This is a genomic window from Hoeflea marina, assembly GCF_003182275.1.
Lineage (GTDB): Bacteria > Pseudomonadota > Alphaproteobacteria > Rhizobiales > Rhizobiaceae > Hoeflea > Hoeflea marina.
Genome location: NZ_QGTR01000001.1, coordinates 55,143 through 111,378, shown reverse-complemented (window position 1 = coordinate 111,378; position 56,236 = coordinate 55,143). Strand labels below are relative to the sequence as shown.

Here is a 56,236-nt window from a genome sequence, read left to right as displayed (position 1 = left end):
ATCGAGCCCGCCGCGCGGCCAACGGCCGTCATGGCGATGCCGCCGAAGAGATAGGGGATCATGCCGCCGAAGATCAGTCCGGCCACCACATAGGGATTGGACAGATCGAAGGAGATCTCGCCCATGTCCTTGAAGTAGGGGTAGAGCGTGGAACCGGCCTCGTTGGCCTTCAGCGCGAAGAACTGCAGGTCGTTGGAGTAGGCTGCAAACAGCACCAGGGCGCCGAGACCGGCCGATCCGATGGCATAGCCCTTGGTGACGGCCTTGGTGGTGTTGCCGACGGCGTCGAGCGCGTCGGTCGACTTGCGCACCTCCGGAGGCAGGCCGGCCATTTCTGCGATGCCACCGGCATTGTCCGTGACGGGGCCGAAGGCATCGAGCGCGACGATCATGCCGGCGATACCGAGCATGGCGGTGACCGCGATGCCGGTGCCGAAGAGACCGGCGAGCTGGTAGGTCGAGATGATGCCGCCGACGATGACGAGCGCCGGCAGGGCCGTCGATTCCAGCGAGACCGCAAGGCCCTGGATGACATTGGTGCCGTGACCGGTGACCGAGGCCTGGCTGATCGAGTTGACCGGCCGCTTGTTGGTACCGGTGTAGTACTCGGTGATGACCACGATGAGCGCGGTGACGACGAGGCCGATGAGGCCGCAGCCGAAGAGCGCCGTGCCGGTGATCGTCTGGCCCTTGATGACGGCGATCTCGCCCCAGCCGATGGTCAGCGAGGTGGCGCCGCCGAGGCCGATGATCGACAGCAGGCCGGTTACGATGAGGCCCTTGTAGAGGGCGCCCATGATCGAGCCGTTCTGGCCGAGCTTGACGAAGAAAGTGCCGACGATCGAGGTGATGATCGAGGCGCCGCAGATGGCGAGCGGATACAGCATCGCGGATTCCAGCAGGGCCGAACCGCCGAAGAAGATGGCGGCCAGAACCATGGTGGCGACGACGGTCACCGCATAGGTCTCGAACAGGTCGGCGGCCATGCCGGCGCAATCGCCGACATTGTCGCCCACATTGTCGGCGATGGTGGCCGGGTTGCGCGGGTCGTCTTCCGGAATGCCGGCCTCGACCTTGCCGACGAGATCGCCGCCAACATCGGCGCCCTTGGTGAAGATGCCGCCACCGAGACGGGCGAAGATGGAAATCAGCGAGGCGCCGAAGCCGAGCGACACCAGCGCGTCGATGACGGCACGGCTGTCAGATGCCAGCCCCAGCGGGCCGGTGAGGATGTAGTAGTAGACGGCGACGCCCAGAAGCGCGAGGCCCGCCACCAGCATGCCGGTGATGGCGCCCGCCTTGAAGGCGATGTCGAGACCGGCAGACAGGCTGCTGGCGGACGCCTGCGCGGTGCGGACATTGGCGCGCACGGAGACATGCATGCCGACATAGCCGGCCAGGCCCGACAGCACCGCTCCGATCAGAAAGCCGATCGCCGCCGTGGCGCCGAGCAGCCACCAGGTCAGCGCCAGCACGACGACGCCGACGATGGCGATCGTGGTGTACTGTCGATTGAGATAGGCCTGCGCGCCCTCGCGAATATAGCCTGCGATCTCCTGCATGCGTGCATTGCCCTGGTCGGCGGCCAGCACCGAGTTGGTCGCCCAGACGGCGTAGACAATGGACAGCACTCCACAGGCGATCACAGCAAAAAGAATGTTCATGCCGATTTCCCTCCAATAGGGCCGGAACTCCCCCCGGCCGTTACCCGCGCAACGGTTGGCTGACAGACGCATGTCCGTCCACCCCGTCGCATCGGGGCGGATGATTGCGGTACCGGGTGCACCGCGTCAAGGGCGGATGCCGCAATGCGGTGCCCAACTCAACCATATGTCAAAGGAAACAGTGCCCAAGCGGCAACGCTGATGCAGGCACGACGGCGGAAACCGGCTTTCCCACGCGAATACGGCGTCTTCCCATGGGTTTGGAAGACTGGCGCGAAAACAATCGGCCCGTTTCGCACAGGCATCACGTTGACTTGCCGCGACTCATGTAACTACATATGTTACTTGAATGAACACGGTTCCGGCGGGCGTCCTGGCGGCTGTCGGGCAGGAGCAACGGATGACCATCGACGACAAGGATGCGCACGCATCACCGAAGCGTTCAGGAGAGGATCTGGCTGCCGCCTTCTCCGATGCCGACGCAGTTTCGCGATATGCCGATGGCCCGGTGCGGCTGGTGCCCGGCTTCCACCATCTGCAGCGGATGTCTGCACAGCTTCTCGCCGAGCATGTTCCGGCAGAGGGGCGCGTTCTGGTGGTGGGAGCAGGAGGCGGGCTCGAACTCAAGGTTTTCGCTGAACTTTATTCCGGTTGGCGTTTCGACGGCGTCGACCCGTCGGCGGAGATGCTCGGGCTGGCCCGGCAGACGCTCGGAACTCTTGCCTCCCGAGCCGATCTGCACCACGGCTATATCGAGAACGCACCTCGTGGACCCTTTGACGGAGCGACGTCGCTCCTGACCCTGCACTTCCTGCCGAGGGAGGATCGCCTGCGGACCCTGGTCGAGATCCGCAAGCGGCTTGCGCCCGGCGCGCCTCTGGTGCTCGCGCATCACAGCTTTCCGCAGGGCGCGGGTGAAAAGGAGCTCTGGCTCAATCGCTTCGCGGCGTTCGGCATTGCATCCGGCTTTCCCGAGACTCTGGCAAGACAGGCGATCCAGGGAATAGGCGAGCGGCTTCCCGTGCTGTCGCCGGAACAGGATGAGGCCCTGCTCCGGGAGGCCGGGTTTGGCGGTGTCAGCCTCTTCTATGCCGCCCTCACCTTTCGGGGATGGGTCGCCTACGCCCCGTGACGAACCATCTGTCGCGCTGCGGCCGAATCGGCGACAGCCGGCGGCGGTCGCAAGAGATCAGACGGCGCTGCGCCGGTCCGACAGCACCTGCGCGCCGAGCACCAGCAGGCAGGTCAGCGCCACCGGCCAGATCAGCATGTTGAGCGCGTCCCAGCCCCAGGCGTTGAGCACCTGGCCCGACATCAGCGAGGCGAAGGAGACGATGGAAAACAGGGTGACGTCATGGAAGCCCTGGACCTTGTTCTTTTCCGACTGGCGGTAGGTGGAGGTCACCATGGCGGTGGCGCCGATGAAGCCGAAATTCCAGCCCAGGCCCAGCAGCACCAGCGCCAGCCAGAAGTTCCATAGCTCGATACCCATATGGGCGACGACGGCGCAGCACAGCAGAATGCCGAGCCCCGTCGCCACGATCGCATCGCGGCCAAAGCGGGCGATCAGCCTGCCGGTGAAGAAGCTCGGCGCAAACATCGCCATCACGTGCCACTGGATGCCGAGCGTGGCCAGATCCGCCGAAAATCCGCAGCCGACCATGGCCAGCGGCGCGCCGGTCATCATGAAGGTCATCAGCGCGTAGGAGCCGACGCCGCAGATCATGGCGGTGACGAAGCGGCGCTGGGTGATGATCTCGATGAGCGGCCGGGCCGGCTCATTGTCGTGACCGACATCGCCGGGTTTGGTGTCGTCGGGAATGCGCAGGAAGAAGAGAATGCCGGCCGCGATCATCGCCAGCGGCAGCATGGCGGCGAACGAGCCGGCAAACATGACCGGGGCGAAGAACTCGCGGGTGTAGATTACCGTCTGCGGACCGATGACGGCGGCGAATATGCCGCCGGCGAGCACCCAGGAAATTGCCTGGGCCTTGAAATTCGTGGGCGAAGCGTCGGCCGCCGCGAAGCGGTATTGCTGGACGAAGGAGCCGCCCATCCCGACCAGCACCATGCCGACGGCGAAGAGCCAGAATTCATGCCGGAACAGCGCAATGGCGGTCAGCAGCCCGCCCATCGCGGTCATGACGGTGCCGCCCATGAAGCCGTAGCGGCGGCCGATCCGCCGCATGATCCAGGCGGCAGGAAGGGCGCCCATGGCGACGCCCAGATTGAAGCCGGTGACCGGTGCGGTGGCCAGCGACTTGTCGGCGCCCAGCAGGTAGAACCCGGCAAGGCCGCCCATGGAAATGGCGATGGGAGCGGCGGAGCCGCCGATGGCCTGCGCGGCGGAGAGAAGAAGCGCATTGCGCCGCGCCAGCCTTTCGGCGCCCTGCCCCGCGTCACGCGCCCTGCCAGCCATGTCCATGCTCAGTCCTCGGTATCGTCCGTATCAGGAACGGGTGTCGGGTCAACCTGAGGCTGGCCGCCATCGGCCGCAGCGCGATGGGCAGGCCGCACCGAGGAGTCGCCGCGATACGTCCGCGCCAGCCGGTCCAGGACGGCGTTGACGATGCGCGGCTCTTCCTCGTCGAAGAAGGCGCGGGCGACATCGACATATTCGTTGACGATGACGGCGATGGGCACGTCGCGCTTGGCGGACAGTTCCCACGCCCCTGCCCGCAGAATGGCGCGCAGCGTGGCATCGAGCCGCGACAGCGGCCAGTCCTCGTTGAGCGCGCCGCGGATCACCGGATCGAAACCGCGCTGGCCTTCGACGACGCCGGAGACAATGGCGCGGAACCAGGCGGCGTCGGCCTGTCGGTACTGCTCGCCGTCGACTTCCTGGCCGAGCCGGTGGGCCTCGTATTCGGCGACGACCTCGAGCACGCCGGCGCCACCGATGTCCATCTGGTAGAGTGCCTGGACGGCCGCGAGCCGGGCGGCGCCGCGCTGGTTGGCCGGCTTGACCTCGGAGGCATCCTTCGGCGCATTTCCTGCGGGTTTCTTGTCACTCACGGTCAGGCACCCATCTTGTCGCGCAGCGCGATCATGGTCAGCGCCGCGCGGGCGGCAAAGCCGCCCTTGTCGAGCTTGTCGGGGCTGACGCGCGCCCAGGCCTGCGCCTCGTTCTCCACCGTCATGATGCCGTTGCCCAGCGCCAGCGATTCACTGACCGCGAGGTTCATCAGGCCGCGGGCGGATTCGGTGGCGACGATCTCGAAATGGAAGGTCTCGCCGCGAATGATGACACCGAGCGCGACATAGCCGTCATAGCTCGGGCCGTCCATTTCGGCGGCATCCATCGCCATGGCGATTGCGGCTGGAATCTCCAACGCGCCGGGCACGGTGACCACGTCCCAGGTGGCGCCGGCGGCTTCCAGCGCCTGCGTGGCGCCCTTGAGGAGCGCGTCCGACATGTCGTCGTAGAAGCGCGCCTCAACGATCAGGAGGTGAGATTTCTGGTCTTCGGCCATGACGGTGTCCTTTTCAAACCGCGCTCTCGGGCGGCCTTGTGCACGGTTCTGAAACGGGCTTTACGCCCTGCTGTGAGGATGTGCAAATCAGGCGGCGGTCAAACCACTTTGCGGCCCCATTGGCAAGCCCAAATGGGCAGGCGTGGTTAAATGGTGCGGAAAGGGCGGCCGCGCCGTCAATCGACCTGTCGGATACCCCATTTCTGGCGGGTGCGGAGATTGAGCTGCAACAGGAAATCCTCGAAGACCCGAAGCTTTTTCGGCTTCAGCCGATGGCGCGGATGCACGATGTTGAGATCCCGGCCCGGCGGACGGAACCCGTCGAGGATCGTCCGGAGACGGCCGGCGCGGATTTCGTCATAGACGAGGTAGCTCGCCAGTTGCAGCACGCCGAGCCCGCGGACGGCGGATGCCACGGCGGAATCTCCCGATTCGAAGGCAGCGGGCCCGTTGATCGCAACCGGGACGGTGTCCTCGCCGATGCGGAAGCGCCAGGGCACCCGGGCTCCGTTGACGGTGGAAAGCGCCGATATGCAGGCGTGTCGTGCCAGGTCCTCGGGGCTGGCGGGCTCGCCGGAGCGGGCCAGATAGGCGGGCGACGCAACGGTGACAAAGGGAATTCGGCCGACATGGCGGGCGACGATGTCGAGCTCCGGCAATTCGCCGACAACCAGGGCGGCGTCGATCTGGTCACCGACAAAATCGGGCAGTGAATTGCGCGACAACAATTCCAGTTCCACCTGCGGATGATCCGCGAAGAAGCCCGGAAGCGACGGCGCGATGACCAGGCGGACGAGACCGGACGGCGCCTGGATCCGCAACCGGCCACGAGCAGCGTGCTCGGCGGAGCCGATCTCCTCCTCGAGCAGCTCCACTTCGCCGAGGATTCCGCGCGCGCGCTCGAGATAGCGCAGGCCGTCCTCGGTGAGCCTCAGGCTCCTGGTGTTGCGCTCCAGCAATTGCACGCCGAGATGGCGTTCGAGTTGAGAGACAATGGCGCTGGCGCTGCCACGCGAGAGTCCAAGATCTTCGCTCGCCATGGCAAGACTGGCGCGCTCGGCAACCCGCTCGAATACTCGCATAGCCTTCAGATGATCCATGGGATTGTCCGGAATTTTTGGATTCTCAATCCAATTTAGCAGTATTTTTCAACGGAGGGAATTCGGATACATGCGCCGCCCATCGGCATCCGGATCGGCCGGAGCCAGGGAGACCCACCATGAATCAGCAAGCTCGCATCGGCGCGCCGAAGGCCGCCAAGGAAGACCTTTATTATGCAATCCACAAGGGAATCCGCTTTGCCAACGCCAGGATGCTCATCGCGCTGGGCGCGCTCGACGCCGAGGACGACGACGCCGTTCTGGAAACGCTGACCCGGCTCCACGGCCATCTCGAGATGAGCCTGGCGCATCTCAACCACGAGAACCACTTTATCCACACGGCGATCGACGAACGCTATCCGGGCGGCTCCGATCACGCCGGCGACGATCATGACCATCACCTCAACGCATTCGCCGAGCTGCGGCGGCTGTCCGAGGACCTCTCGGCGGCCGTGACCGACCGCGCCGGACGGCTGCGCCGGCTCTACCAGCGCTTCGCGCTCTTCGTCTCCGCGGATCTCGCGCACATGCACGAGGAGGAAACGGAGTTGATGCCGCTGATCGAGGCCAATTTCACCCAGGAGGAGATCGCCGATCTGCATCGGCGGCTGGTCGCGTCGATCCCTCCCGCCGACATGGTCCCGGCGCTTCGCGCCATGCTCGGCGGCGCCTCGCCGGCGGAACGGGTCGCCATGGTGACGGGGATGGAAATGGCCATGCCGGCCGAAGCCTTCGCCGGGCTGATGGCCGCCATCACCGGCTCGGCCTGGCGGACGGGCGACTGGACGGGACTGGAGCGCGCCGTATGCTGAGCAAACAGCCTTCGTCCAAAGCCAGCAAACGCCAACCCGTTGAAAGCGGACCGGTGCGGTGCGCTCCACCGCCCTGCCCCGGCGCCTGCCCTGGATGTCCCTGGGCAGGGCAACCGGCAGCCACTCTCGGGAATTGAAAAGGGCGCCTTGCGGGGCGCCCTTTCGGTTTGCGTCAGTGATCGAGTGACCGTCTCAAAATTCTTCCCAGCTTTCGTTGGCAGCCGACGGCGCGGCCTTGGCCGGGGTTGCGCCGCCGCCAAAGGCGTTGGCAAGCTTGCCTGCAAGCGCGCGAGCCGGCGACTGCTTGGGCGCTGCTGTGTCCTTCGAGGACACGATGCGCGGCGCTGCCGAAGGCGTCACAGCACGAACCGGGGCGGCAGGCGCGCGATTGTGGCTCACCGGATGCGGGCGGTCACCGGCATGGCCACCGCCGACGTTGAACTGACGGACAAGGTTGAACAGCGAATCGGCTTCCGCGGCAAGTGCGTGGCTGGCCGCCGTCGACTGCTCGACCATGGCGGCGTTGCGCTGGGTCCCCTCGTCCATGGTGTTGACGGCGATGTTGATTTCCTTGAGTCCCAGCGCCTGTTCGCGCGAGGATTCAACGATCGCAACTATGTTGGTGTTGATCTGCTGCACCTGGCTGACGATGGCGGCGAGCGCCTCGCCGGTTTCGCCGACAAGCACCACGCCGCTGCGAACCTGTTCGCCCGACGCGCTGATCAGCGAATTGATCTCCTTGGCAGCCTTGGCCGATCGTCCCGCAAGCTCCCGGACTTCCTGGGCGACGACGGCAAAGCCTCTGCCGGCTTCACCCGCGCGCGCAGCCTCGACACCGGCGTTGAGCGCCAGCAGATTGGTCTGGAAGGCGATGTCATCAATCACAGAGATGATGCTGGCGATCTCCTTGGACGATGCTTCGATCTTGCCCATGGCGGCGATGGCATTGCCGACCACGACACCCGACTTCTCGGCGCCATCGCGGGTGGCGGCAACAAGCCGGCCGGACTCTTCGGCGCGGCGGCTCGAATCGGCGACGGTGGTGGTGATTTCATCGAGGGCTGCGGCGGTCTGCTCGATGGAGGCTGCCTGATGCTCGGTGCGCTTGGCCATGTCGTCAGCGGCAGCGCGGATCTCGTTGGAGCCGCTGGCGATGGCGCGGGCGTTCTCGCCCACCGAGTTGATGGTGTCGCGCAGGCGTTCGACCACAGCGTTGAAATCGGTGCGAAGCTTGTCGAGATGCGGAATGAAGACGGTGTCGATGCGATGGGTCAGGTTGCCGTTGGCCAGTTCATCAAGGCCGGCGGCCAGCGTATCGACCGCTTCTGTCACCTTCTGCGCATCGATTTCGCGCAGACGCACGCGCTCCAGGCGCTCCGACTCGGCGCGGGACTGGTTTTCGATGAGTTCTTTCTCAAGCCGCATCTTCTCCATGGTGTTGACGCGGAAGATGTTCAGCGCCGCAGCCATTTCACCGATTTCATCATGACGATCCACGCCGGGGATGTCCTGGCTCATGTCGCCCCGGGTCATGGCCGTCATGCAGGCGGTCACCTGGGTAACCGGTCTGACCAGGCGGCGGGAAATGAACACCGATATGCCAATGCCAAAGGCAAGCAGAAGCAGGCCGATGCCCACCATCAGTTCGACGAAGAAGGTGACATTGGAGCGCATGGCCCGGGCTTGCGCGTCCGCGGCGGTGGTCCGAGCGGTAACGATCGATTGCACGATCGCGTCGAGACTTTCGATTTCGGCCTGCAATGCATCCGACGCCGCGTCAAATGTCGCCATCAGCTTGTTGCCCTCGGCGGGGCCGCCGGCGACATAGGCGTTGGCCATGGTCACGCCGGATTCCTTGAAGGAATCATATTTGCCCAGCAGCCCGGTGATCTGTGTCGCCAACGCCTCGCTCTGAAACCGCTCCGCGAGGGCGACAACCTGCTCGGCCTTGATCCTGAGTGCCGCCGCGGACTCCTCGGCCAGCGCAAAGCCGTCATCAAGTCCGTCGAGGCCGCGCGTGGCGGAAACATCGGTGAGTGATTCCTGCGTCGAGACGATGTCGAGCTCAATCTTCTTGTTGAGACCAATCAGCTCCTGGACAAGGATCGAATCGGCGGTCTGCTCGCCAATTGTGGAAATCGCCGTTTCGAGCTGTCTGTCCGCGAATGTGGCGGAGAATATCAAGGCGGCGGTCGCCGCGCCGATCAGGCAGATCACGGCCAGCGGCACTATCTTTCCAAGGCGAAAGGCGTTGAGGCTCATGTTCCATCCCGTGCACGACATGGACAGGTCCTTCCGGACAGCTTTCAAAAGCCACCGGGCGAACCGTCCGCGCGCGGCAGACCCGCGCGCACTCACCGGCGACGATGTCTCTAAAACAATTAATGATTGGCGAACGGCCCACGGAAAATCCTGCCTATTTCAGTCGCTTGGCCCTCCGTTCGCGACCAACCCGCCGGTTCATGAAGGCCGAGGCCGCAGGGTTCGCCACAAGAATGGAAAATATTCCCGGCATCTGCTCTTCGCGCCGATGGCCGAACCATCCAGACGACAGTATCCGCTCAGTCCGGTCCGTCCCGGCACATCGGCGATTGGGCCGCGATCGATCAACAGGAGGTAATGCTCACGGCTGTCGGTGGCTGCGCTCTGCGCACGGCGCGGCCTCGGCAACAGCTCCGGCGGCAGCGCAGAAGCCGATGGCGAACCTGCCTGCCGTACTTCGTGACGGTGGCCAGCCGATCGAGGGCGGGCAAAGGTCTGGTTGTCGATTTCTCAAATATATCTGCGCTCTGTGCTTTTCGCTTGTTGCCGAATTCTGACCTTGCAAGTATACCGTTGCGCCATTCCCTCCCGACAGCTTACCGAGTGAGGGAGATCGATCAACAGGAGGTCAAATGCGCGGCGTTCCTTTCATGTTTGTTGCAACTTCAGTACTCTTCGTCACCGTCGGCATGATCTGGGGGATCGTGATGTCAGCCTCCGGCGATCACACGCTGGCCCCCGCCCACGCCCATCTCAACCTGCTCGGTTGGGTGACGATGGCGCTCTTCGGCATCTACTACCATCTGGTGCCGGTCGCCGCCGGGCGGATGCTGGCGAAAATCCACTATGCGGTGGCGACGCTCGGCGTGATCATCATCGTGCCGGGAATCGTCATGGCCATGCAGCAGAACGGCGAGGCCCTGGCAAAGGCAGGATCCTTGCTGACCGTCGCGTCGATGCTGATCTTCCTGTTCACGGTCATCCGCGACCGCAAGCCCTGATTGGCGCGGGACCGAAAGCAGACAGCCGGCTGCGGGAAGCAGCCGGCTGCAGGACACAGACAGGATGGAGCCGAATTTCCGGCCCGGATCAGAAGTCTTCCCAGTTGTCCGCCGCCGCCGCGCTCGAACCGCCGCCGGCGAATGCGCGACTTACCTTGACGACCATGGAGCGGGCGGGCGAAGCCACCGGCCGATGGCTCTGCGCCACCGCGGCGACAGGACGACCCTGGCTGCCGGAAACACGGAAGCGCGACACCATGCCGGCCAGATTGGCCGATTCCTCGCCCAGCTTGTGGGTGGCAGCCGACATTTCCTCGACCATTGCAGCGTTGTGCTGGGTGACCTGGTCCATCTGGTTGATGGCGACGCTGACCTCCTGCAGGCCGAGCGACTGCTCGCGCGCCGCCGTGGCGATCTCGTTGATGTGCTCGTTGATCCTGAGCACGCGCTCCTCGATGTCCGACAGCGAGGTGCCGGTTTCCTGAACGTGCCTGACGCCGACCTTGACCTCCTCGCCGGACTTGTGGATCAGTCCCTTGATGTCCTTGGCCGCACTTGCCGCCCGCTGCGCCAGTTCGCGCACTTCCTGGGCGACCACGGCAAAGCCCCTGCCCGCCTCTCCGGCGCGCGCCGCCTCGACGCCGGCGTTGAGCGCCAGCAGGTTGGTCTGGAAGGCAATCTCGTCGATGACATTGATGATCTTGGAGATCTCGTTGGACGCGCTCTCGATGCGACCCATCGCCTGCACCGCGTTGCGGACCACCTCGCCCGACTGCTTGGTGCTCTGGGTGGCGCCGGCCACCATGGTGGTGGCCTCCTGGGCGCGGTCGGTCGAGTTCTTCACCGCGGCGGTGATCTGGTCGAGCGCCGCCGATGTCTCCTCGAGCGAAGCCGCCTGCTGTTCGGTGCGCCTCGACAGGTCGTCGGAGGCGCCGCGCAGTTCGTTGGTCGAGGCGTTGACGGAATCCGAGGAGCCGCGGACGTCGATCATCGTCGCCTGCAGGGTGGCGAGCGCCGAATTCACGTTGCCCTGCAACTCGCCGAGCGCGCCGCGGAATTCGCCGTTCATCGTGTCGGTGAGATTGCCCTGCGCCAGCTGCGCGATGACGCGCTGGGTCTCGGTGACGGCGGTGTCGATGCCGGCGACCAGCTCGTTGACGCTGGCCGCAAACAGGTTGAGGTCGGCGTTGTCATAGTCCTTGGTGATGCGGCTGGAGAAATCGCCCGCCGCCGCGGCATTGACGACCACGCCGATGCTGTCCTGCAGGTCGCTGCTCTTCTCGCGCAGCGCGAGTTCCTGGGCATTGAGCTTGCGGGTGTCGATGGCGTTCTGCCGGAAGACGGAGACGGCGGCAGCCATTTCGCCGATCTCGTCCTGGCGGCCCTCGTAGGGAACGACGACGTTGAGATTGCCGCTGACCAGTTCGCTCATCGTGCGGGTGACGTTCTGGATCGGGCCGCTCAACTGGCGGGTGGCGAAGAAGTAGGCGACCGCGATGCCGATCGAGAGACCGATGCCGGCGGTGGCGAGCACCAGAATCAGCATGGCCTGCTTGAACTGCGCTATGCTGGCCTTGATCGCGTCGAGATTGTCGCGGTCGGTCTGGACGACGCCGTCAATCTCGGCCTGGAAGGCCTTGCGGTTGGCACGGTTGTCCTCGTTGTTGCCCTGGGCGTTGGCTGCCTCGGGAGAAACTTCGGTGCCAAGCCGCGCAGTTTCGGCGCGGAACTTTCGGAACTCTCCGGCGCCGGCCACGACCTTCTCGAAAGCTGCCGCCTGGGAGGCGGGAACGAGCGGACGCCAACTGGCGAGCGTGCCGTCGATGGCGTCGAGGCTTTCGAGGACGCTGCTTGCAAATTTCGCAGCCTTCTCGGTCGAGGGCGATGCGTAGATGCCACGGGCATCCATCACGACGGCGGTGACCTGACGGTTGAGGTGCTCGCCGAGAAAGGCGCGCTCGGAGGCATTCTCATACTTGCGCAACTGTTCGCCGTAGCCGAACACCACGCCCAGGGCGATACCGGCGATCAGGACGGATACAGTCCCCATCACGCCAACGACCAGGAATATCTTTCCGCGAATTTTCATCTTGTCTTCCTTTGAAACCTGGGTCGGAGCCCGGCACTGCAGCAGACCTCGGGATCCCGCCGCTGCTCCTTGCTATTGCAGGGCTCACAGTCCGCGACGTCTCTGAGATGCCTCTTTTCTGGGCCACTATCATAAATAATTGATGAAAACCCCGCAGCTAAATCTCCTGCGAAGGCACCGATAACCCTTAACATCTGAGGGATAAAATGGCCCGCCTCGCTCTTTTTCTCGACGGCGGACGCAGCCCTGACGCCCGCGAGGGCCGATCGGCGGCGGTGATAGCGGGTTTCTCGCCTGGCCACCCTTGGGCTGGCGCTTGCTCCGCATTAGGTAGTAGGGCGCTAACTTTCGGCGATGATGCAGGGAATTTTCTCTTGACGGACACCAGCCTCGACCAACGCGCCGGCCTGCCGGACGATCTGAAGCTCCTGATCGACCGATATCCGAGGGAGACCTGGCAGGGGCACGACAATCTTGGCCAGATGGCGCGCTTCTGGCTGCAGCGTCATGCCATGTTCCGCGACATGGGCGGCACGCTGCTGGGTGCGGTCGACGACTGGCGCGAGCAGAAGCTGGACGCGACGCAGTTCGCGCAGTTCTTCGTGCCCAGGCTCAACTGGTTTCTGGGCGAACTGGAAGGCCATCACCAGATTGAGGATGTGCACTACTTTCCGGTGTTCCGGCGCGCCGAGTCCCGGCTCGGCCGCGGCTTCGACATTCTCGACAACGACCACCACATGATCCACGACGCGCTGGCCATGAATGCCGAGGCGGCCAACGGCTTCCTGAAGCGGCTTGCCGAGGGCGGCGACGCGCTCAAGCGCGCCGGCGACGCCTATGCCACGGAGAACGACCGGCTGGTGGCGATGCTGATGCGGCACCTCGATGACGAGGAGGACCTGATCATCCCGGTGATCCTTGACCGCGGCGAGGCCAATCTCGGCGTCTGATCCGCTCCGTGCGGCGCAATCCCGCGATGTCAGGACGTCCGTTCCCGGGTCAGCCCCGGTGCTCGGCCAGTCGTGCGGCGTAGCGCGCCATCTGGTCGACCTCCAGATTGACCCGGTCGCCCGCCTTGCGCTCGCCCCAGGTGGTGACGCCCAGCGAGTGGCGGATCAGCAGCACGTCGAAATCCGTGCCGTCGACCGCGTTGACGGTGAGCGAGGTGCCGTCGAGTGCCACCGAGCCTTTCGGCGGGATGAAACGCGCCAGATCCCTTGGCGCCCGCAGGGTGAAGCGGCGCGCCTCCCCCTCGTCGCGCACGGCGATGATCTCGGCCATGCCGTCGACATGACCCGAGACCAGATGGCCGCCGAGTTCGTCGCCGATCCGGAGCGAGCGTTCGAGATTGACCGGTGTCCCCTCCACCCATGTCCCGATGGTGGTCAGCCGCAGCGCCTCTTCCCAGGCCTCGACCTCGAACCATCTGGAATTGTCTCCGGCCGCCGGAAGCGCGGTGACGGTGAGACAGGGCCCGGAACAGGCGATCGAGGCGCCGATGGCGATGCCGGCCGGATCGTGGGAGGTCTCGATGCGCAGGCCCACGCCCTGGTCGAGCTTGGAGATCCGCGCGACGCGGCCGATGTCGGTGATGATGCCGGTGAACATTCAGCGCTGCCTTTCAAATTCATCCATGCGGTCGGGACCATACTGCATCGTGCGGACCGGCACGAAACCGTCCGGGAGCCGCGCCAGCGCGAACGGTGCGTCCACGCCGCGCTCGCCGACGGTCACCGCGCCAGTGAACAGGATCAGCCGGTCCACCAGATCCTCGTCGAGCAGCGACGTCGCCAGGACCGCGCCACCCTCGACCAGAACGGTCGAGGCGCCGCGGGCGGCGATGTCTTCCATCAACTCCGGCAGCGCCAGGCGGCCGTCGTGGCATTCTGCGGCAAGGAACTCGGCGCCGAGCGATGCCAGCGCGGCGCGCGCCGGGTCGTCCTGTTGCGCCGACGTGGCCAGCCACAACGGCACGCTTCGCGCCGATCGGGCGAGCTTCGAGGCGACAGGCAGGCGCAGCGTCCGGTCGAGCACCAGGCGGATGGGCGACCGGCCCTCGAGGCCCGGCAGCCGGCAGGTCAGTTCCGGATCGTCGGCCAGCGCCGTGCCGGAACCGATCATGATCACGTCGCTGACGGAGCGCAGCGAATGGACCTGGCGCCGGGCGATGTCGGCGGTGATCGGCACCTGACCCGCCCCCTCGGCGCCGATCATGCCGTCCGCCGAAACGGCCATCTTCAGAATCACATGCGGGCGGTTCTTCGTGCGCCGCGCGAGGTAGCCGGCGAGATCGGATGCGGCAGCCTCGGCAAGAACGCCTTCGCAGACCTCGATGCCTGCGGCGCGCAGGATGGCGTATCCCCTGCCGGACACGCGGTCGTCCGGATCGGTGCAGGCGGCGACCACGCGGGCGACCCCCGCCGTCACAAGCGCCTCCGCGCAGGGCGGCGTGCGGCCGTGATGGGCGCAGGGCTCGAGCGTGACAAAGGCGGTGGCGCCGCGGGCGCCCTCGCCCGCCTCGGCCAGCGCCTGGGTCTCGGCATGCGGTCGGCCGCCGATCGCGGTCACGCCGCGGCCGATGATCACCGGGCCGCCGTCGATCTCGCGCACGATCAGGGTCGCCACCGACGGATTGGAGCCGGTGCGGCCCTGGTGCCAGCGGGCCAGCCGGATGGCCGCTGCCATGAAACGCAGATCCGAGGCCGCAGCGGACATCGGCTCAGTCGTCCGAAACGACGGTGTCGCCGGCGATGCGGGCGGTCAGTTCGGCGATGGTGCGTTCGAAATCCTCGGGTCCGGAGAAATCCCGGTAAACCGAGGCATAGCGGACGAAGCCGACGTCATCGAGCGCCTTGAGCGCTTCCAGCACCAGCAGGCCGATCTCGTCGGTAGCGATCTCGGTCTCGCCCGAACTCTCCAGTCGCCGCACGATGCCGGAGACGGCGCGCTCGATGCGGTCGCGGTCGACCGGACGCTTGCGGAGCGCGATCTCGAAGGACTTGTTGAGCTTCTCGCGGTCGAACGGCACGCGGCGCCCCGTCTTCTTGAGCACCTGCAGGTCGCGCAGTTGCACCCGTTCAAAGGTGGTGAAGCGGCCGCCGCAATCCGGGCAGACGCGGCGGCGGCGGATCGCGGCGCCGTCCTCGGCCGGCCGCGAGTCCTTGACCTGGGAATCCTCCGAGCTGCAGAAGGGGCACCTCATTTGGTGTCACCTGCGCGGGAGTTCTTGTCGGCTTCGATTCGCATTGCGATTCCTCTTGTCACCCGGCCTGTATCGGTCACGTCGCGGATGTCTGAATACTCTTCCGGGAGCGTCACCGCAAATGCCTAGCAGCCTCTGGCCACGATAGGAAGGAACGTTGCCGCACCACCGGGCCGCCAGGCCAGCCAGGACTCCTCAGATCGCATTTCCTTTGCTGCCAGCCGGAAAGCAACGACGCGTGGGACGCGTCCGTGGAACCCCGCCGTCGTTGCCATGTGAGTCCCGCACATGGCAAGGGCTCCCGCAGGAGCCCTCTTATGCCGGAAATCCATCGATCCAGTGGGCCTTCCGGAGTGGCATCTATCTGCCACAGCGCAAAACGCTCGACAAGGGCTCCGCTATGTTCAGCAGCTCAAGCCCTTGTGAACACTGTGTATCCCTGCTTCACCCCAGATAAGGATAGAGCGGGAACCGGTCGGTCAGCGCCGTGACCTTTGCCTTGACGGCGGCCTCGACCGAGGCATTGCCCTCTTCCGAGTTGGCCACCTTGAGACCGTCGAGCACTTCGGCGATCAGGTTGCCGATCTCGGTGAATTCGGCCGCGCCGAAGCCGCGCGTCGTGCCGGCGGGCGTGCCCAGACGAATGCCCGAGGTGACGAAGGGCTTTTCCGGGTCGAAGGGAATGCCGTTCTTGTTGCAGGTGATGTTGGCGCGGCCGAGCGCGCCCTCGGCCTTCTTGCCGGTGGCGTTCTTGGGACGCAGGTCGACCAGCATCAGGTGGTTGTCGGTGCCGCCGGAGACGATGTCGAGGCCGGTGCCCTTGAGGCTTGCGGCGAGCGTCTTGGCGTTGTCGACGACGGCCTGGGCATAGGCCTTGAACTCGGGCTTGAGCGCCTCGCCGAAGGCCACCGCCTTGGCGGCGATGACATGCATCAGCGGACCGCCCTGCAGGCCGGGGAAGACGGCCGAGTTGATCTTCTTGGCCATCGCCTCGTCATTGGTCAGGATCATGCCGCCGCGCGGGCCGCGCAGCGACTTGTGCGTCGTCGTAGTGACCACATGGGCGTGCGGGATCGGCGACGGATGCACGCCACCGGCGACGAGGCCGGCGATATGGGCCATGTCGACCATCAGCCAGGCGCCGACGCTGTCGGCGATCTCGCGGAAGCGCTTCCAGTCCCAGATGCGCGAGTACGCAGTGCCACCGGCGAGGATAAGCTTCGGCTTTGTCTCATGCGCCTGCTTCTCGATGGCATCCATGTCGAGGAGGTTGTCGTCCTCGCGGACGCCGTAGGAGACGACGTTGAACCACTTGCCCGACATGTTGACGGGCGAGCCGTGGGTCAGGTGACCGCCGGAATTGAGATCGAGGCCCATGAAGGTGTCGCCCGGCTGCAGCAGCGCCAGGAACACGGCCTGGTTCATCTGGCTGCCGGAATTGGGCTGAACGTTGGCGAAGTTGCAGCCGAACAGCTGCTTGGCGCGCTCGATGGCCAGTTCTTCGGCGATGTCGACGAACTGGCAGCCGCCGTAATAGCGCTTGCCCGGATAGCCCTCGGCATATTTGTTGGTCATGATCGAGCCCTGGGCTTCGAGCACGGCGCGCGAGACGATGTTCTCCGACGCGATCAGTTCGATCTCGTGGCGCTGGCGGCCGAGTTCCTGGCCGATGGCGCCGAAAATGGCCGGGTCGCTGTCGGCGAGCGAGCGGTTGAAGAAGGCATCGGCGAAGCTGGCATCGGCCTTGGAAGCAGTGGACATGGACCAATTCCTTTTGATGAGGGCAGAATGTCCGGAACGGACAGGCGGATCAGGGGCGCGGTGGTGTCGGCGCTGTTTACCCGTCTCGCATGGCAAGGGCAATATCCGCCGTCCCAATTGCGTCACCTCGCGGCAGAATCGAAAAGGCCGCCCGTTGCGGGGCGGCCTTGTCAATGATCGGGCGGAAGGCGGCGCTTATTGCGGCGCGTCTTCGCCGGTTCCGATGTTGGTCTGCGCCATCTCGGTGGCGCTGTCACGCTGGTAGATGTCATCGCGGAACTGGACGACACCGTCTTCCGACGCCCAGGCCGTGAAATAGGTGAAGTAGACCGGCACTTCGACCGCCAGGGCCACCGGCATGTTGGTGCCGGCGGCAATCTGCGCCTCGATCGCCTGACGGCTCCAGCCCGGCGTGTCGCGCAACAGCCAGGTGATGAGATCGCGAACGTTCTGGACGCGCACGCAGCCCGAGGATTCAAACCGCATCAGCTTGTCGAACAGCGAGCGCTGCGGCGTGTCGTGCATGTAGACCGCATAGGGATTGTGGAAATTGATCTTGGTCGACGCCATGGCGTTGTTCTTGCCGGGATCCTGGCGGAACATCAGGTTGGGCGCCTTCTCGGCGTTCCAGTCGATCGATTCCGGCGAAACTTCGTTGCCCTGGCTGTCGATGAGCCGGATCGAGCTCTTCTCCAGATAGGTCGGATCCTTGCGCATCAGCGGCACGATGTCTTTTTCGATGATCGAGCGCGGCGAGGTCCAGTAGGGATTGAGAATCACCTCGTGGATCTTGGAATTGAGAATCGGGGTCTGGCGGTCGATCTTGCCGACAATGGCGGTGTGGCGCTGGACGACGCGGCCGTTTTCCACCGCCTCGATGGAGGCGGCCGGAATGTTGACCATCACGTAGCGGTCGCCGAGGAAGCCCGACATGGCGCGCAGTCGCACCACATTGGTTTCGAGCTGCGCCAGCCGTTCGTCGGCGGACACATTGAGCGGCTGATAGGTGTACTGGCCGATCACACCGTCCGGCGGCAGGCCGTGGCGCGACTGGAACTTCTTCACCGCGCCGTCGACATAGGAATCAAAGGCGTTGGAGATGCCGGCGGAGCGGTCGAGGTCGCCGGAGATGATCAGCCGCTGGCGCAGCAACTGCACTTCCGGCGCGCTGACGCCCATCTGCAGCTTGTTGCCGGCCGGAACCATGGGCCAGCCGCCATTGGCGACGATGCCCTGGTAGCGCTGGATGGCGCTTTCGACGAAGCTGATGGTTTCGGGGCTTGTGACCGGCACGCGGGTCGCGGTCTCGGCGACGGATCGCGAGCTCTTGGCGTCGAACTGGTCGTCCCAGTTGCCGCGCTGAGGCGCCGAGATGATGTCCATCAGGGTCGCCTGTGCCAGCGCCGTCGACGGCACTGCTGCAAGGCCGGCGGCCGTGGCGGCAGCGCCAAGAAAACGGCGGCGGGACAGGATCTGGTTCGGAGTCTTCGTCATCTGGACATTCACCGTGTGCTGGGTCATCGGGGATCGAATGGTCGATACCATGAGTACCATGATTGTGTGGGGACCGAAATCAATCCGGCCGATTCACTTTGTCGCAATGAGCAAGGCGCCCGGCAGCAATTGCCGACGACACGCCATCCCACGCAGTCCCCTGAACTTGGCGGGTCCCACAGCAATATGGCCAATTCAAGGTTCCTCCCCATTGTGGGACAGCAATCCTGACCAATTGGTTAGCGGCACGGCAAACGCAAGCAGCGGCGGGAAGCCCGCCGCTGTCTTTCCGACTGTCGCCGATCGGCGATCAGAGGCGATACATGATCTGGTCGTTCCAGAACCGGTCGAGGCGCTGCATGAGCTTGTTGAGCTGCTCGAACTCGTTGGTGCCGACGCCGCCGACCTTGGCGATGGAGGCGATGTGGCGGTCGTAGAGGGCGGCGACGGTTGCCGCGATCTCGGCGCCGTCGTCGGTCAGGCTGATGCGAACCGAGCGGCGGTCGACGCGGGAGCGCTGGTGGTTGATGAAGCCGAGATCAACCATCTTCTTGAGGTTGTAGGACACATTGGAGCCGAGATAGTAGCCCCGGGTGCGCAGTTCGCCGGCGGTCAGTTCGGAATTGCCGATGTTGAAGAGCAGCAGCGCCTGGACGGCGTTGATGTCGGAACGGCCCTTGCGGTCGAACTCGTCCTTGATGACATCGTGCAGCCGCTGATGCAGCCGTTCGACCAGCTGCAGGGATTCCAGATAGAGATCGCGAAGGGCATCGGACTCGTTGGCGGCCTCGATGGTGCGGGGTGCCGATGCGAATGCGGATTGTGCGTGTGCCATGTGTCTGCCTCACTGTTGTGGTGGCGGTTTATTTCCCCGCCTTGAGACAGAACCTAGCCAATACGCATAAAATTCTACTTAAAATGCAAGCTTAACAGGGTCTTACCGAAGCAGAGAGCTGCATCACAGTGAATCAGTTGTTACCGCCGTCGTGCGGCCGCGGTCACGGATGGCACGCGCCAGCCGCAATGCGGCGTAGGTCAGCGCGACCGTCAGGTGCATCCCGACGAGCATCTGCCGCTCGCCGTACCAGCCGGTCAGCCAGCCGTGCATCAGCACTTCGGCGCCGGCCGCCACCACCCAGATCACCGCCCCCCACGACACCTCCATCCACAGGCCGACGGCGGCCACCGGCATCAGCACAGCCAGCGCGACGCTCGGCACCTGCCAGTGCACCGCCACCAGGTCGAAGCGGCCGGCGCCGCCGTCGGCGTAACCGATTAGCAGGCTCCAGTAATGCAGTCCCGAAATGACGCAGCCGACAGCGACCAGCCGCATGAACAGCCGGAACCCGATGTCGAGCATGCCCATCTTGCGCAGGGGAATGGCGCCGACTTGCAATATGGCCAAGAGAATCTCCGATCACGCCGTTGAGCGCTTCTAGCCCAATTCGTTGGCCAGTTGAAGCATCCGCTGCCGCAGGCCGCCCTGCCCCGCCGACGGCCACCCGCGGCTGTGATCGCCCGCCGCCGCGCCGACCTCCGGGCGGTCACCGAGGCCGCGGCCGCCTGAGGCGCGGCCGGGCAGTCAGGGTGCGATGGAAAAGGGCATCGGCAGCACTGCTGTCTCGCCGGAATTCTCGTCGGTGAAGGTGTAGATCAGCTGGTAGTCCCCGGCCTCGGCGCCGTCGACATTCATGGTCAGGTTGATCATGATTTCCTGATTGCGCACGGCGCTGTCGAACTTGAAGCTGCCGAACTTCTTCTGGCCGCCCAGCACCTGGCCTGCGCTGTCGGTGATCTCGAAATCGACCGTGATGGCCGACTGGAAGCCGCGACCGCCCTCTTTCCAGCCGAGCCCGATGGGCTCGCAATAGAGCAGGATCGGCTGGCCGGGTTTGAAGCTGCCGGCGTGCTCGGTGTACATGCCGTAGCCTTCGGCAGGCTCGGTGACGAAAAACGCGGAGACCAGCGCGAAGGGCAGCGACCCGGTGAAATCGGCATAGGCAATGCGGGCTGCCTCGGCGGCTTGCTGCGTGTCGGTCGCCACGAGATCCTCGGCGACCGCGGCAGCATCCGCAAAGTCTCCGGCAATTGCAGGGGCGACGGAGAGAGAGAACGCGAACGCAAACAGGGCGGTGGCAAGGCGGGTCATGGCGGTGTCCTTGTTGAACAATGTCTCACCTGCCGTGCTGGTGTCGCCGATGTCAATCAACCCTTTGAAAACCGTGTCGACATTCACCGAGACCGCGCGGACGGCGCCCCCTCCGCATCGGCCATCTCAACGAGCTTGGCCACGGTATTCATGTTGCGCGCGGTGCCCGTTTTCGCCGCCGGAATGATGAGCTTCGACTGGCCCTGGCCCTGCGGGTAATGGACGTAGATCTCGCGCCGGCCGAGCCGCATGCGCTCGCCGCCGGCATGCCGGGCATGCTCCAGCGCGTCGGCAGGCGGGGCGGCATCGAGGAAAATGGCGACGCTGCGATTGCCGGGCGCCTCGGGGAACGGGTTGGCAGCGAGCACGTCGCGGATCTCGTCCGCGGAGCGGATGATGACGCCCAGCGGCTTGCCGGCATGACGCGCGAGCCTCGCCTCCAGCGCAGCCTTGATTTCCGCTTCCGGCAGTTGGCTGTCGAAGACCAGATTGCCGCTGGCGATATAGGTGCGGACATTCGCAAGTCCGAGCTCGCCGGCCATCGCCTTGAGTTCGGTCATCGGCAACTTGCCGGTGCCGCCGACATTGACGGCGCGCAGCAGCGCCACATAGCTTTGTATCGGCATGGGTCCTCCGGCGGTTGCTCCGGGCAGAGTGCGCATCCCGGCCCCGCCTGGCAAGACCCGCGCGTCCGGGTGACTTTACGGAGTGCGGGCGGCGGCCATGCGGCGCATCAGATCCGACGTCCCGGCGTCCGCAGGATAGAAGGCCTCGAGCGACAGTTCCGACAGCGTGATCTCGCTCGCCGTGCCGAACACGGTGGTCGTGGAGATGAAGGAGAGCACGCCGAGCGGCGTCCTGAGCTTCAGCGGCACGGCGATGGCCGGTGCGGCGCGCTCGCCGGCCGGTCCGCCGCGCCAGCCGCGCGGCGCCAGTTGTTCCATCTCGCCGATGAGCGCCCCGATTACCGGATCGCGCGTGAGCCGGAACTGGCGGCCGAGCCGCTCCATCAGATGGGCGCGCCACTCATCGAGATTGACAATCAGCGGCGCCAGACCGCGCGGATGCAGGCTGAGACGCATGATGTTGACGGGCGGGACGAGCAGATGGGTGTCAATGCCGGCAAGCAGCGGCGCCACGGCTTCATTGGCCGAAAGCATGGTCCAGTGACGGTCGACGGTGAGCGCCGGAAACGGCTCGTGCGCCTTGAGCACCTGCCCGATGGCGGCTCGCGCGCCCGCCAGCTCTGGCGAATCGAGGTCCCGCTCGACATAGGCGGGCGCGAAGCCCGCGCCCAGGAGCAGCGCATTGCGCTCGCGCAGCGGCACGTCGAGATGCTCGGCCAGATGCAGCACCATGTCGCGCGACGGACGGGCGCGGCCGCTCTCGATGAAGCTCAGGTGCTTCTGCGAGATCTCGGCCTCGCTGGCAAGCGCCAGCTGGCTCATGTGCCTGAGCTCGCGCCAGGAGCGCACGAGATGGCCTACGGAGGCGGATGTTTCCATGAGGGCAGTCTAGCCCCGCGCAGGGAGGCTGATCAATTACCCCGCAGGTTATCAGGGATGCGATTTTTTGCGGTTTCATTACCTCACGCGCCATCGCGTTCGTGCGAGCCCCGGGAGAAACTTGCCGGGTCCAACAAAGGAGTTTGACCATGCAGGACGCAAACCACATCGCAGCCGCCTATATCGCCCTCTGGAACGAGACCGACGCGCAAAATCGCCAGGCGCTCATGGAGCGGGACTGGACCCGCGACGCCAGCTACCGCGACCCGCTGATGGCGGGTTCCGGCCCCGCCGAAATCAGCGGCCTGGTGGCTGCCGTGCACGACCGCTTCCCCGGCTTCGTCTTCGGCCTTTCGGGAGCCGCCGACGGATTCGGTGATCAGGTCCGCTTCTCATGGGGACTCGGGCCGAAGGGCGCCGAGCCGCTCATCCGCGGAACGGACTTCGTCACGGTCCGCGACGGCCTGATCGCAACGGTGACCGGCTTTCTCGACCAGGTGCCGGACGCCGCGTGACCGGCGGCCGCCGCCATGAAAGCGGTGTGGCTGCGGCCGGGGCGGATGGTCCGCCCCGGCCGCACACTCATGCCGTCTGCGTGTGGGAGCCGAAATACAGGAACTCGCGGTCCATGCCGGCGATGTCGGCAGCGGCGAGCGAGAGCCTGGGGCTGTCGAGCAGCTTGAAGCTCTTCTGGCCCTTGACCCATTCGTCCGCCGTCTGCAGCGTCGAAAGCGTGTAGGTGGTGGTCTCGTTGAGGTAATGGGTCGGGATGACGACCTTCGGCTTGAGCCGCTCGACGATGGCGTTGCCCTGGTCGTAGGACAGGATGTGCTGGGAGCCGTCGACCGGCAGCGTGAGCACGTCGACCCGGCCGACGGAGTCCCAGAAGCCCGGACCCGGATCGGGGCGGTTGTCGCCCCAGATCAGGGTGCGCACGCCGCCGGTCTCGATCACATAGGTGACCATGTCCATGTGGCCGACATTGTCCGGCGGGCAGGCCTTGGCGCCGAATTCGGCGATCGCGTCGGTCCATTTGTACCAGCCGGGCGCCAGACAGGCGTGCTTGTCGGCGAAGCCGGTGATCTTGAGGTCGGCGAATTCGAAGCGGCCGACCATGCGGTCGAGCACCATGGTGGAGACCGGCCGGTCGATGGCGTCGTGATCGAAATGGGTGTGGGTCGACATGGTGATGTCGGCGAGCGTCTCGGGAAACTTGGACTTGAACCACAGGCCCCAGGCGCCCGACGGGTCGTCGCGCCAGGGATCGATCAGGACAGTGGCGCCGCCCGGCGAGGTGATCTTGAAGGCGCAATGGCCGTAGTGGTCGATCGTCACCCCGCCGTCGGCAAAACTCGCCGTCGCCTGCAGGTCGAGGACATGGTTGTTGTTGCCAGGCTGGGTCCAGTCCGTGGACTGCGCCGAAGCGCCGCGCGGATCGATGAGAAGCGCCGCGGTGCCGACGCCGGCGGCACCCGCCGCCATGAAGAACGACCGCCGCGACAGGCCGGGCGCCAGATCGTCTGTCCCACCCTTGAGGATGGTCGGCTTGAGATCGGATTTTTTCATTTGCTTGTTCCCCTTTCAGCGCCGCATCCGGTGCGGCTGACCGAATGCTAGGTCAAAAGGAACCGATCGCCGCTGCCAGAAGAATGCGGGGAAAATAGGGGGCAAATCCCCCTATCGAGCAGGCTCGTCCGGCTACTGGGCGAGCGAGGCCAGATGCCGGCGGAGGTTCTGGGCCCGGTCGTTGAGGCCGAGCTTGCGGCGGATGTTGTTGCGGTGGAAATCCACCGTGCTCTCGCCGCGCGACAGGGTGCGGGCGATCTCCTTGGTGGAGCGGCCCAGCAGCACCATCTGCACGATCTCCACCTCGGTCGGCGTCAGCCGGTCCAGCGTCTCGGCCATCGGCGTCGACAGCGCCCGGGTGATGGAACGCAGGCCGGTGTCGATGAGATCGATGTAGGAGGCCTGCGGCTCGCGGTCGGCCTCAAGCAGCCTGAGCTTGCTCACATGCGGCAGCACCAGCGTCTTGATGCGCGCCATGACGGCGGCTTCGGATTCGGCCTTGGCCTGCTCGATGTTGCGGATGAGCACCTTGAGCGCGGTGTTGGCCTCCTGCAACTCATTGGTCCGAGCGGCGACCTCGCGTTCGGTGTTCTCCAGCGCCTGCTTGAGCCGGGCCTCGGCGGACTTGCGGGTGTCGACCTCCATCAGCAGGGCGAGGTCGTCCTCGACGACGCGGGCAAATTCGCGCAGGCCCCTACGGAACATCAGCGCGCGGCGGTTGCGGCGGCGGTCGAGCACGCAGATGGTGCCGAAGATCTCGCCGTCGGGCCATTTCAGCGGCAGGCCGACATAGAAGCTCATCGCGTGCTCCATGTCCTCGTTGTCGGCCCAGCGCGGATCGCAGCCGGCGTCCTCGACGGTCAGCTCGCCATCCTGCTCCAGCACGCCAAAGCAATAGAGCTTCTCGTGCAGCCGGAATGTCCGTCCCGGCTCATAGGGATTGTCCTCGCCGTCGCTGGCGACGAAGACCGAGTGATCGCGCCCCAGCGTGTTCATGATCAGCGTCGCCGGCACATCGGCGAGTTCGGCAATCAGGTTGACGACGCGCTGCCACTTGTCGAGCGTGGCGGGGGTGATGGCGGGCTTGATCGGCGGCATCGGCGTGATCCTTCCGGCAACGGAGATCCTCCCAGGCGGCCAGAATGGCATGCGGGCCGTCCATGCCTAGTGCCAGATGCTGCCAGATTGTGTTGCCATCGCCTGCGCCGCATTGTCCCGACCGGCGGCAGGACCGCGCCGGCGACTTGACCGGTCGGGCGCGGCGGGCTCTAACGGCGCTGGCGGCGCAACCGGATTCCGGCGCCGGATTGACTGCAGGAGACTTCGACATGACCAGCGACATCGACGTGGATGCGATCACCGGCCACCGGCGCATGCGCCGCAACCGCAAGGCCGACTGGACACGGCGGCTGGTGCGCGAGACGCGATTGACCGTCGACGACCTGATCTGGCCGATCTTCCTGGTGCACGGCAGCGGCATCACCGAGCCGATCGAGGCCATGCCGGGCGTCAACCGGATGAGCGTCGACCGCGCCGTGGAGGGCGTCCGGCATGCGGCAGACCTCGGCATCCCGGCGATCGCCACCTTTCCCAATGTCGACATGAGCCTGCGCGACGAGACCGGATCGCACAGCCTCGCCGCCGACAACCTGATCAACGAGGCCACCCGCGCCTTCAAGCGGGCGGTGCCGGAGATCGGGATCATCACCGACGTGGCGCTCGACCCGTTCACCAGCCACGGCCATGACGGCATCCTGCGCGACGGCGAGATCGTCAACGACGAGACCGTGCGCCAGATCGCGCGCGCCGCCGTCATCCAGGCGGACGCCGGCGCCGACATCATCGCGCCGTCCGACATGATGGACGGCCGCATCGGCGCCATCCGCCAGGCGCTCGACGCATCCGGCCACCAGCATGTCGGCATCATGGCCTATGCCACCAAGTTCGCGTCGAGCTTCTACGGCCCCTACCGGGAGGCGATCGGCACGTCGGGCCTGCTCAAGGGCGACAAGCGGACCTATTACATCGACCCCTCCAACGCCACCGAGGCGTTGCGCGACGCCGGCCTCGATGTCGAGGAAGGCGCCGACATGCTGATGGTCAAGCCCGGCCTGCCCTATCTCGACATCTGCCGCGCGCTCAAGGACACCTACGGCCTGCCGACCTTCGCCTACCAGGTCTCGGGCGAATACTCGATGATCAAGGCGGCCGCCGCCAATGGCTGGATCGACGGCGAGAAGGTGATGCTGGAAACGCTCTTGGCCTTCAAGCGCGCCGGCTGCGACGGCATCCTGTCCTACTTCGCCATCGAGGCGGCAGAGCTGATCGCCAGGGGCCGCGGCTGAGAGCGGGAAACGCGCGGCAGTCACCCCACCCTGCGCTGCGCGCCATCCCCGGGACGGGGAGGGAAAACCCGCCTCGTGCACGTGCGAGTCCAGTTCCCGTTTGCGCAACCATTGATACCCCCACCCCTAACCCCTCCCCTCAGGCGGGAGGGGGACGAGGCAGCGCTGCAGCCGACTGACCGGCGATTCGCCTTGTTCAAGCTGGACCGGATGCCGCCACGCACGCGGAGCAAGCCTCCCTCCCCCTTGAGGGGAGGGATTGAGGGGTGGGGTACTTTGGCGGTCGCGATGGCGCTTTGGTTTCCTGATGACCCCGATCCGGGCCGGGCCTCGAACCACGAGGGGCCAGCGACGATCTCTCCCCACCCGGCGCTGCGCGCCACCCTCCCCGGGTCGGGGAGGGAAAACCGTTATCGCCCCTTGGATTTCGGGCGCTTCATGCCCACATGCTGATCGACGCCACGGAGAGCCAGAATGAGCCAGACCGACATCATCTACGACGACCGCACCTACGAAAACCCCGCGCTCTATGACGGCGTGCGCAGCAAACGCGTCTTCGCCTTCATCATCGACTATGCGCTGGTGCTGCTGTTGTGCATTCCGGTGTCGATCGTCATCTTCTTCGTCGGGCTGCTGACGCTGGGGCTCGGCTTCTTCCTCTACGGAATCCTGTTCCTGCTGGTGGCCATTCCCTATATCGGCTTCACGCTGGGCAGCGAAAGCCAGGCCACGCCCGGCATGCGCGCCATGGGCATAAGGCTCGAGCGCCTCGACGGCCGCCGCATCGACTTCGTCTTCGCCGTCGTCCACTCGGTGCTGTTCTGGGCCGCCAACGCCATCCTGACGCCGCTGATCCTGCTTGCCGCGCTGGTGCTCGACCGCAAGCAGACGCTGCACGACCGGCTGCTGGGGACGGTGGTGGTAAGGACGGATACTCTTTAGGCAGCGAAACCGCGACGACGGGTACACTTCGCGTTTCTGGCCGAAACTCTCCAGCCGTCATCGCGGACCTGATCCGCGATCCAGCCACCGCGCGTCCGCGCGGTGAGAGAAGCTTTCAAGGTCCTGCTGAACGAGAAATCAGAAAGGGTCTTTCTGGCATCCCATTCCCCATCCCTGCCCCATATCAGCCGCCCATGCCCGCTTCCCTGCCGCGGGTGGAATATTCCCCCTACTGCAATGCAGCATGGCGCGGTAGACTGCGCATCAACAGGGGACGGCGGCTTTCATGGGCGATTTTCATCTTTATGCGACCTACGCCATCATCGCGGCGACGGTGATTGCCTATGCCTCAGAGCGCTGGTCGATGGAGGGCGTGTCGCTGGCCGCCCTGTCCGCCGTGCTGGTCCTGTTCGGGCTGCTGCCCTATCGCCAGGCCGATGGCGCCCTTCTCTCCGCCGACGCGCTGCTGTCGGGCTTCTCCAACCCGGCACTGGCCACCGTGATCGCGCTGCTGATCGTTGGCCAGGGCCTGTTTGCCACCGACGCCATGGAGCGGCCGGCGCGGCTGATCGGCAGGATGGGCGGCAAGAGCCCCTGGCGGCCGGTGCTGCTGATCCTGATCGCATCGGGCTCGATATCGGCCTTTCTCAACAACACGCCGGTCGTGGTCATCTTCATCCCGATCCTGGTGGTGGTGGCCGCGCAGCGCGGCATCTCGCCTGGCAGGGTGTTCATCCCGCTTTCCTTCATCACCATTCTTGGCGGCATGACGACGCTGATCGGCTCCTCGACCAACCTGATCGCCGCCGGTGTCGCCCGCAAGATGGGCTACGAGATGGGTTTCTTCGATCTCACCGGGATGGGCGTGATGCTCGCGCTGGTGGGCGCGGTCTGGGTGCTCGCCGTGGTGCCGCGGATCCTCTCCGAGCGGGACACCGTCATGGAAGCCGAGCGGCGCACCGGGGCGCAGTTCATCGGCGAGATCACGCTGACCCCGGGACATCCGTTTGTCGGCATCGCCGCCAAATCGGGCATGTTTTCAGGTCTCGGCGAGCTGACGCCGCGCTTGCTGCACCGCCGCGACGTGCCGATCCTGCCGCCGTTCGAGGACCTGGTGCTGTCGGTGGGCGACACGCTGGTGGTCACCGGCACGCGACGGGCGTTCTCGCGGGCGCTGGCCAGCGGCTCGGCCAGCCACGATGCCGACGAGCCCGCGGCGGCCGAGGCGGGAGCGGGCACTTCCCCGACGGCCGCCGAGCTGCCGCCCGGCCCGGACTACCATCTCGTCGAGGCGGTGATCGCGCCGGGCTCGCGCTATGCCGGCCGCACGATCCAGCTTTCGGGGCTGCGGGCCCAGTTCGGGGTCTCGGTCTTCGGGGTGCAGCGCAAGAGCCGGATGGCGCGTTCGGCGCTGTCGGAGATCCGGCTCGAGCCCGGCGACACGCTGCTCATCGGCGGCCCGCTCGCCATCATCGAAGGCCTGCGCGGCAACCACGACCTGCTGCTGCTCGAGCATTCCGCCGAAGCCGTGCCGCAATCGCGCAAGGCCAGGATCGCCGCCGGCATCTTCATCGCCATCGTGCTCGCCTCCGCCTTTTCGATCATGCCCATCGTGGTGGCGGCCATCGCCGGCGCCGCGGCGATGCTGGCCACCGGCTGCCTGTCGATCCACCAGGCCACCCGCGCCTTCGACCGCCAGATCTTCCTGCTCATCGGCTCCTCGGTGGCGCTGGCGACCGCGATGGAATCGACCGGCGGGGCGGCGCTGATCGCCGAGGGCGCGGTCGGCGCGATGGCCGGCGCGCCGCCGGCGATGACACTGTCGGCTCTGTTCCTGGTCATCGCCATCCTCACCAACATCCTCTCCAACAACGCCACCGCGGTGCTCTTCGTCCCCATCGCCATAGGAATGGCGCGCGGCATGGGCGCGCCGGTGGAGCCGTTCGTGGCCGCCGTGATCTTCGCTGCCAACTGTTCCTTCGCCACGCCGATCGGCTATCAGACCAATCTGCTGGTCATGGGCCCCGGGCACTACCGATTTTCGGACTTTCTGAAGGCCGGAACACCGCTCGTCATCATCATCTGGTTGACGTTTTCTCTGCTTGCGCCATGGTATTACGGTATCTAGAGTCGCTTCGCGTCGAAGTTTCACCACGGGCCGCGCCAGCCAATGACAAGCCATTCCGTCAACTCACCGCAGTTCTTCCTGACCGCGCCCTCGCCGTGTCCCTATCTGGACGGGCAGAGCGAGCGCAAGGTGTTCACGCATCTGGTGGGCCAGAACGCAGCGGCGATGAACGACCTGCTGACCCAGGGGGGCTTCCGGCGCTCGCAGAACATAGCCTACAGGCCGGCCTGCGAGGGCTGCCGCGCCTGCGTCTCGGTGCGGATCCTCGCGGGCGAGTTCAGGCCGACCCGCAACATGCGCCGGGTGATGGCGCGCAATTCCGATCTGGTCGCCTCCGACTATGACGCCGAGCCCTCGAGCGAGCAGTTCGCGCTGTTCCGCTCCTATCTCGACAGCCGCCACCGCAGCGGCGGCATGGCCGACATGTCGGTGGTCGACTACGCGATGATGGTGGAGGACACCCATGTCAACACCAGGGTCATCGAGTACCGCAAGCGGGTGGAGGGCGACGGCATCCTGCAGCAGCCGGCCGGGCCGCTGATCGGCGTGGCGCTGACCGACATGATGAGCGACGGCCTGTCAATGGTCTATTCCTTCTTCGACACCAGCCTCGCCGACCGCTCGATGGGCACCTACATGATCCTTGACCACATCCGTCGGGCCCAGGCGCGCGGCCTGCCGCATGTCTATCTCGGATACTGGGTCGATGGCTCGCCGAAAATGGAATACAAGACCCGCTACCAGCCGCAGGAACATCTGATGGCGCAGGGCTGGCAGCGCTACAAACCCTGACCCGAAAGCGCCAGCTTCCTTCATGACCCACCTTTCCATCGACGCCGCCAGCCACCGCAAGGGGCAGCTGATCACCGCCTTCGGCGGGCTGATGCTGACCGCCGACATTCCGCTGATCCGGCTCTCGGAGGGCGACGCCTGGTCGGTGCTGGCGGTGCGCAGCGGGCTGACCTTCGTCACCGCGGTGATCGTCTGGCTGGCGATCCGGCTCATCACCGGACGCTCGATCCCGATCCTGCCGGGGCGCGCGGCCATCGCGGTGGTGACGTTCTACATCCTCGCCTCGATCAGCTTCATGCTGGCCGTGTTCGCGACGACGACGGCCAACCTGGTGTTCATCCTCGCCTTCACGCCGATGTTCGCCGCACTCCTGTCCTGGGTGACGCTGGGCGAGCGGCCGTCGACCGCCACCTTCATCGCCATGGCGGTGATGATCGCCGGCGTGGCGCTGATCGTCGCCGACGGGCTGGCGGCGGGGCATTTCCTGGGCGACCTGACCGCGCTCGCCTCGGCCTTCTGCCTCTCCTGCGCCATCACCGTCAGCCGGCGGTCGCGTGCCGACATGGGGTTCGCCCCGCTGTTCTCGGCGCTGGTGCCGGCCATCATTGGGCTGACGATGGCGGGCGGGCCGTCGCACATCGTCGTCGAGGCGCCCTGGTGGATCGTGCTCAACGGGCTGGTGGTGACCCCACTCGCCTTCTGGTGCCTGGCGACGGGCCCGAAATACATCTCCGGTCCGGAAGTGGCGATGTTCTATCTGCTCGAGACGATCTTCGCGCCGGTCTGGGTGTGGATGATCTTTGCCGAGGAGCCGAGCCGCAACGGGCTGATCGGCGGGCTGGTGATGATCGTCACGCTGATCGTGCACTCGCTCTGGCAGCTCGTCCACAACCGCCGCATGCTGCGCACGCTGGCGCCGCGGCATCCAGTCTGAACGGGCGGCCCTGCCGACGTCCGGTCAGCCGAGCGCGGAAAAGCGCTCGCCGAGACGGCGGATGGTGGCCACGTCGGCATTGGCGAAGGCGACGCGCAGATAGCGCTCCAGCCCGTTGCCGAAGAACGACCCCGGGATGGTGATCACGCCGGCGTCGCGCGCCAGCCGGTGGGCGGCGTCATGGGCGCTCAGATCCGCGAAGGGATGGCGGACGAAGGCGAAGTAGGCGCCGAGCGCCGAAATCTTCCAACCGGGCGCGGCCGCCATCACCATTGTCAGCGCCTCTGCGCGGGCGGCGATTTCAAGCGTGTTGTCGCGTCGCCAGTCGGCGAGCGCCGGAATCGCCTTCACCAGGGCCGCCTGCGGCGACCGCGGCGCGCAGATCTGCAGATTGTCCATCACCTTGGCGATCTGCCCGACCACCGCCTCGCCCGCCGTGATCGCGCCGACGCGATGGCCGGGGATGCAGAAGGATTTCGAGAAGCTGTAGAGACCGATGAGCGTCTCCTGCCAGCCGGGAACGGCAAACAGGCCGTGCGGGGACCCCGCCTCGAGCGGCAGGAAGTCGCGATAGGTCTCGTCGACGATCAACCAGATGCCACGCCGTCGGCAAAGCTCGAACAGCTCGCGCAGGAGGCCGGACGGATAGGTGGCGCCGGTCGGGTTGTTGGGCGTGACCACCGCCAGAGCACGCACGCGCTCGCCGATCATCGCCTCGACCGCCTCGGGCGCAGGCAGGAAGCCGTCCTCGGCCCGGCAGTCGACATAACCGACCCTGACGCCGGACATCGCCAGCGTGGTCTCGTGGTTGAAATAGCACGGATTGGTGAGCAGCACCGTGTCTCCGGGACCGGCCACCGCCATCATCGCGGCCATGAAGGCCTGGTTGCAGCCCGCAGTGATGTGGATGTTCGCCGCCCCGAGCGCCGCGCCGTAGGCCGCGCCCGTCCAATCGGCATAGGCGGCGCGGAGCTCGGCCTCGCCCTCGATGTCGCCGTAGCCCGCCATCGACGCCGACCCTGCCGCCTCGCCCAGCCAGGCGAGCATGTCGGGATGGGGCGGATAGCCGGGGACCGCCTGGGACAGGTCGATGACCGGACCGAACGAGCCGTCATATTCCCGCTTCCAGGCCTGCACCTCAGGGATCGGCGGGGCGGCAAGGGTCTCGACAAGCGGATTGAAACGGGCGGTCGGCATGGGGCGCTTTCTCGGCTCAGGGTCATCGGGCAGTCGGACGGCGGCGACGCAGCGACGGTCAGTCGGGGTCCTCCCCAGCCGCCTCCGGTTCGCTCGATCGCGCGCCCTGCGCCTGCTGCGCCCTCCGGATGGTCCGGCGGGCGGCAATCAGCGGCTCGGCCCGGGCGTCGTCCTCCTCGAGGGCCGAAAACAGCCAGTCGATGAAGGCGTCGACCACCGGAGTGGAGCGCAGATCGTTGCTGCAGGCGACATAGAAGGCGTCGACGGCGGGAACGGCAAGCTTGAACGGCACGATCACCTGTCCCTTGGTCAACAGGCTCGCCGCTGTCAAGGTGTCTCCAAGCGCAATGCCGTGGCCGAGCAGCGCCGCCTCGATGGAGAGGCGCGCGTCGGAGAAGTGGTGCTGCGGGCCTGAGGCCACGCCGCGGACATCGGCGGCGGTCAGCCAGATGTGCCATTCGTGGCCGTCGTCGCCATGCAGGATGGTGTGCTCGGCCAGGTCGCGCGCGGTGCGGATGGGGCGGTTGTTGATCAGCGACGGACTGGCGATGGGGAACAGGTCGAGATGCGACCAGAGTTTCAGCCAGCAGTCGGTCCAGCTGCCGTCGCCGTAGAGGATGGCGATGTCGACATCGGGCGAATGGATCAGCTCCGGGTCGTTGGCGGCGCTGAGCGTCAGCCGGATTTCCGGATAGCGCGCGGTGAAACTTGCAAGCCGCGGCATCAGCCACAGCGACAGCAGCGCGGAGACGCAGGAGATCGACAGCGATCCCGACTTCGCCGGCCGCCGCATGCGCGCGGTGGCGGCGGCGATCTCCTCGAACGCCGATGTCACCGAGGGTAACAGGTCGGCGCCATGTTCGGTCAATGTCAGCCGCTGCCCGGAGCGGTGAAAAAGCTTGACCTGCAGCGAGGCCTCTAGCGCCTTGATCTGGTGGCTGATGGCGCCGTGGGTGACGAACAACTCCTTTGCAGCCTTGGTCAGCGAGCGATTGCGCGCGGTCGCCTCGAAGGCGCGCAGCGGATTGAGCGGGGGCAGGCGCTGGGTCATCGGCGGCTCTCCTGATGTGAGAATAACTCACACAATTGCCGCTAACAATATCAATTGCTTTCCATTCGCCGCTTTGCAACATTTTCGTCACAGGCGCGGCAAGTGAGGCGCGCGACGGCAGCATGCGAGGACAACCATGGCCTGGGACAAGACGAAGCTCGATGACCTCAAGGGCAAGTATGGCGAAAGCCACGGCGGCGAACTGTTCAACCCGCAGTTCCGGCGCGTCGCCGACAAGATCTTCACCGAGAGCGGCACGCGGCTGGCGCCCTATTCCGGCATTCCGACCTTCCTCACCGCACCCTATCGCGAGATCGACAACGAGACCCCGGATTTCGGTGACCTGCAGGTGGCCATCGTCGGCATGCCGATGGATCTGGGCGTGACCAACCGCAACGGTTCCCGCTTCGGCCCCCGGGCGCTGAGAACCATCGAGCGCATCGGCCCCTACAATCACGTGCTCGACTGCGCCCCGGTGCACGAGCTGCGCGTCGCCGACATCGGCGATGTCAGCTTTCGCAGCCGCTACCGGCTCGAGATGAGCCACGAGGACATCGAGCGCCGCGTCAGCCAGATCGTCGAGGCCGGCGTGCTGCCGCTGTCGGTGGGCGGCGACCATTCGATCACGCATCCGATCCTGAAAGCTGTGGGCAAGAAGCGTCCCGTGGGCATGATCCACATCGACGCCCATTGCGACACCGGCGGCGCCTTCGACATGACCAAGTTCCACCATGGCGGCCCGTTCCGCAATGCGGTGCTCGACGGCGTGCTCGATCCGACGCGCACGATCCAGATCGGCATAAGGGGTCCGGCCGAATATCTGTGGGAGTTCAGCTACGAATCGGGCATGACCGTGATCCATGCCGAGGAGGTCACCGGCATGGGGATCCCGGCGATCATCGAGCGCGCCAAAGAGATCATCGGCGACGGCCCGACCTACCTGTCCTTCGACATCGACAGCCTCGACCCGTCGTTTGCGCCGGGAACCGGCACGCCGGAAATCGGCGGGCTGACGACGCGCGAGGTGCTGGAACTGATCCGCGGGCTCAAGGGCATGAACATCGTCGGCGGCGACGTGGTCGAAGTGGCGCCGCAATACGATGCCACCACCAACACGGCGCATGCCGGCGCGCAGGTGCTCTTCGAGATCCTGAGCCTGATGGTCTTCAGCCCGGCGATCACCGGCGCGCAGGCCTGAAAAGCCAACGAATTGGCCATTGAACGGAATGCAATGAGCAACGGCAGACGCCGGATAAATGAATCATTCCCGAGGGATACACAATGAACCTGCAGAACAGCCTGAAATCCTCCATTGCCGCGCTCGCCCTCATCGGCGCCGGCTTCGCCTTCACGGCTCCCGCCAGCGCCGACGCCGTCGCCGACATCCAGAAAGCCGGCGTGCTCAATGTCGGCGTCTTCGCCGACTTCCCGCCATTCTCGTCGGCCAGCTCCGACATGAGCCTGAAGGGCTACGACATGGACGTGGCGCAGGCGATCGCCGACACGCTCAAGGTCAAGCTGGTGCCGGTCGCCGTCACCGGCCAGAACCGCATTCCCTATCTCAACGACCATCGCGTCGACCTCTTGATGAGCGTCGGCTACTCCGACGAGCGGGCCCAGGTCATCGACTATGCCGCCGCCTACGCGCCCTACTACATCGCCGTCATCGGACCTGCCGCCACCGAGGTGAAGGATGCCGCCGGTCTCGCCGGCAAGTCGATCGCCGTCAACAAGGGCACGCTGGAAGACACCTCGCTCACCGAGGCCGCCCCCGAAGGCACCGACATCAAGCGCTTCGACAACTACAATTCGGTCATCCAGGCCTTCATCTCCGGCCAGACCGACCTGATGGTGGTGGGCAACGATGTCGGCGCCCAGGTGCTGGCCAAGCAGGAAGCGATGAAGCCGGAGCAGAAGTTCCAGCTCCTGAGCTCGCCCTCGCACATCGCGCTCAACAAGGGCGAGGACGCGCTGAAGGCCGCCATCAACGACACTGTCGCCAGGATGGTCGAGGACGGCAGCCTCAACGCCTCCTCGCAGGAATGGCTGAAGGTCGAGCTGAACCCGGACAACCTCAAGGACTGATCATTGTCCTATAGCCTGGATTTCGGCTGGCTTTACGACGCGCTCTGGGCAATCGCCCGGGGCGCGTCGATGACCGTTCTGCTGATCGCGGTCACCACCGTGTTCGGCACCCTGATCAGCATCGTGCTGGCCGCCGGGCGGCGCAGCAAGATCCCGCTGCTGCGCCAGGCGATCACCGCCTATGTCGAGCTGATCCGCAACACACCGTTCCTGGTGCAGCTGTTCTTCATCTATTTCGGACTCCCAAGCCTCGGGATCAGGCTTGATCCGATCGCCGCGGCAATTCTCGCCATGACGCTCAACATGGCGGCCTACACGACCGAGATCGTCGGCGCCGGCCTCGACGCCGTGCCCACAGGCCAGAAGGAAGCGGCGCTGGCGCTCGGCCTGCGGCCAAGGCAGGTGTTCGTCAAGATCGTGCTGCCGCAGGCGCTTCAGATCATCTTTCCGGCGCTGACCAGCCAGGTCGTCATCATGATGCTCGAATCCGCCGTCGTCTCGCAGATCTCGGTGAGCGAACTCACCTATGAGGGCGACATGCTGCAGGCCCGCACCTTCCGCGCCTTCGAGACCTACTTCATCATCACGCTGGTCTATCTCGCCCTGTCGATCGGGCTCAGGCGATTGCTGGTCGGCGTCGGCCGCGCCACCTTGCCGGCGGGCGTGTCATGATCGAGTTCACCTTCTGGGACATCGTCCGCAACCTGCTGTTTGCCACCCGCTGGACGGTGGCGCTGTCGCTGGCGGCCTTCGTCGGCGGCACGATCGTCGGCGTCGTCATCCTGATCCTGCGCATCTCCACGCATGACTGGGCACGGCGCTTCGGCAAGGGCTACATCGCGCTGTTCCAGGGCACGCCGCTCCTGATGCAGCTGTTCCTGATCTTCTTCGGCATGCCGATGCTCGGCTTCCGCATCGAGCCGTGGACGGCCGCCGTGTTGTGCCTGACCTTCTATGCCAGCGCCTATCTGGCCGAAATCTGGCGCAGCGGCGTCGAGGCGCTGCCCGCCGGCCAGTGGGACGCCGGCCGGAGCCTCGGGCTGCACCGGGTGCAGGAATTGAGGCTCATCATCCTGCCGCAGGCGTTCTCGATCACGCGGGCGCCGATCGTCGGCTTTCTCGTGCAGCTCATCAAGGCGACCGCGCTCACCTCGATCATCGGCTTCGACGAGCTGCTCAGAACCTCCAACGCCATCAACAACGCCACCTTCGAGCCCTTCAAGGTCTACGGGCTGGTGGCGGTGATCTTTTTCGTGCTCTGCTTTCCGCTGACGCAATATGCGCGCATGCTGGAGGCCAGACAAACCGCTCATTGAGGCAAAGACCTCAGGGCACCCATGGGAACCCGGTCAGGAACCGGAAACAAAGGAGAAGACCATGCGAAAGACATTCAACCCTTCCATCAGCCGTCGGACGGTGCTCGGCGGAACGGCGGCGGCCATCGGCGTGCTGGCGATGCCGTCCATCCTGAGGGCCCAGGACCGCTCGCTGAAGGTCGGCGTCTATGGCGGCTACTTCAAGGATTCGTTCGACAAGAACATCTTCCCCGACTTCACCGCCGCCAGCGGCATCGCGGTGGAATCGATTGCCGAACCCACCGGCGAAGCCTGGCTGGTGCAGCTCGAACAGGCGGCCAAGGCCGGCGTGGCGCCCGCCGATGTCTCGATGATGTCGCAGGTCGCCATGCTCAAGGGCCAGTCCACCGACCTGTGGGCGCCGATCGACACGGCGAAGATCAAGAACTACGACAATCTGCTCGAGCGGTTCGTCAACAAATATCCGGACGGCCGGGTCGCCGGCATCGGCGCCGTTGCCTGGTACATCACGCTGGTGACCAACACCGACACCTATCCCGAGGCGCCTGACAGCTGGGCTGCGCTCTGGGACCCGGCCAATGCCGACAAGCTCGGACTGCTGGCGCTGGTGTCGAACTCGTTCCTGCTGGAAGTGACCGCCAAGACCTACATGGGCGGCACAAATGCGCTCGACACCGAAGAGGGCCTCAACAAGGCCTTCGAGAAGCTCGCCGAGGTCAAGCCCAATGTCCGGCTGTGGTACCGCGACGAGGCACAGTTCGAGCAGGCGCTGAAGTCGGGGGAAATCCCGATGGGCCAGTACTATCACGACGTCACCGGACTTGCCGCCGCCGACGGCCATCCGGTCCGCTCGACCTTCCCCAAGGAAGGCGGCATCCAGGATTCGGGCTGCTGGGCGCTGTCGCGCGCCTCCGAAAAGGTCGAGGAGGCGCATGTGTTCATCGACTACATGAGCCAGCCGGAAATCCAGTCGACGCTGTCGCGCAAGGTCGGCACCGCGCCGACGCTGAAGCGCGAGCTGCTCGACCTGACGCCGGAAGAGTTCGCCAGCGTGTCGTCGGACATCGAGCCGATCATCCCGCGCTACGACCTCTACCAGACCAAGTCGGACTGGCTGAACCAGAAATGGACCGAGCTGATCGTCGGCTGAGATCCGGTTGCGTCCCCGCGCGGGACGTGATTGCGTGAAACGGGAGGGGCCAGCCCGCCGCCCCTCCCCGCCCCCGGTCCGCGGGGGAACGACAATGGGGACATGATGTCTGGATTGACGCTCGATACCGTCCGCAAGGATTTCGGCCACTTCACAGCGGTCAACGACGTGCGGCTCAGCGTGCCGCACGGCACCTTCGTGTGCATGCTCGGCCCGTCGGGCTGCGGAAAGACCACGCTCCTGAGGATGATCGCCGGACTCGACCTGCCGACGTCGGGCGCGATCCTGCTCGACGGCGAGGACATCACCAAGGTCCCGACCCACAAGCGCAATCTCGGCATGGTGTTCCAGTCGCTGGCGCTGTTTCCGCATCTGACGGTGGGCGAGAACATCGCCTATCCGCTCAGGATCCGCGGCGCGCCGCGCGAGGAGCAGAAAAAACGCGTCGACGAGCTGCTCGCGATGATCCATCTCTCCGGTTATGCCGACCGCCCGGTGGCCAAGCTCTCGGGCGGCCAGCGGCAGCGGGTGGCGATCGCACGGGCCCTCACCCGTTCGCCAAAACTGTTCCTGCTCGACGAGCCGCTGTCGGCGCTCGACGCCAAGCTGCGCGAGGCCATGCAGGTGGAGCTGAGGCAGCTGCAGCAGCAGCTCGGCATCACCACCATCGTGGTCACCCACGACCAGCGCGAGGCCATGACCATGGCCGACACCGTGGTGGTGATGAACAAGGGCGAGATCCGCCAGGCGGCAAGCCCGATGGAGATCTACCGGAGGCCGGCCGACACCTTCGTCGCGGACTTCATCGGCTCGACCAATCTCATCGACATGGACACCGACGGCGCCGGCCGCGCCGTGGCGCTGGGCCAGGCAATTCCAGGGCTCAAGGCGCCGGGCGGCGGCAAGGCGGTCATCTCGGTCCGACCCGAGGACGTGCAACTGACCGCACCGGGCAGCGAGGGCGCCATCGCCGGCACCGTGACCTTCGTGCGCGATCTCGGCGGCACCATCGAGACCTTCGTCGATTGCGCCGGCAAACAGATCATCGCCGTCTCCACGCCCCGCGCGCGGCCGGACGTCGCCGTCGGCCAGCCCGTCGGCGTGGTGCTCGATCCCTCCGTCTGCGTGGTGCTGGCCCGATGAGACGCGAGAAGCCCGCGACCCTCGCCGACTACGCGCCGCTGGCATTCCCGGCGATCATGCTGAGCGTCTTCTTCGTCATCCCGTTCGGCACGATGATCGCGGTGAGCTTCTTCCAGCGGCAGCAGGGCGGTTTCTACACGCCGGCTTTCGTCTTCGACAATTACGAGCGGTTCCTGTCGCTGTTCTTCGCCCATGTGCTCGGCTTCTCGCTGATGCTCGCCGTCATGGTCGCCGTCTGCTGCGTCGCAATCGGCGTGCCGTTCACCTACATGCTGACCCGGATGTCGCGACGGGCGCAGATCGCCTGGATGGTGGCGCTGCTGTCGGTGCTGTCGCTGTCGGAGGTGATCATCGGCTTTGCCTGGTCGACGCTCCTGTCGCGCACCGCCGGGATCACCAATCTGCTGGTCGCCATCGGGCTGATGGAGAAGGCCGTGGCGCTGTCGCCGGGCTTTCCGGCGGTGCTGACCGCCATGGTCTACCAGGCCCTGCCCTACACGATCCTGGTGCTCTACCCCGCTTTGGTGCGGCTCGACCCGACGCTGACGGAGGCCGCGCGCACCTTGGGCGCCTCGCCGCTGAAAGCCTTCTTCACCGTGGTGTTGCCGGCGCTCAGGACCACCATCCTCGCCACACTGATCATGGTGTTCATCTTCGCGCTCGGCTCCTACCTGCTGCCGCAGATCCTCGGCCGGCCGCAGCACTGGACACTGTCGGTGCTGATCACCGACCAGGCGATCTACCAGTCCAACATGCCGTTCGCGGCCGCCATGGCGGTGTTCCTGGTGCTGGTGACGCTCGGCATGGTGACGCTGACATTGTTTGCCGGGCGCAAGCGGGAGGCCGCAATATGAACGCGTTCCTGCGACGGTTCTATTTCGTGCTCGTCGGGCTGTTCCTGTCGGCCCCGCTGATCGTCGTCGCGGGCGTGTCGGTCAACGAAAAGCAGACGCTGGCCTTCCCGCCGCAGGGTTTTTCGCTGTCCTGGTATGCCGACATCTTCACGGACGCCGGCTGGCGCGACGCGCTCCTGGCCTCGCTGGTGCTGGCGATCCTGTCGGCGGCGCTCGCCGTCTCCATCGCCCTGCCGCTCGCCTGGTTCCTGTGGCGGCGGATCGCGCCCTGGGCCAACATCTTCCAGCTGCTCGGCATCGCGCCGTTCACGCTGCCGCCGGTGATCACGGCGCTCGGGCTCCTGACCTTCTGGGCCACCACCGGATTCTACGGCCAGCCCTGGACGGCGGTGATCAGCCACGCGATCTTCTTCGTCACCCTGCCCCTGGTCACGCTGTCGCTCGGCTTTTCCGCCATCGACCGCTCGCTGGTGGAGGCCGCGGCCACCATGGGGGCGGACGACCGCACCATCTTCCGCACCGTGGTGCTGCCGCTGATCACGCCCTATCTGGTGTCGGGCTACGCGTTTGCCTTCGTCCTGTCGCTCAACGAATATATCGTCGCCTACATGACCGTGGGCTTCACCATGGAAACGCTGCCGATCAAGATCTTCAACGCGCTTCGATACGGCTACACGCCGACGATGGCCTCTGTTACGGTGCTGTTCGTGATGCTCGCCGCGGTCATCTACTCACTGATCGCGCGCTACGGCGACCTGCTCAAGCTGCTGGGCGCCAATTCCGAGGAGAAGGCATGATCCGCATTGCCGCATTGCAGATGCAGACGGCCGGCGCCGACACCGAGGCCAATCTCGAGCGCATCGAGCAGGCCGCGCGCGAGGCGGCGCAATCCCGCGCGACGCTGCTGATCACGCCCGAACTGGGCGTCACCAGCTATGGCGGCGGCAAGGACATTCTCGATCTCGCCGAGGCCGTCGACGGACCGCTGGTGGCGCGGCTGACCGATATCGCCCGCCGGACCGGCGTCGCCATCGTCGCGGGCTTTGCCGAGAAGGCCGACGGCGCCGTCTACAATGCCGCCGTCTACACCGACGGCAAGGGCACGCCCTCGGTCTACCGCAAATCGCATCTCTACGGCGACTACGAGCGCGACCTGTTTTCCCCGGAACGACCCTCCACCTGCCTGTTCGTGCATGCCGGCATGACGCTCGGAATGCTGATCTGCTACGACGTCGAATTCCCCGAAAACGTGCGCCGGCTGGCGCTCGCCGGCGCCGAGATGATCCTGGTGCCGACGGCAACGCCGATGGGCGCCTCAGGCAGCTTCATCGCCGAGAAGATGATCCCGGTGCGGGCCTTCGAGAACCAGGTCTTCATCGCCTATATCAACAATTGCGGCCATGACGACCGCTTCGTCTATGCCGGCCAGTCGATCATCGCCGCCCCCGACGGCGGCGCGCTGGCGCAGGCGGGGCTCACAGAGATGCAGCTCGTCGCCGAAATCAACCCGCCCGCCTATGCGCGGTCCCGGCGCGAGAACAGCTATCTGGAAGATCTAGGGACAGACTGAGCCGCGGCCGAGCACCCGTCGCCGGGCTCAGAAGCGCCACCAGCGACGCCGGCGCAGATGGCTGCGCCGGTTGGCGCCGAGACTCCCGATCAAGGCGGCCAGCAGGGTCGGGTCGAGCCCGGACCGACGCTCCTCCACCGCGCGCAGGATTTCATCGGTCCAGCTGAGGTTCCAGGGCTTGAGGAGCAGCTCGATCATGAGATCGGTGTCGCTCTGCAGCGCCCGGCGCTGCGGCGTCCAGTCCCGCGATCCGATGCGGTCGGACTCCGCGGGAATCCAGCCCGACGCATTGGCGCCGTGAAGCCGGTGGCTGAGCAGGATCTCGTCGCAATAGCGGCGCTGCCGGAAGGCGGATGCGAACAGCGCGATCCAGACATCGTGGCTCACGCCGCTGTCGTCTTCCGGCCATCCCCATCGCCGAATGAAGTCGGCCTTGACCGCCATGGCGCAGCCATTCAGGCAAACCGCGCGCGAAAAGCCGGTGCCGCGAAGATGGTCAAAGAAAGACGGGAACGAGGGTCCGGACTCATCGCTGGAAAAGACCGACATGTCGTGGGTAATCACCCCCTCCGGACTCGCGGCGGCGATTTCAGCCATTCTCGCGATCTTGCCCGGAAGCCAGATGTCGTCCTGATCGCAGAAGAACAGCAGCTCTCCGCGGCAACGCCCGGCGGTGGCAATGAAGTTTCTGGAATAGCCCAGCGTTACGGGGTTGCTGGTGATCTCGACCGGGAAAGGCGCCCGACGGGCGAAGTCATGCAGCACGGCGAGGGTTGAATCGCTCGAGGCGTCGTCGCCGACCACCAGTTCGTCCGGCAATCGCGTCTGGGCGGCGAGGCTGTCGAGCTGCTTGGCGAGATGCCTCTCGCCGTTGAAGGTCGCCAGCGCCACCGACACCAAAGGCCGTGGTGAAGCCGGCGCCATTACAAGCGCCTCCACCGTTTCGATCGTCTCCACCACTTCCGAAGCCTGCCCATCAGTGTCTTGCGCGGCGCGGGCGGCGCTTCCCAGTTGGCAACGTTGGGCTTGACCGGATGATAGAGCAGATCGGCAACCTCGAAATCCCGCGGCCGCTCGATGAAGTAGCGCTTGCGGATCGGACGCCAGACGAAGGTGCCCGACGGCAGCGAACCGTCCCTCGGCATGCTGCGGTAGTTCCTCCCGCGCCGGTGCTCGGGGCAGAGCGGTCCGCTTCCACCGATGTCTTCGACCGAGAGTCCCGCGGCGAGTGCCGCGGTCGGAAGCGTGAACTCGTAATGCCCCGACCAGGCGGGATCCTCCATGCTGCGCCTGTATTCGTGCGCGAACCGCCGCGACACGCGCATCAACGGGTGGAATCCGCGATACAGCTGCTCGGGAGGCACCTCGGCGGGCACCAGTGCCGTCGACCACCAGAACCAGTCCTCGCAGTCGCTGCGCGGATCGAGCGTCGTGGTCAGGAGATCAGCGCCTGAGGTCTGGAACTGCCGGAAGAACGTCGCCCAGTCACCCGAGAAGTCCACGTCGTATTCGATGAGCCAGACGAAATCGCTGTCGGTGGCCAGCAGAAAGGGCCAGATCAGCGAATCCAGGAGGCCGCCATGGATGGTCCCGGCCTCGCGCATGCGCTCATGACGGACAGACAGCACGGACGCGGCGGGTTCGCCGACAAGGGTCTCGCAGCGCATGTCGCCATCACCATGGTCGCGGACCAGATGCCAGCGCACCACGCCTTCGGTCTCGCGAACAAGCCGGTCGAAATGCCGTGCAATTCTGTCGGACCAGACATGGGTCAAAAACAGGCCGGTCTGCTCCACGCGACAATCTCCGAGCACGGGTATATGAGATTTCACACCTATGCGCGATGCGGCCGGCGCGCAACCCGGTTCAGCGCCCGACGCACATCGCCAATTCGGATTGACCCGATGTGCGTCAGTTCCTTGCAGGCATGCATGTCGTGATCCGGAAACCGTTGCCCGATTTCGGGAGACATGCATTGGGCGGCCGATGCCGCCCGTTCCAGCCGATCAGATCGGCACGGATCAGGAGAACTTGCCCGAGCGCGGAAAGCCCTTGGGCACGACGCGGCCGGCCTGGGCGCGATCGGCGATCCACTCGACGAGTTCGGCCTGGCTGCGGGCATGGCTGCGGCCGGCGCTGTCTTCCCATTTCAGCCCGTCGGCCATGGCAAAGCAGCGCACGTCGGCAACGCCGCCATCCTTGTAGCGCTGCATGCGCACACCCTTGCCGCGGCTCATTTCCGGCAGCTGGGCGAGCGGGAAGATCAGCATCTTGCGGTTCTGGCCGATGATGGCGACATGGTCGCCGCTGACCGGCACGCAGAGCCGCATCTCGTCGGGAAGGCCGACATTCATGATCTGCTTGCCCTTGCGGGTGTTGGCGACCAGTTCGGGTTCGGCCGCAATGAAGCCGTTGCCGGCGGTGGAGACCAGCAGCAGCTTGCGCGCCGGGTCGTGCACGAAGGCAGTGAGCACCGCCTGGTCGTTGTCCATGTCGACGATGATGCGCAGCGGCTCGCCATGGCCGCGCCCGCCGGGCAGCTTGTCGGCGCCGAGCGTGTAGGCCTTGCCGCCGGTGGTCACGATGACGATCTTGTCTGTGGTGGAGGCGTTGAAGGCGATCTTGAGCGAATCGCCGTCCTTGAAGGTCAGGCCGGAGAAGTCGCTCATATGGCCCTTGAGGGCCCGGATCCAGCCCTTCTCGGAGATCACGACCGCGACCGGCTCCTTCTCGATCATCGCATTGTGGATGGCTTCGAGATCGGCCACGGGGGCGGAGGCAAACACCGAGCGGCGCTTGCCGAGCGGGGTTTCCTTGGAGAAGGTCTTGCGGACATTGCCGATTTCCCAGGCCACGGTGGCCCACTGCTTGGCTTCCGACGCCAGCAGCGCCTCGATCTCCGCCTTTTCGGCAGACAGGCCCTCGAATTCCTTGCGGATCTCCATTTCCTCGAGCTTGCGCAAGGATCTCAGCCGCATGTTGAGGATGGCTTCGGCCTGGACATCGGTGAGCTCGAAGGTCCGCATCAGCTCCTGCTTGGGCTCGTCCTCCTCGCGGATGATGCGGATCACCTCGTCGAGATTGAGATAGGCGATCAGGAAGCCCGAGAGCAGCTCCAGACGGCGCTCGATGGCGGCGAGCCGGTGGGCCGAGCGCCGCTGCAGCACCTCGCGGCGATGCGCCAGCCATTCGGTCAGCACCTGCTTCAAGGACATGACCATGGGCACCTTGCCCATCGACAGCACGTTGAGATTGAGCGGAATGCGGTTTTCGAGCTCGGTGAGCTTGAACAGCGATTCCATCAGCAGCGCCGGATCGACGGCGCGGCTCTTCGGCATCAGCACCAGGCGGACGTCCTCGGCGGATTCGTCGCGGACATCGTCGAGAAGCGGCAGCCGGCGGGCGATCAGCAGTTCGGCGATCTTCTCGATCAGCCGCGACTTCTGCACCTGATAGGGCATCTCGGTGACGATGATCTGGTAGCCGCCGCGACCGGTGTCTTCCTGGTGCCACTGAGCGCGGACGCGGAAGCCGCCGCGGCCGGTCCGGTAGGCCTCGATGATGGAGGCCTTGTCGTCGATGATGACGCCGCCGGTGGGGAAATCCGGACCTTCCACATGCTCGACTAGTTCCTCGATGGTGGCGTCGGGCTTGCGGATCAAGAGCAGCGCCGCGTCGCAAAGCTCGGCGGCATTGTGCGGCGGGATCGAGGTCGCCATGCCGACGGCGATGCCGGTGGACCCGTTGGCGAGCAGGTTCGGGAACGCGCCGGGCAGCACCGTCGGCTCCTGGCCTTCCTCGTCATAGGTTGTGCGGAAATCGATAGCGCCTTCGTCGATGCCGACGAGCAGCAGCTCGGCCACCGCCGTCATCTTGGATTCGGTGTAGCGCATGGCGGCGGCGTTATCGCCGTCGATATTGCCGAAATTGCCCTGGCCGTTGACCAGCGGGTAGCGCACGGCGAAATCCTGCGCCAACCGCACCAGCGCGTCATAGATCGACTGGTCGCCATGGGGATGGAAGTTGCCCATCACCTCGCCGACGATCTTGGCGCATTTCTTGAACGAACCGTTGGCGCGCAGGCCCATTTCGCTCATGGCGTAGACGATGCGCCGGTGCACCGGCTTGAGCCCGTCGCGCACATCGGGCAGCGCCCTGTGCATGATCGTGGTCAATGCATAGGCCAGATAGCGCTCTTCAAGCGCCTTCTTCAGATCGATCGACTGGATGTCGTCACCGCCGCCAGGCGGCAAAAGGCTTTGTCCCATGGCGCTGGGTTAACGGAGCCGGTGATTCGGGGCAAGGGCAATGCGCGAATGCCCACAGCGCAAGGCCTATTGACAGGCATTCGCCACGGAAGATTCTTGCAACACCGGCGCCTTTCACGGGCGCGGGACATTCCGACCATGGCAAGGGGGAAATGCGATGCTCGACTTGACCGGACTTTACGCCGTGCCGCTGGCGCTGCTGATGATCGGCCTATGGGCCCATGTCAGCATGAAGCGGTCCGAAACCGGCACATCGATCCTTGACGGCGGCCATATGGAGCTGGCCGAGCGGATCCGCCGCCACGGCAATCTGATCGAGACCGCGCCGATGGCGCTGCTGCTGATGGCGTTTTCGGAAGCAGGCGGCACGGCGCCTGTCTGGAGTCACGCCGCCGGCCTTTGTCTGCTCGCGGGCCGCATCCTGCACCCGTTCGGGCTGCATCACGACCGGCCGGCGAGCCCGTTGAGGATCATTGCCGGGCTGCTGACCTGGATCTCGATGCTGATCAGCATGACCAACATTGTCGTCAACCATTGGCTGGGCTGATTTGTTGCTTGAGCATGTCGATCCGGGCCAGACCCGATCGTCTCCCTACTGCAACCCGCGGGAGCGAAGCATGACCATGACCCCGCCACCAGAAGAAGGAGCAGCAAGATGAAGTATCTCGCCCTGATCTACACCGATCCCTCCATTGCCCCGCCGCCCGACCCCTCCAGAAAAATGCTTGCCGCCTATCAGGCAGCCAACGCCGTCTTCCAGCGCGACGGCGTCATGCTTGCGGGCGAGGCCTTGCAGCCGACGTCAACGGCGACATCGGTCCGGGTTCGAAATGGCGAGACGGAGACAATCGATGGTCCGTTTGCCGAGACCAAGGAACAACTCGGCGGATTCTACATGTTCGATTGCGCTAATCTCGATGACGCGATCAAATACGCGGCGATGATCCCGGGCGCGGCTCACGGCACCGTCGAGGTCCGGCCCGTGGTCGTCTTCGCCTGAATGTGCCGGGCAAGCCCGCCAGCAGTGACCGGCGCGCGCCAGGCCATCGAGGCGCTGGCGCGCGCCGACACGGGGCGGCTGCTTGGCAGCCTGCTCAACCACATCCGCGACTTCCAGATGGCCGAGGATTGCTTGCAGGAGGCGCTGGAATCGGCGCTGGTGCACTGGCAGCGCAGCGGCCTGCCCGCCTCGCCCGCCGGCTGGGTGCTGCAGACCGCGCGCCGCAAGGCCATCGACCGGCTGCGCAGGGCGCGCAATTTCGAGCGCAAGGCGGCGGAGTACGCAGTGCTGCTGGACCTCGACCGCGAGAGCGTGGAATGCGACGAGCCCGCCGCCATCCCCGACGAACGGCTGCGACTGATCTTCACCTGCTGCCACCCGGCGCTCGATGCCAAGACCAGCGTGGCGCTGACGCTTCGCACCTTGTGCGGGCTGACGACACGCGAGATCGCCCGCGCCTTTCTCGACAGCGAGGATGCGATGGCGCAACGGCTGGTGCGCGCGCGCCACAAGATCACCAGGGCGGGCATCCCATTCGAGATTCCCGGACCCGACCTGTGGAGTGAGCGGCTCAACGCGGTGCTGACGGTTATCTATCTCGTGTTCAATGAGGGCTACTCGGCAACCGCCGGGCCGACGCACCTTCGCACCGACCTCTGCGAGGAGGCTCTGCGTCTGGGCTCGCTGATGAAGGTGCTCAGGCCGGCCGAGGCCGAGATCGAGGGGCTCCTGGCGCTGATGCTGCTCATCCACGCGCGGGCGTCGGCACGAAGCGACCCCTATGGCGCCATGGTGCCACTGGACAGGCAAGACCGGACGCTCTGGGACCGGGCGATGATCGCCCGCGGCCTGGCCGAGCTGGACCGCGCCCTGTCGCGCCATTCGCCGGGCCCCTTCCAGCTGCAGGCCGCCATTGGCGCCGTCCATGCGGAGGCCCCGGACCATGCCGCCACCGGGTGGCGGGATATTGCGCTGCTCTATGACGGGTTGCACGCCATGACCGGAAATCCCGTCCATCTGCTCAATCGGGCTGTCGCCGTTTCCTTTGCAGAGGGGCCGGAGGCCGCGCTGAGTATCCTGGACCGGCTTGAAGCCGATCTGGGCCAATACCAGCCTTTTCATGCGGCGCGCGCCGACTTGCTGCGGCGGATGCGGCGCTTCGACAGCGCCCGTGCCGCCTACCGTCGTGCCATCAGCCTCAGCGGCAATGGCAGCGAGCGGGATTTTCTCTCGGGACGCCTCGAAGCCATCGCCGAGGACGACTGACGCGGAGGCGGCCGCGGTCACACATGCACCATAAAGCTGTGGACGCTGGGCAGGACAGGCGTTACCAATCTGCGCTTGGGGCAATTCAGATCCGCGTGACGGCCGAGGCCGCATCGCCAGTAGAGGATATTTCCATGACGATTCACCACGCCTGTCGCCGACTGCTGTCCGCCACCATGCTCACCGCGGCCGTGGCGGCATTTGCCTCCCCCGCGCTTGCCCTCGACGCCGACAGCTTCGCCGCCAAGGTCACCGAAGTCCTGGCCGTGTCCAACCAGAAGCTCACCTACGCAGCGGCCGAACTCGAGGGCGACACCGTCACCCTGGTCAATGCCAGGCTCAGCCTGCCGGGCACCGGGGAGTTCGGCGCCGGCGATCTGGTGTTCGACGGCGTGGCGGAAACCGCCGACGGCGGCTACACCGCCGAGACCGTGTCGATCGACGACGTCAACGCGACCGTCGAGGACACGACGGTCAGCATGACCGGACTGGAAATGTCGGGCCTGACGATTCCGGCCAAGCCGACGCTCGATTCGCTCACCTCCATGGCCTTCTATGACGGCTTCTCGATGGGCCCGATGACGGTCACCGTCAAGGGCGAGAAGGTCTTCTCGCTCGCCGGCGCCGAGGGCACCGTCACCAGGGACGGCGACGCGGGCATGGATTTCGAGATGACCGCCAACGGCATTCTCATCGATCTGTCGCAGGTCAAGGAGCCGAAGACCAGGGACGCGCTCGACAAGCTCGGCTACCAGAAGCTCAGCGGCACCCTGGCGCTCGACATGGGCTGGGAGGCCGACAGCGGTCTGCTCGACATGCGCGAATACGCCCTGACCCTCGACGATGTCGGCAAGCTGGATATGAGCTTCAAGATCACCGGATACACGCTGGAATTCGCCAAGGCGCTGCAGGAAGCCCAGGCCGCCGCCGCAGCCAATCCCGACAAGAAGGCGGCCGACCAGGCGGCCGGAATCGCGATGCTCGGCATGATGAGCCGTCTCTCCTTCGTGGATGCATCGATCCGCTTCGATGACGCGTCGCTCACGTCCCGCGCACTGAGTTTCGCAGGCGCGCAGCAGGGCGTCTCCGGCGAGCAGATGGGCCAGGCGCTCAAGGGCATGCTGCCCCTGATGCTGGGCCAGCTCAACATGCCGGCGCTGCAGCAGCAGATCTCGGCCGCCGCCAGCACCTATCTCGACAACCCGCAGAGCCTGACCATCTCCGCCGCGCCGGCCGAGCCGGTTGGCTTCCCGATGATCATGGGTGCGGGCATGGGCGACCCGAAGCAGCTGGTCGACCTGCTCGGCGTCACCGTGAGCGCCAACGACTGACTTCTGGCCTAAACGGCCGAAACGTGAAAGACCCGGATGGAGACATCCGGATCTTTCTGATTCGGATCCCGGGGCCCGCCCAAGCCATGGCCCAGCGCACACTCACCAGTCAGGATTCATGATGATCCGCTTCAAGAAGCAAGACGACGAAAAGCCGGTTGCAGCCAAGCCGGCACCGAAGGCGGCAGCTGCCGAAACCGACAAGCCCAAGGCCAAGCCCGCTGCGGCCAAGACCGCGGCAAAGCGCGGCAAGTCCTCCGGCGACGATTCGGCGACACTGGATTTCGCGACGCCGGACGCCGACAAGGACTGATATCCGCCGGCCGGACTCCGGCGCGGCTTTCGAGCGCCATCAAACGCAAAACCCGGACCTCGCGGCCCGGGTTTTCTGCGTCTGACGCGCGGGCGGCGGAGCGCGCCTGCCCGGATGGTCGGCTCAGGCGCCCTTGGGCGGCACCGGGCGGATGGCGAGATCGCGCAGCTGCGCCGGAGAGGCTTCGCTGGGCGCGCCCATCAGCAGGTCCTGTGCCTGCTGATTCATCGGGAACAGCGCCACTTCGCGCAGGTTCTTGGCGCCGACGATCAGCATGATCACGCGGTCGACACCGGCCGCCATGCCGCCATGCGGCGGTGCGCCGTACTGGAAGGCGCGGTAGAGGCCGCCGAAGCGCTCCTCGACGTCGGCCTGGCTCAGGCCGACCTTCTCGAACGCCTTGATCATCAGCTCGGGCGACTGGTTGCGGATCGAGCCGGACGCGATCTCGAAGCCATTGCAGACGAGATCGTACTGAAAGGCCTTCAGCGTCAGCGGATCCTGGCTCTCAAGCGCTTCCATGCCGCCCTGCGGCATCGAGAACGGGTTGTGGGCGAACTCCACCTTCTTGGCGTCCTCGTCCCATTCGTAGAACGGGAAATCGACGATCCAGCACAGCTCGAACCGGTTCTGGTCGACGAGGTTGAGTTCCTCGCCGGCGCGGATGCGGGCGTCGCCCGCGAACTTGGCGAATTTCGCCGGATCGCCGGCCGCGAAGAAGCAGGCGTCGCCGTCTTCCAGACCCATCTGGATACGGATGGCCTCGGTGCGCTCGGGGCCGATGTTCTTGGCGATCGGGCCCGCGCCTTCGAGATTGTCGCCTTCCTTGCGCCAGAAGATGTAGCCCAGACCCGGCTGGCCCTGGCTCTGCGCCCAGGAATTCATCCGGTCGCAGAAGGCGCGCGAACCACCGGTCTTGGCCGGGATGGCCCAGACCTCGACCTTGGGGTTGTTGGCGATCATGCCGGCAAACACCTTGAAGCCGGAGCCGGCGAAATGATCGGTGACCGACTGCATCTCGATCGGGTTCCTCAGGTCGGGCTTGTCGGAGCCGTATTTGCGGATCGATTCGGCATGCGGAATGCGGCGGAACTCCTGCGTCACCGGCTTGCCTTCGGCGAATGCCTCGAACACGCCGCGCATCACCGGCTCCATCGTGTTCCAGACATCTTCCTGGGTGACGAAGCTCATTTCCATGTCGAGCTGGTAGAATTCGCCCGGCAGACGGTCGGCGCGCGGGTCCTCGTCGCGGAAACAGGGCGCGATCTGGAAGTAGCGGTCAAAGCCCGCCACCATCAGCAGCTGCTTGTACTGCTGCGGCGCCTGCGGCAGGGCGTAGAACTTGCCGGGGTGGATGCGCGAGGGCACGAGAAAATCGCGCGCGCCTTCCGGCGAGGACGCCGTCAGGATGGGCGTGGCGTATTCGGCAAAGCCGATTTCGGTCATGCGGCGGCGCATGTCGGCGATCACCCTGGTGCGGGTGACGATGTTCCGGTGCAGGGTCTCGCGGCGCAGATCGAGGAAGCGGTATTTGAGCCGCACATCCTCGGGGTAATCGAGCTCGCCGAACACCGGCAGCGGCAGTTCCCTGGCCTGGGAGAGAACTTCGATCTCGACGGCAAAGACCTCGATCTCGCCGGTGCCGAGATTGGCGTTGATGGTGTCGGCGGTTCGCTTCTTGACGTTGCCGTCGACGCGGATCACCCACTCGCTGCGCACCATTTCAGCGGTCTTGAAGGCGGGTGAATCGGGATCGGCCACCACCTGGGTGATGCCGTAATGGTCGCGCAGGTCGATGAACAGCAGGCCGCCATGGTCGCGCACGCGGTGCACCCATCCCGACAGGCGGACATCGGAGCCGGCATCGCTGGTGCGAAGGGCGGCGCAAGTGTGGGAACGGTAGCGGTGCATGAGATGGTCCTTGTGGGCAAAACCGGCAGCGGGGCACACAGCCGCGCCCGCTCGCCTGCCGGGTAAAATCGCGCGGAAAAGCGCATGGCGGACCGGTTTTGTCAAGGTCGAAGGCCGGTGCACGACACCGGGGATGGCGCATTTGACCGAGACGGGTCCGGCAAACCGATGTAAGGCTGGTTCACTGTTGCACAGACTCGGCATTTTATGACCTCGATCCGACCGCTCATCCCGCTTCTCGTCACCGCCGGCGTGCTGATTGCCGGCAACGGACTGCAGGGCACGCTGATCACGCTGCGCGGGTCGGAGGAAGGGTTCTCGGCCACCGTCATCGGCCTGATCGGCGCCGGCTACTATCTCGGCTTCATCGGCGGCTGCTGGGTGACGCCGAAGCTGCTGCAGCTGGCGGGCCACATCCGCGCCTTCTCGACCATGGCGGCGATCGCCGCCTGTGCCTCGCTGGCCATGGTGCTGATCGTCGATCCGACCTTCTGGTTCGTCATGCGCATCGTCACGGGCATCTGCTTCGCCTCGCTGTTTGCCAATGTTGAAAGCTGGATCAACGCCAGCGTCACCAACCACAACCGGGCGCAGACGCTGGCCATCTACCGCTTCGTCGATCTGGGCGCGGTGACCGTGTCGCAATACATGCTGCCCGTCTTCGGCATCGACGGTTTCGTCGTCTTCGCGGTGATGAGCATGCTGATGATGCTCTCGGTGGTGCCGGTGTCGCTGGCCGACCGCTCCAATCCGGCGCCCCCCGCCCCGTTCGCCTTCAGTCCGAGACGGGTCTGGCAGGTCTCGCCGCTGGCCACCGCCGGCGCCGTCACCGTCGGGCTCACCGGCGCCTCGTTCCGCTCCATCGGACCGCTCTATGCCGCCAGCCTCGGCCTCGACGTGCCGGCCATCGCCAGCTTCATGACCGCCGGCATCATCGGCGGCGTGGTGCTGCAGTACCCGCTGGGCTATCTGTCGGACCGCATCGACCGCCGCCACGTGCTGCTGTTTGCCACCGTCGGTGCTGCGCTGGCGGGCCTGTTTCTCGCAGCCGTCGCCGGCACCGATGAAATTCTCAACCTGATCGGCATCTTCCTGTTCGGCGCCTTCGCGCTGCCGCTCTATTCGCTCTCCTGCGCGCATGCCAACGACAACGCCGCGCCGGGCGAATATGTGCAGATCGCCTCCGGGCTGTTGTTCTTCTGGGCCATCGGCGCCAGCATCGGGCCGCTGTTTGCTTCGGTGCTGATCGACCACTTCGGTCCGGGCTCGTTCTTCACCTTCATCGGCTGCATGCATGGCTGCTTCGTGCTGTTCACGCTGTGGCGCATGATCCAGGGTGCGCCGGCGCGCCTGCGCAGGCCGGGCGGCTTTTCGGCTCTCTTGCGCACCTCGCCGGTGTTCGCGCGCATGGCCTCGCAGGCGCAGCAGCAACAGCATGGGGACAATTCACGGCATGGGCCGCGCACGACGGCGCAGGGTGAAGACAAAGGCGAACAAAACGGCTAATGCAAATCATGGACATCATCACGACCACCGAGGCCCTCGCGGCCGCCTGCAGCCGCCTTGCCAAATGCGACTATGTGACAATCGACACCGAATTCCTTCGCGAGACCACGTTCTGGCCCGAGCTGTGCCTGATCCAGATGGCCAGCGAAGAGGACGCGCTGATCGTCGATCCGCTGGCAAAAGACATTGATCTTGCACCATTTTTCGAACTGATGGCCGACACCTCGGTGATCAAGGTGTTCCACGCCGCGCGCCAGGACATCGAAATCGTCGTCAATCGCGGCGATCTGGTGCCGCATCCGATCTTCGACACCCAGGTCGCCGCGATGGTCTGCGGCTTCGGCGAATCGGTCTCCTACGACCAATTGGTGTCGCGCATCTCCGGCGTGCAGATCGACAAGACCTCGCGCTTCACCGACTGGAGCCGGCGGCCGCTTTCGGACAAGCAGCTCGACTATGCGCTGGCCGACGTCACCCATCTGCGCGACGTCTACAAGGAACTGAAATCGCGGCTCGAGGCCGAGGGCCGCAGCGGCTGGCTCTCCGACGAGATGGCGGTGCTCGAGGCGCGCGAAACCTACGACCTGCATCCCGACGACGCCTGGAAGCGGCTGAAGATGCGGCTCAAGAAGCCGCAGGAGCTGTGCGTGCTGCAGCATGTGGCGGCCTGGCGCGAGCGCGAGGCGCGGAGCCGCAATGTGCCGCGCGGCCGGATCCTGAAGGACGACGCGCTCTACGAGGTCGCCCAGCAGCAGCCCGTGGACGCCGAGGCCCTGTCGCGGCTGCGCACGGTGCCGCGCGGCTGGGAACGCTCCACCCAGGGCGCGGCGCTGGTCGAGGTGGTGGGCCAGGCGCTGGCCACCCCGCGCGACCAGATGCCGAAGCTGCCCCGGCAGCGGCAGACGCCAGACGGCGCCCAGGCCGCGGTCGAACTGCTGCGGGTGCTCTTGAAGCTGGTGGTGGAGAAGGAAAATGTCGCAGCCAAGGTGATCGCCTCGAGCGACGACCTCGACCGCATCGCCGCCGAGGGCGAGGACGCCGACGTGCCGGCGCTGTCGGGTTGGCGGCGCGAGCTGTTCGGCGAACAGGCGCTGAAGCTGATCAACGGCAAGCTGGCGCTGCGATTCGCCGACAAGAAGGTCGACGCGCTGGAGCTGTGAGGCGACGGGCGGCGGCCGTGGAACCCCGGCCCTCCTGAGGTGTTCGCGTAGCGAGCCTCGAAGGGCGAGGGTGAAGCCACCGGTCTTGCCGTAATCTCCGCGGCCCCGTCACCCCGGCCCCCGAGCCGGGGTCCAGCAGCGCCCCCTTCACCCTCATCCTGAGGCGGCCGCGCCAGCGGCCCTCGAAGGGCGAGGGTGAAGCCAGCGGTCTTGCCGCAGAACGGCAGGTACGGAGGTGCTGGAAAGCCCCTCCCCCTTGAGGGGAGGGGTTGGGGTGGGGGTAAGAGACCACCGGGACACTCCGCCCCGCGGTTGCATCGCGACCCCCACCCGGATCAGCTTCGCTGCGCTCGCTTCTCCGGCCTCCCCTCAAGGGGGAGGCGGCAAGCCGCGCCCTCCGCATTTCCACCTCTCCCCATGTGGGACAGGAAGCAATTTCAGCGCCTTAACGCAGTCAAGCGCTGGAAATCGCAGGCGAGCGGATCGTTCGCGCGCCTTCAGCCTTCGTACTCCGCATCTTCACCCCGCTGTCAGACTCGGATGGAGCTTGCGAGATGTGGGAATCTCGTAGAACCTGACCGGGGACCTCCGCGGCCTGAGCGGTTCGGCCGCGATTGACCGTCATCAAGTCCGCCGGAGGCTTGCCATGGATGAATTCGCCCCTACCCCCGAGCCGCCCTACTGGACGGTGATCTTCTCATCAAAAATGTCGGAGTTGACCGACGGCTACGGCGCCATGGCCGACGCCATGCACGCACTGGCGCTGGCGCAGCCCGGCTGCCTCGGCGCCGAAAGCGCGCGCGACGCGGGCGGCTTCGGCATCACCGTCTCCTACTGGCGCGACGAGGCGGCGATCCTCGCCTGGAAGGCCGAGGCCCGCCACCTGGTGGCGCAGAGCCTCGGCATCGAGCGCTGGTACAGCCACTACGAGATGCGGGTGGCGAAGGTGGAGCGGGCCTATTCGGGGCCGGAGGGGCGGCAGGTGGCCGGGCGCCGGGGCGGCAACTAGATCTCGTGCGGGTGGACTGGAGGCCATTGCTTCGAGCAAACCGGCAAAGAGTGGATCCCGGAACGGCGGGAATGGGCGGGGAGCAGCCATTCACAGCACCGGGAACGAATGACTGAAATGGGACCGTGTCACAACAGTCCGGTCCTGGAGCTCGAGGATGAAATAGCTGCCATAGAGCGTGGGCGACGTCCATGACCGCGTCCGACGCTATTTCGGCCATTGCAGCTCTTTTTGCCATTTCCTGAAGGCTGACGGTATAAGCTCCTCGCTAAACTTGCCAAGAAGGTTTCGTCATCCTCTGAGATACCGTCGCATACAGTATAGCAGTGTCGCCTTTTCCGCGTTCTCGCGAACCTGGATCACCCGTCCGAAGAAGACGCGGTGTGTCGCCTCGTCGATGACGGTGGTGAGCTCACACTCGAAACTGACCGATGCGTTTGCAAGAAGCGGCACACCTGTCAGCCCATCGCCCCATTCACCTGACTCAAATCGGTCCGCAGCTGAAGTCCTTCCCCCGAACACATTGGAGATGTCCTCTTGTTCCGGCAGCAAGGTGTTGACGCAGAAGTAGCGTGTGTTGGCAAAGGCAGGAAAACTCGAGCTGGCTCGATTGATGCAGACGAGAAGCGTGGCTGGGGTGTCGCTGACGCTGCAGACTGCCGAGGCGGTAAAGCCGAAGCGCCTGCCGCCAAAGACCGTGGTAACGACACTGACGGCTGAGCCGAGGCGCGACATTCCGTTGCGAAACGTGGTCTTGTCTACACTGTCAAATTGGTGATCCACCATGTTCATCTTAGCCTCTCAAGCGGTCTGGAATGCCGGCAACGAGGTGGTCAGTCGTCGCGCTAACTCGTCAGTTCTTTGCAGGGCAATGATCGCGCGGTCGA

53 protein-coding genes and 1 pseudogene (2 of these 54 only partly in view) are annotated in these 56,236 nt (G+C 65.6%); 27 read left to right on the top strand and 27 right to left on the bottom strand.

Translation table 11 applies throughout. The features are described 5' to 3' along the window. Window positions 1–1,664, bottom strand: the 5' portion of a protein-coding gene (locus DFR52_RS00570) for a sodium-translocating pyrophosphatase (protein WP_110029998.1). Its footprint begins 490 nt before the window's first position; only the first 1,664 of its 2,154 coding nucleotides appear in the window; its start codon is at window positions 1,662–1,664; its stop codon lies beyond the left edge, outside the window. Window positions 1,665–2,064: 400 nt separating this feature from the next. Here DFR52_RS00570 and DFR52_RS00565 point away from each other — a divergent pair, with 400 nt between their 5' ends. Then, the gene (locus DFR52_RS00565) at window positions 2,065–2,796 is read left to right on the top strand and encodes a class I SAM-dependent methyltransferase (protein ID WP_110029997.1); all 732 of its coding nucleotides are present in this window, start codon (window positions 2,065–2,067) and stop codon (window positions 2,794–2,796) included. Window positions 2,797–2,853: 57 nt separating this feature from the next. Here the strand turns inward: DFR52_RS00565 and DFR52_RS00560 are convergent, their stop codons facing one another. From DFR52_RS00560 to DFR52_RS00545, 4 genes and pseudogenes are all read right to left on the bottom strand, one after another. Beyond that, entirely contained in the window at window positions 2,854–4,089 is a 1,236-nt protein-coding gene (locus DFR52_RS00560; protein WP_245415141.1) for an MFS transporter, read from the bottom strand. Between the two features lie 71 nt (window positions 4,090–4,160). Next, window positions 4,161–4,685, bottom strand: a pseudogene (gene nusB, locus DFR52_RS00555) (transcription antitermination factor NusB); the annotation flags it as partial. Continuing rightward, window positions 4,682–5,137 (bottom strand): 6,7-dimethyl-8-ribityllumazine synthase, encoded by a 456-nt coding sequence (gene ribH / locus DFR52_RS00550; RefSeq protein ID WP_110029995.1) that lies wholly within the window; start codon window positions 5,135–5,137, stop codon window positions 4,682–4,684. The gene ribH and the pseudogene nusB, both read right to left, overlap by 4 nt. Before the next feature lie 176 nt (window positions 5,138–5,313). Next, complete coding sequence (locus tag DFR52_RS00545) at window positions 5,314–6,237, bottom strand: LysR family transcriptional regulator (protein WP_110029994.1); 924 nt, start codon at window positions 6,235–6,237, stop codon at window positions 5,314–5,316. A 119-nt stretch (window positions 6,238–6,356) separates the two neighbouring features. Between DFR52_RS00545 and DFR52_RS00540 the strand changes: the two genes are divergently transcribed. Next, on the top strand, window positions 6,357–7,049 hold the full coding sequence (locus DFR52_RS00540) for a hemerythrin domain-containing protein (RefSeq protein ID WP_110029993.1): 693 nt from the start codon (window positions 6,357–6,359) through the stop codon (window positions 7,047–7,049). Window positions 7,050–7,241: 192 nt separating this feature from the next. Here DFR52_RS00540 and DFR52_RS00535 read toward each other — a convergent pair whose 3' ends face one another. Beyond that, window positions 7,242–9,332 carry a methyl-accepting chemotaxis protein gene (locus tag DFR52_RS00535; RefSeq protein ID WP_280954173.1) on the bottom strand — a complete coding sequence of 697 codons (2,091 nt, stop codon included), beginning with the start codon at window positions 9,330–9,332 and terminating at the stop codon, window positions 7,242–7,244. A 629-nt stretch (window positions 9,333–9,961) separates the two neighbouring features. On the opposite strand from DFR52_RS00535, the gene DFR52_RS00530 reads away from it, so the two are divergent. Further along, window positions 9,962–10,312: a hypothetical protein gene (locus DFR52_RS00530; protein WP_245415140.1), complete on the top strand. Its 351-nt coding sequence runs from the start codon at window positions 9,962–9,964 to the stop codon at window positions 10,310–10,312. Window positions 10,313–10,400: 88 nt separating this feature from the next. On the opposite strand, the gene DFR52_RS00525 is transcribed toward DFR52_RS00530, so the two are convergent. Continuing rightward, window positions 10,401–12,401 carry a methyl-accepting chemotaxis protein gene (locus tag DFR52_RS00525; RefSeq protein ID WP_110029991.1) on the bottom strand — a complete coding sequence of 667 codons (2,001 nt, stop codon included), beginning with the start codon at window positions 12,399–12,401 and terminating at the stop codon, window positions 10,401–10,403. Window positions 12,402–12,775: 374 nt separating this feature from the next. Here DFR52_RS00525 and DFR52_RS00520 point away from each other — a divergent pair, with 374 nt between their 5' ends. Next, window positions 12,776–13,351 (top strand): hemerythrin domain-containing protein, encoded by a 576-nt coding sequence (locus DFR52_RS00520; protein WP_245415139.1) that lies wholly within the window; start codon window positions 12,776–12,778, stop codon window positions 13,349–13,351. Between the two features lie 49 nt (window positions 13,352–13,400). Here DFR52_RS00520 and DFR52_RS00515 read toward each other — a convergent pair whose 3' ends face one another. The 10 genes from DFR52_RS00515 to DFR52_RS00470 all read right to left on the bottom strand — a co-directional run bounded on the left by DFR52_RS00515 (window position 13,401) and on the right by DFR52_RS00470 (window position 22,512). Next, entirely contained in the window at window positions 13,401–14,009 is a 609-nt protein-coding gene (locus tag DFR52_RS00515) for a riboflavin synthase (protein WP_110029989.1), read from the bottom strand. Further along, window positions 14,010–15,086, bottom strand: coding sequence for a bifunctional diaminohydroxyphosphoribosylaminopyrimidine deaminase/5-amino-6-(5-phosphoribosylamino)uracil reductase RibD (ribD, locus tag DFR52_RS00510; protein ID WP_245415138.1), 1,077 nt, complete (start codon window positions 15,084–15,086; stop codon window positions 14,010–14,012). A gap of 34 nt (window positions 15,087–15,120) precedes the next feature. Next, on the bottom strand, window positions 15,121–15,603 hold the full coding sequence (nrdR, locus tag DFR52_RS00505) for a transcriptional regulator NrdR (RefSeq protein ID WP_110029987.1): 483 nt from the start codon (window positions 15,601–15,603) through the stop codon (window positions 15,121–15,123). 444 nt (window positions 15,604–16,047) lie between these two features. Continuing rightward, window positions 16,048–17,364, bottom strand: a complete 1,317-nt coding sequence (gene glyA, locus DFR52_RS00500; RefSeq protein ID WP_110029986.1) for a serine hydroxymethyltransferase — start codon at window positions 17,362–17,364, stop codon at window positions 16,048–16,050. A gap of 195 nt (window positions 17,365–17,559) precedes the next feature. After that, window positions 17,560–18,858: a L,D-transpeptidase family protein gene (locus DFR52_RS00495; RefSeq protein WP_110031043.1), complete on the bottom strand. Its 1,299-nt coding sequence runs from the start codon at window positions 18,856–18,858 to the stop codon at window positions 17,560–17,562. A 310-nt stretch (window positions 18,859–19,168) separates the two neighbouring features. Next, complete coding sequence (gene ldtR / locus DFR52_RS00490; protein ID WP_110029985.1) at window positions 19,169–19,693, bottom strand: transcriptional regulator LdtR; 525 nt, start codon at window positions 19,691–19,693, stop codon at window positions 19,169–19,171. Between the two features lie 123 nt (window positions 19,694–19,816). Continuing rightward, window positions 19,817–20,263 carry a DUF6163 family protein gene (locus tag DFR52_RS00485; RefSeq protein WP_245415137.1) on the bottom strand — a complete coding sequence of 149 codons (447 nt, stop codon included), beginning with the start codon at window positions 20,261–20,263 and terminating at the stop codon, window positions 19,817–19,819. 177 nt (window positions 20,264–20,440) lie between these two features. Next, window positions 20,441–21,007 (bottom strand): hypothetical protein, encoded by a 567-nt coding sequence (locus tag DFR52_RS00480; RefSeq protein ID WP_146215513.1) that lies wholly within the window; start codon window positions 21,005–21,007, stop codon window positions 20,441–20,443. 83 nt (window positions 21,008–21,090) lie between these two features. Further along, window positions 21,091–21,633 carry a DUF1697 domain-containing protein gene (locus tag DFR52_RS00475; RefSeq protein WP_210205742.1) on the bottom strand — a complete coding sequence of 181 codons (543 nt, stop codon included), beginning with the start codon at window positions 21,631–21,633 and terminating at the stop codon, window positions 21,091–21,093. A 75-nt stretch (window positions 21,634–21,708) separates the two neighbouring features. After that, window positions 21,709–22,512, bottom strand: a complete 804-nt coding sequence (locus tag DFR52_RS00470; RefSeq protein ID WP_110029983.1) for a helix-turn-helix domain-containing protein — start codon at window positions 22,510–22,512, stop codon at window positions 21,709–21,711. A 149-nt stretch (window positions 22,513–22,661) separates the two neighbouring features. Between DFR52_RS00470 and DFR52_RS00465 the strand changes: the two genes are divergently transcribed. Beyond that, window positions 22,662–23,027, top strand: a complete 366-nt coding sequence (locus DFR52_RS00465) for a nuclear transport factor 2 family protein (protein WP_110029982.1) — start codon at window positions 22,662–22,664, stop codon at window positions 23,025–23,027. Window positions 23,028–23,094: 67 nt separating this feature from the next. Here the strand turns inward: DFR52_RS00465 and DFR52_RS00460 are convergent, their stop codons facing one another. Both DFR52_RS00460 and DFR52_RS00455 read right to left on the bottom strand, forming a co-directional pair. Further along, window positions 23,095–24,078 (bottom strand): MBL fold metallo-hydrolase, encoded by a 984-nt coding sequence (locus DFR52_RS00460; RefSeq protein ID WP_110029981.1) that lies wholly within the window; start codon window positions 24,076–24,078, stop codon window positions 23,095–23,097. A 132-nt stretch (window positions 24,079–24,210) separates the two neighbouring features. Further along, a complete protein-coding gene (locus DFR52_RS00455; RefSeq protein WP_110029980.1) occupies window positions 24,211–25,176 on the bottom strand; it encodes a LuxR C-terminal-related transcriptional regulator in 966 nt (321 codons plus the stop codon). Between the two features lie 230 nt (window positions 25,177–25,406). Here DFR52_RS00455 and hemB point away from each other — a divergent pair, with 230 nt between their 5' ends. From hemB to DFR52_RS00430, 5 genes are all read left to right on the top strand, one after another. Further along, the gene (gene hemB / locus DFR52_RS00450; RefSeq protein ID WP_110029979.1) at window positions 25,407–26,423 is read left to right on the top strand and encodes a porphobilinogen synthase; all 1,017 of its coding nucleotides are present in this window, start codon (window positions 25,407–25,409) and stop codon (window positions 26,421–26,423) included. Window positions 26,424–26,897: 474 nt separating this feature from the next. Continuing rightward, window positions 26,898–27,365 (top strand): RDD family protein, encoded by a 468-nt coding sequence (locus tag DFR52_RS00445; protein WP_110029978.1) that lies wholly within the window; start codon window positions 26,898–26,900, stop codon window positions 27,363–27,365. Window positions 27,366–27,651: 286 nt separating this feature from the next. Further along, window positions 27,652–29,493 carry an SLC13 family permease gene (locus DFR52_RS00440; RefSeq protein WP_110029977.1) on the top strand — a complete coding sequence of 614 codons (1,842 nt, stop codon included), beginning with the start codon at window positions 27,652–27,654 and terminating at the stop codon, window positions 29,491–29,493. A 42-nt stretch (window positions 29,494–29,535) separates the two neighbouring features. Further along, window positions 29,536–30,285, top strand: a complete 750-nt coding sequence (locus tag DFR52_RS00435) for an arginyltransferase (RefSeq protein WP_110029976.1) — start codon at window positions 29,536–29,538, stop codon at window positions 30,283–30,285. Window positions 30,286–30,307: 22 nt separating this feature from the next. After that, window positions 30,308–31,219, top strand: coding sequence for a DMT family transporter (locus tag DFR52_RS00430; RefSeq protein ID WP_110029975.1), 912 nt, complete (start codon window positions 30,308–30,310; stop codon window positions 31,217–31,219). A 24-nt stretch (window positions 31,220–31,243) separates the two neighbouring features. Here DFR52_RS00430 and DFR52_RS00425 read toward each other — a convergent pair whose 3' ends face one another. Further along, the gene (locus DFR52_RS00425; protein ID WP_110029974.1) at window positions 31,244–32,416 is read right to left on the bottom strand and encodes an aminotransferase; all 1,173 of its coding nucleotides are present in this window, start codon (window positions 32,414–32,416) and stop codon (window positions 31,244–31,246) included. Between the two features lie 58 nt (window positions 32,417–32,474). Continuing rightward, a complete protein-coding gene (gene gcvA / locus DFR52_RS00420; protein ID WP_110029973.1) occupies window positions 32,475–33,467 on the bottom strand; it encodes a transcriptional regulator GcvA in 993 nt (330 codons plus the stop codon). 136 nt (window positions 33,468–33,603) lie between these two features. Between gcvA and speB the strand changes: the two genes are divergently transcribed. The 9 genes from speB (at window position 33,604) to DFR52_RS00375 (ending at window position 41,585) form a co-directional block, all read left to right on the top strand. Further along, window positions 33,604–34,665, top strand: a complete 1,062-nt coding sequence (gene speB / locus DFR52_RS00415; protein WP_110029972.1) for an agmatinase — start codon at window positions 33,604–33,606, stop codon at window positions 34,663–34,665. Between the two features lie 83 nt (window positions 34,666–34,748). Continuing rightward, window positions 34,749–35,552, top strand: a complete 804-nt coding sequence (locus DFR52_RS00410) for a transporter substrate-binding domain-containing protein (RefSeq protein WP_110029971.1) — start codon at window positions 34,749–34,751, stop codon at window positions 35,550–35,552. A gap of 3 nt (window positions 35,553–35,555) precedes the next feature. Then, the gene (locus DFR52_RS00405) at window positions 35,556–36,224 is read left to right on the top strand and encodes an amino acid ABC transporter permease (protein WP_170132196.1); all 669 of its coding nucleotides are present in this window, start codon (window positions 35,556–35,558) and stop codon (window positions 36,222–36,224) included. Further along, window positions 36,221–36,868, top strand: coding sequence for an amino acid ABC transporter permease (locus tag DFR52_RS00400; protein ID WP_110029970.1), 648 nt, complete (start codon window positions 36,221–36,223; stop codon window positions 36,866–36,868). Before DFR52_RS00405 ends, DFR52_RS00400 begins: the two co-directional genes overlap by 4 nt. Window positions 36,869–36,929: 61 nt before the next feature. After that, a complete protein-coding gene (locus DFR52_RS00395) occupies window positions 36,930–38,018 on the top strand; it encodes an ABC transporter substrate-binding protein (RefSeq protein ID WP_110029969.1) in 1,089 nt (362 codons plus the stop codon). Between the two features lie 105 nt (window positions 38,019–38,123). Next, window positions 38,124–39,161: an ABC transporter ATP-binding protein gene (locus DFR52_RS00390; RefSeq protein WP_110031039.1), complete on the top strand. Its 1,038-nt coding sequence runs from the start codon at window positions 38,124–38,126 to the stop codon at window positions 39,159–39,161. Beyond that, window positions 39,158–40,015: an ABC transporter permease gene (locus DFR52_RS00385; RefSeq protein ID WP_110029968.1), complete on the top strand. Its 858-nt coding sequence runs from the start codon at window positions 39,158–39,160 to the stop codon at window positions 40,013–40,015. The genes DFR52_RS00390 and DFR52_RS00385 overlap by 4 nt, the downstream gene beginning before the upstream one ends. After that, on the top strand, window positions 40,012–40,812 hold the full coding sequence (locus DFR52_RS00380) for an ABC transporter permease (RefSeq protein ID WP_110029967.1): 801 nt from the start codon (window positions 40,012–40,014) through the stop codon (window positions 40,810–40,812). Before DFR52_RS00385 ends, DFR52_RS00380 begins: the two co-directional genes overlap by 4 nt. Continuing rightward, window positions 40,809–41,585 (top strand): carbon-nitrogen hydrolase family protein, encoded by a 777-nt coding sequence (locus DFR52_RS00375; RefSeq protein ID WP_110029966.1) that lies wholly within the window; start codon window positions 40,809–40,811, stop codon window positions 41,583–41,585. The genes DFR52_RS00380 and DFR52_RS00375 overlap by 4 nt, the downstream gene beginning before the upstream one ends. Window positions 41,586–41,612: 27 nt before the next feature. Here the strand turns inward: DFR52_RS00375 and DFR52_RS00370 are convergent, their stop codons facing one another. The 3 genes from DFR52_RS00370 to parC form a co-directional block, all read right to left on the bottom strand. Further along, window positions 41,613–42,542 (bottom strand): glycosyltransferase, encoded by a 930-nt coding sequence (locus tag DFR52_RS00370; RefSeq protein WP_146215512.1) that lies wholly within the window; start codon window positions 42,540–42,542, stop codon window positions 41,613–41,615. Then, window positions 42,509–43,381: a hypothetical protein gene (locus tag DFR52_RS00365; protein ID WP_110029964.1), complete on the bottom strand. Its 873-nt coding sequence runs from the start codon at window positions 43,379–43,381 to the stop codon at window positions 42,509–42,511. The genes DFR52_RS00370 and DFR52_RS00365 overlap by 34 nt, the downstream gene beginning before the upstream one ends. A 225-nt stretch (window positions 43,382–43,606) precedes the next feature. Next, a complete protein-coding gene (parC, locus tag DFR52_RS00360) occupies window positions 43,607–45,853 on the bottom strand; it encodes a DNA topoisomerase IV subunit A (RefSeq protein WP_110029963.1) in 2,247 nt (748 codons plus the stop codon). Window positions 45,854–46,010: 157 nt separating this feature from the next. Between parC and DFR52_RS00355 the strand changes: the two genes are divergently transcribed. From DFR52_RS00355 to DFR52_RS24660, 5 genes are all read left to right on the top strand, one after another. Continuing rightward, window positions 46,011–46,400 carry an MAPEG family protein gene (locus DFR52_RS00355; protein ID WP_110029962.1) on the top strand — a complete coding sequence of 130 codons (390 nt, stop codon included), beginning with the start codon at window positions 46,011–46,013 and terminating at the stop codon, window positions 46,398–46,400. A 108-nt stretch (window positions 46,401–46,508) separates the two neighbouring features. Next, on the top strand, window positions 46,509–46,853 hold the full coding sequence (locus tag DFR52_RS00350) for a YciI family protein (RefSeq protein ID WP_110029961.1): 345 nt from the start codon (window positions 46,509–46,511) through the stop codon (window positions 46,851–46,853). Between the two features lie 24 nt (window positions 46,854–46,877). Next, window positions 46,878–48,119: an RNA polymerase sigma factor gene (locus DFR52_RS00345; protein ID WP_210205741.1), complete on the top strand. Its 1,242-nt coding sequence runs from the start codon at window positions 46,878–46,880 to the stop codon at window positions 48,117–48,119. Window positions 48,120–48,253: 134 nt separating this feature from the next. Further along, on the top strand, window positions 48,254–49,450 hold the full coding sequence (locus DFR52_RS00340; protein ID WP_110029959.1) for a hypothetical protein: 1,197 nt from the start codon (window positions 48,254–48,256) through the stop codon (window positions 49,448–49,450). Window positions 49,451–49,571: 121 nt separating this feature from the next. After that, a complete protein-coding gene (locus DFR52_RS24660) occupies window positions 49,572–49,763 on the top strand; it encodes a hypothetical protein (protein ID WP_210205740.1) in 192 nt (63 codons plus the stop codon). A gap of 123 nt (window positions 49,764–49,886) precedes the next feature. Here DFR52_RS24660 and aspS read toward each other — a convergent pair whose 3' ends face one another. Beyond that, entirely contained in the window at window positions 49,887–51,674 is a 1,788-nt protein-coding gene (aspS, locus tag DFR52_RS00330) for an aspartate--tRNA ligase (protein ID WP_110029958.1), read from the bottom strand. 207 nt (window positions 51,675–51,881) lie between these two features. On the opposite strand from aspS, the gene DFR52_RS00325 reads away from it, so the two are divergent. The 3 genes from DFR52_RS00325 (at window position 51,882) to DFR52_RS00315 (ending at window position 55,349) form a co-directional block, all read left to right on the top strand. Next, entirely contained in the window at window positions 51,882–53,180 is a 1,299-nt protein-coding gene (locus DFR52_RS00325; RefSeq protein WP_110029957.1) for an MFS transporter, read from the top strand. Between the two features lie 14 nt (window positions 53,181–53,194). Continuing rightward, window positions 53,195–54,340 (top strand): ribonuclease D, encoded by a 1,146-nt coding sequence (gene rnd, locus DFR52_RS00320; protein WP_110031038.1) that lies wholly within the window; start codon window positions 53,195–53,197, stop codon window positions 54,338–54,340. A gap of 646 nt (window positions 54,341–54,986) precedes the next feature. Then, entirely contained in the window at window positions 54,987–55,349 is a 363-nt protein-coding gene (locus tag DFR52_RS00315) for an antibiotic biosynthesis monooxygenase family protein (RefSeq protein ID WP_110029956.1), read from the top strand. 291 nt (window positions 55,350–55,640) lie between these two features. On the opposite strand, the gene DFR52_RS00310 is transcribed toward DFR52_RS00315, so the two are convergent. Continuing rightward, window positions 55,641–56,141: a flavin reductase gene (locus tag DFR52_RS00310; RefSeq protein ID WP_110029955.1), complete on the bottom strand. Its 501-nt coding sequence runs from the start codon at window positions 56,139–56,141 to the stop codon at window positions 55,641–55,643. Between the two features lie 9 nt (window positions 56,142–56,150). Beyond that, window positions 56,151–56,236 carry the 3' portion of a hypothetical protein gene (locus DFR52_RS00305; RefSeq protein WP_110029954.1) on the bottom strand. Its footprint extends 277 nt past the window's final position, so only the last 86 of its 363 coding nucleotides appear in the window; its start codon lies off the right edge, out of view — the gene reads right to left on this strand; the stop codon is at window positions 56,151–56,153.

Excerpts from the sequence above, each read along its gene's own strand:
- DFR52_RS00565 (WP_110029997.1), top strand. The coding sequence starts at position 2,065 with ATGACCATCGACGACAAGGATGCGCACGCATCACCGAAGCGTTCAGGA.
- DFR52_RS00560 (WP_245415141.1), bottom strand. The coding sequence starts at position 4,089 with ATGGACATGGCTGGCAGGGCGCGTGACGCGGGGCAGGGCGCCGAAAGG.
- ribH (WP_110029995.1), bottom strand. The coding sequence starts at position 5,137 with ATGGCCGAAGACCAGAAATCTCACCTCCTGATCGTTGAGGCGCGCTTC.
- DFR52_RS00545 (WP_110029994.1), bottom strand. The coding sequence starts at position 6,237 with ATGGATCATCTGAAGGCTATGCGAGTATTCGAGCGGGTTGCCGAGCGC.
- DFR52_RS00540 (WP_110029993.1), top strand. The coding sequence starts at position 6,357 with ATGAATCAGCAAGCTCGCATCGGCGCGCCGAAGGCCGCCAAGGAAGAC.
- DFR52_RS00535 (WP_280954173.1), bottom strand. The coding sequence starts at position 9,332 with ATGTCGTGCACGGGATGGAACATGAGCCTCAACGCCTTTCGCCTTGGA.
- DFR52_RS00530 (WP_245415140.1), top strand. The coding sequence starts at position 9,962 with ATGTTTGTTGCAACTTCAGTACTCTTCGTCACCGTCGGCATGATCTGG.
- DFR52_RS00525 (WP_110029991.1), bottom strand. The coding sequence starts at position 12,401 with ATGAAAATTCGCGGAAAGATATTCCTGGTCGTTGGCGTGATGGGGACT.
- DFR52_RS00515 (WP_110029989.1), bottom strand. The coding sequence starts at position 14,009 with ATGTTCACCGGCATCATCACCGACATCGGCCGCGTCGCGCGGATCTCC.
- ribD (WP_245415138.1), bottom strand. The coding sequence starts at position 15,086 with ATGGCAGCGGCCATCCGGCTGGCCCGCTGGCACCAGGGCCGCACCGGC.
- nrdR (WP_110029987.1), bottom strand. The coding sequence starts at position 15,603 with ATGAGGTGCCCCTTCTGCAGCTCGGAGGATTCCCAGGTCAAGGACTCG.
- glyA (WP_110029986.1), bottom strand. The coding sequence starts at position 17,364 with ATGTCCACTGCTTCCAAGGCCGATGCCAGCTTCGCCGATGCCTTCTTC.
- DFR52_RS00495 (WP_110031043.1), bottom strand. The coding sequence starts at position 18,858 with ATGACGAAGACTCCGAACCAGATCCTGTCCCGCCGCCGTTTTCTTGGC.
- ldtR (WP_110029985.1), bottom strand. The coding sequence starts at position 19,693 with ATGGCACACGCACAATCCGCATTCGCATCGGCACCCCGCACCATCGAG.
- DFR52_RS00480 (WP_146215513.1), bottom strand. The coding sequence starts at position 21,007 with ATGACCCGCCTTGCCACCGCCCTGTTTGCGTTCGCGTTCTCTCTCTCC.
- DFR52_RS00475 (WP_210205742.1), bottom strand. The coding sequence starts at position 21,633 with ATGCCGATACAAAGCTATGTGGCGCTGCTGCGCGCCGTCAATGTCGGC.
- DFR52_RS00470 (WP_110029983.1), bottom strand. The coding sequence starts at position 22,512 with ATGGAAACATCCGCCTCCGTAGGCCATCTCGTGCGCTCCTGGCGCGAG.
- DFR52_RS00465 (WP_110029982.1), top strand. The coding sequence starts at position 22,662 with ATGCAGGACGCAAACCACATCGCAGCCGCCTATATCGCCCTCTGGAAC.
- DFR52_RS00460 (WP_110029981.1), bottom strand. The coding sequence starts at position 24,078 with ATGAAAAAATCCGATCTCAAGCCGACCATCCTCAAGGGTGGGACAGAC.
- DFR52_RS00455 (WP_110029980.1), bottom strand. The coding sequence starts at position 25,176 with ATGCCGCCGATCAAGCCCGCCATCACCCCCGCCACGCTCGACAAGTGG.
- hemB (WP_110029979.1), top strand. The coding sequence starts at position 25,407 with ATGACCAGCGACATCGACGTGGATGCGATCACCGGCCACCGGCGCATG.
- DFR52_RS00445 (WP_110029978.1), top strand. The coding sequence starts at position 26,898 with ATGAGCCAGACCGACATCATCTACGACGACCGCACCTACGAAAACCCC.
- DFR52_RS00440 (WP_110029977.1), top strand. The coding sequence starts at position 27,652 with ATGGGCGATTTTCATCTTTATGCGACCTACGCCATCATCGCGGCGACG.
- DFR52_RS00435 (WP_110029976.1), top strand. The coding sequence starts at position 29,536 with ATGACAAGCCATTCCGTCAACTCACCGCAGTTCTTCCTGACCGCGCCC.
- DFR52_RS00430 (WP_110029975.1), top strand. The coding sequence starts at position 30,308 with ATGACCCACCTTTCCATCGACGCCGCCAGCCACCGCAAGGGGCAGCTG.
- DFR52_RS00425 (WP_110029974.1), bottom strand. The coding sequence starts at position 32,416 with ATGCCGACCGCCCGTTTCAATCCGCTTGTCGAGACCCTTGCCGCCCCG.
- gcvA (WP_110029973.1), bottom strand. The coding sequence starts at position 33,467 with ATGACCCAGCGCCTGCCCCCGCTCAATCCGCTGCGCGCCTTCGAGGCG.
- speB (WP_110029972.1), top strand. The coding sequence starts at position 33,604 with ATGGCCTGGGACAAGACGAAGCTCGATGACCTCAAGGGCAAGTATGGC.
- DFR52_RS00410 (WP_110029971.1), top strand. The coding sequence starts at position 34,749 with ATGAACCTGCAGAACAGCCTGAAATCCTCCATTGCCGCGCTCGCCCTC.
- DFR52_RS00400 (WP_110029970.1), top strand. The coding sequence starts at position 36,221 with ATGATCGAGTTCACCTTCTGGGACATCGTCCGCAACCTGCTGTTTGCC.
- DFR52_RS00395 (WP_110029969.1), top strand. The coding sequence starts at position 36,930 with ATGCGAAAGACATTCAACCCTTCCATCAGCCGTCGGACGGTGCTCGGC.
- DFR52_RS00390 (WP_110031039.1), top strand. The coding sequence starts at position 38,124 with ATGTCTGGATTGACGCTCGATACCGTCCGCAAGGATTTCGGCCACTTC.
- DFR52_RS00385 (WP_110029968.1), top strand. The coding sequence starts at position 39,158 with ATGAGACGCGAGAAGCCCGCGACCCTCGCCGACTACGCGCCGCTGGCA.
- DFR52_RS00380 (WP_110029967.1), top strand. The coding sequence starts at position 40,012 with ATGAACGCGTTCCTGCGACGGTTCTATTTCGTGCTCGTCGGGCTGTTC.
- DFR52_RS00375 (WP_110029966.1), top strand. The coding sequence starts at position 40,809 with ATGATCCGCATTGCCGCATTGCAGATGCAGACGGCCGGCGCCGACACC.
- parC (WP_110029963.1), bottom strand. The coding sequence starts at position 45,853 with ATGGGACAAAGCCTTTTGCCGCCTGGCGGCGGTGACGACATCCAGTCG.
- DFR52_RS00355 (WP_110029962.1), top strand. The coding sequence starts at position 46,011 with ATGCTCGACTTGACCGGACTTTACGCCGTGCCGCTGGCGCTGCTGATG.
- DFR52_RS00350 (WP_110029961.1), top strand. The coding sequence starts at position 46,509 with ATGAAGTATCTCGCCCTGATCTACACCGATCCCTCCATTGCCCCGCCG.
- DFR52_RS00340 (WP_110029959.1), top strand. The coding sequence starts at position 48,254 with ATGACGATTCACCACGCCTGTCGCCGACTGCTGTCCGCCACCATGCTC.
- DFR52_RS24660 (WP_210205740.1), top strand. The coding sequence starts at position 49,572 with ATGATCCGCTTCAAGAAGCAAGACGACGAAAAGCCGGTTGCAGCCAAG.
- aspS (WP_110029958.1), bottom strand. The coding sequence starts at position 51,674 with ATGCACCGCTACCGTTCCCACACTTGCGCCGCCCTTCGCACCAGCGAT.
- DFR52_RS00325 (WP_110029957.1), top strand. The coding sequence starts at position 51,882 with ATGACCTCGATCCGACCGCTCATCCCGCTTCTCGTCACCGCCGGCGTG.
- DFR52_RS00315 (WP_110029956.1), top strand. The coding sequence starts at position 54,987 with ATGGATGAATTCGCCCCTACCCCCGAGCCGCCCTACTGGACGGTGATC.
- DFR52_RS00310 (WP_110029955.1), bottom strand. The coding sequence starts at position 56,141 with ATGAACATGGTGGATCACCAATTTGACAGTGTAGACAAGACCACGTTT.